The sequence below is a fragment of the Paracoccus sp. Z118 genome, assembly GCF_019061185.1.
Classification (GTDB): Bacteria; Pseudomonadota; Alphaproteobacteria; order Rhodobacterales; family Rhodobacteraceae; genus Paracoccus.
The window spans coordinates 114565-172235 of the sequence record NZ_JAHQZU010000003.1 but is presented as its reverse complement, the minus strand read 5'-3'; the positions used below and the strand labels follow the sequence as shown (position 1 = coordinate 172235).

The window sequence follows — 57671 nt, the reverse complement described above, 5'->3', positions numbered from 1 at the left end:
CGGCTGGACGGGTTCGCCTGGCTGATGCTGGTGCTGGTCTACGGGATCGGGCTGCTGGTGGTGATCTACGCCCGCTACTACCTGTCGCCCAGCGATCCGGTGCCGCGCTTCTACGGGCTGCTGCTGGCCTTCGCCGGGGCGATGGTCGGGATGCTGATGGCCGGCAACATCATACTGCTCGTGGTGTTCTGGGAGCTGACGAGCATCTTCTCGTTCCTGCTGATCGGCTACTGGCACCAGAACGCCGCCGCCCGCGACGGCGCGCGCACGGCGCTGATCGTCACCGGCGCGGGCGGGATGGCGCTGCTGGGGGCGATGATCCTGCTGGGGCAAGTGGTCGGCAGCTATGATCTGGACGAGGTGCTGGCAGCCGGCGACATCGTGCGGGCGCATGGCTTCTATCCGTGGATCCTCGGCCTGTTCCTGATCGGCGCGTTCACCAAGTCGGCGCAGTTCCCGTTCCACTTCTGGTTGCCCAACGCGATGGCGGCGCCGACGCCGGTTTCGGCCTATCTGCACTCGGCCACGATGGTGAAGGCGGGGGTCTTCCTGCTGGTGCGCTTCTCGCCAGTCCTGAGCGGCACGGCTGCGTGGTTCTGGATCGTCGCCGGCACCGGCATGGCCACGCTGATCGTCGGCGCGGTCATCGCGCTCTACCGCAACGATCTCAAGGGGCTGCTGGCCTATTCCACCATCAGCCATCTGGGCCTCATCACGGCGCTGGCCGGGATCGGCAGCGGCGGCGCCATCGTCGCCGCGATCTTTCACATCATGAACCATGCGGTCTTCAAGGCCTCTCTGTTCATGGCCGCCGGGATCATCGACCACGAGACCGGCACCCGCGACATGCGCCGGCTGAGCGGGCTGCGCCATTCGATGCCGCGCACCGCGGCGCTGGCCATCGTGGCGGCCGCGGCGATGGGGGGCGTTCCGCTGCTCAACGGGTTCCTGTCCAAGGAGATGTTCTTCGCCGAGGCCGCCGAGTGGCATAACGGCACCTGGCTGGACGTGGCCCTGCCGTATCTCGCGACCTTCGCCAGCATGTTCACGGTCGCCTATTCGCTGCGCTTCATCCTGACCGTGTTCTTCGGCCCGCCCGCGACCGACCTTCCGAAAGAGCCGCACGAGCCGCCCACCTGGATGCGCCGGCCGGTGGAGCTTCTGGTCCTGATCGTGCTGCTGGTCGGGCTTTTCCCGCAGGCGCTGATCGGCACGGTCCTGCAATCGGGCGTGCTGTCGGTGCTGGGCGAAAACGCGCCGGAATACAGCCTCGCCCTGTGGCACGGCTTCAACATCGCGCTGATGATGAGCCTGACGGCGATGGTGCTGGGCGCCGCGCTCTATCTCGCCGCCGCGCCGCGCCTGTCGCGCGCGAACGAGGCGCCCGCCTTCCTGTCGCGGGTTTCGGCGCAGTCGGTATTCGACCGGGTGATGCTGATCGGCACCCGCAGATTGCCGCTGGCGGCTTATGGCCGGCTGGGCAGCAGGCGGTTGCAGGTGCAGATGCGGCTGATCGTGGTGCTGGTGGCCTGCGGCGCGATCTGGAGCCTGTGGGGCGCGACCCGGCTGCTGCCGCTGAATGCGTTCGACAATTTCCAGTGGAGCTTTGCGCTGCTCTGGTTCGCCGGCTGCGCCTGCGCGATCGGCGCCGCCATCCAGGCCAAGTATCACCGCTTCGCCGCGCTGGCGCTGCTGGGCGGCGCGGGGCTGGTCACGGCCGTGACCTTCGCCTGTTTCTCGGCCCCCGACCTCGCCGTGACGCAGCTTCTGGTCGAGATCGTGACCACCGTCCTTCTGCTGCTGGGGCTGCGCTGGCTGCCCAAGCGGATGCGGGAAATTCCCGGCGACCAGCGGCCGCAGGCGCGGGCGCGCCGCCTGCAGGACATGGTCATCGCCTCGATCTGCGGCGCGGGCGTCGCGGCCATCGCCTTCGCGGTGATGTCGGTCCCGCCGGGGCTGACGATCGGCGACTGGTTCCGCCGCAACGCCTATTCCGAAGGGGGCGGCACCAACGCGGTCAACGTGATCCTTGTGGATTTCCGCGCCTTCGACACCTTCGGCGAGATCACCGTTCTCGCGATCGTGGCGCTGACCTGCTATTCGCTGCTGCGCCGCTTCCGCCCGGCCCCTGAAAGCGTCGCCCTGCCCTCTCAGCAGACGTTCAACGAGCTGCCGCCGATCAGCCGCAAGGCCGACCGCGAGGCCGTGGACGAGCCGACCCGCCACGACGTGATGATGCATGTGCCGTCGGTCATCATGCAGTGGATGTTCCCGGTGACGATCGCCATCTCGGCCTATCTGTTCCTGCGCGGACATGATTTGCCGGGCGGCGGCTTCGCGGGCGGGGTCGCCTTCGCCATCGGGCTGCTGCTGCAGTATCTGGCGACCAACGTGCGCTGGATCGAAAGCCGCATCATCATCCTGCCGATCCGCTGGATGGGTCTGGGGCTGCTGTTCGCGGCGCTGGTCGGGATGGGCTCGGCCCTGTTCGGCTATCCGTTCCTAACCGCTCATGCGCAATACGTCCACCTGCCCTTCATCGGCCAGGTGCCCGCCGCGACAGCGCTGCTGTTCGACCTCGGCGTCTTCGCGGTGGTGGTCGGCTCTGTCGTGCTGATCCAGATCGCCATCGCCCACCAGTCGCTGCGCTCGGCCCGCCTGCGCGCCCGCGAAGAGGCGCGCGAGGAAGAAGCCCGCGAAGCGCCGCAACCGATCCTGCCGACCACCCCGCCGGCACCCCCGCCCATAACCCCGCAGGAGGCCCGCTGATGGAAATGATCCTGTCGCTGAGCATCGGCGTGCTGGTCGCCTCGGGGGTCTGGCTGACGCTGCGTCCGCGCACCTTCCAGGTCATCATCGGGCTGTGCCTGCTGTCCTATGGCGTCAACCTGTTCATCTTCGCGATGGGCCGGCTGGTCACGGGGGCGGCGCCGATCATGCCCAAGGGGGGCTTCGTCGATCCCGACAACTTCGCCGATCCCGTCCCGCAGGCGCTGGTGCTGACCGCCATCGTCATCAGCTTCGCCACCACGGCCCTGTTCCTCGTCGTCATCATGGCCTCGCGCGGCTTCACCGGCACCGACCACGTGGACGGGAAGGAGCGGGACTCGTGAACGGCCCCTCGCATCTCATCGTCGCGCCGATCCTGATCCCGCTGGTCGCGGCCGCGTTCATGCTGCTCTACGACGAGCGGCAGCGGCGGCTGAAGCTCGGCATCGGGCTTCTGTCCTGCGCGCTGCAACTGCTGGTCGCCGTCGCGCTGATCATTCAGGCCAAGGACGCGAACGGCACCGGCAACGCGGTCAGCCTCTATCTGCTCGGGGACTGGCCCTCGCCCTTCGGGATCGTGCTGGTGCTGGACCGGCTGGCGGCGGTCATGCTGCTGATGGCTTCGCTGGTGGCGCTGCCGGCGCTGATCTATGCGGGCGCGGTCTGGCACCGGAACGGGCAGCATTTCGCGCCGCTGTTCCAGTTCCTGCTGATGGGGGTGAACGGCGCCTTCCTGACCGGCGACCTGTTCAACCTGTTCGTCTTCTTCGAGGTCATGCTGGCCGCCTCCTACGGGCTGCTGCTGCACGGATCGGGCCGGGCGCGGGTCGGCTCGGGCCTGCATTACATCGCCGTGAACCTGATGGCGGCGATGCTGTTCCTGCTGGGCGCGGCGCTGGTCTATGGCGTGACCGGAACGCTGAACATGGCCGATCTCGCCACGCGCGTCCCGCGGCTGTCGGATGCCGACCGGCCGCTGATCCATACGGCGGCGGTGATGCTGTCGGGCGCGTTCCTCATCAAGGCAGCGATCTGGCCGCTGTGCTTCTGGCTGCCGAACGCCTATGGCGCGGCGGCCCCGCCGGTCGCGGCGGTGTTCGCCATTCTCACCAAGGTCGGCGCCTATACGGTGATCCGCTTCGGCCTGCTGGTGTTCGGCCCGGATGCGGGCGCCTCGGCGGGCTTCGGCGCGGACATCCTTGCGGTAGGCGGCCTCGCCACCATCGCCTTCGGCATGTTCGGGGTGCTGGCCGCGCAGGATCTCAGCCGGATGACGGGCAACATGGTGCTGGTATCGTCGGGCACGGTGCTGGCGGTCGTCGGCCTCGCCATGGAATACGACAACCCCGAGATGCTGTCGGGGGCGCTGTATTACATGCTCGCCTCGACCCTCGCCATCGCCGCGCTGTTCCTGCTGGCCGAGCCGATCGGCCGCAAGGAAGGCGGCATCGCCGGCCTGCTGGCCGTCACCGCCGAGGCCTATGGCGGCGATCCCGAGGATTTCGACGAGCAGGAGGAGGACGCCGGCCCCGCCATTCCCGGCGCCACCACCCTGCTGGGGATCTCCTTCGTGCTGTGCACGCTGGTGGTCGCCGGGCTGCCGCCGCTGGCCGGGTTCGTCGGCAAGCTGACGATGCTGGCCAGCGCGGTCCATTTCGCATCTGGCATGCCGGCGCTCTGGGGGCACTGGGCGCTGGTCGTGCTGCTGATCGTCTCGGGCCTCGCCACGCTGATCGCCATGGCGCGCTGGGGCATCCAGAGCCTCTGGGCCAACGACGAGGAGCCGCATCTGCCGGCGATGGAGATCGGCGGCATCCTCGTCCTGGTCGCGGCGATCCTGCTGCTGACGATCAAGGCCGAGCCGGCGATGCGCTATCTGGAAAACACCGCCGAGGCGCTGACGCAGAACGCGGTCTATATCGGCAAGGTGATGACCACCGCGCCGGTGGGGGCGGACCAGCCATGACCCTGTTTCCGCATCCGCTGCTCACGGTCATCATCGCGGTCCTTTTTCTGGTGCTGACAGGGCTTTCCGCCGGCCAGTTCGTCCTTGCCATCGCGGTGGGGATCGCGGGCGGCTTCGGGTATTCCCGGCTGACGCCGGACCGGGTCCGGCTGCGCCGGCCCGACCTGATCGGGCTGCTGTTCGGGCGGGTCGTGCTGGACATCATCCGCTCCAACTACGCCGTCGCCCGGCTGATCCTGAGCGAGGGCCGGGATGGCCGCCGCCGCTCGGGCTTCGTCCGCATCCCGCTGGACCTGACAGAGCCGAACGCGCTCGCCATCCTGGCGATCATCGTCACCTCGACGCCCGGCACCGCCTGGGTCGAGCATGACCCGGCCGACAATCACCTGCTGCTGCATGTCTTCGACCTGCTCGAGGACGACGACTGGATCCATATCATCAAGTCCCGCTACGAAGCCTTGCTGCTGGAGATCTTTCAATGACCGCCACGACGTTCCTCGCCTTCGTGCTGACGGCATCCCAGGTCCTGCTTGCCATCAGTCTGGTTCTTGCGGCGCTGCGCGGGCTGCGCGGGCCGCGCGCCCAGGACCGCGTGCTGGGGCTGGACACCATGTATGTCTGCGCCATGCTGCTGATGATCGTCACCGGCATGCGAGAGGGCTCCGCCTATTTCTTCGAGGCCGCGCTGGTCGCCAGCGCGCTCGGCTTCGTCGCGACGATGGCGATGGCCAAGTTCCTGATGCGGGGCGAGGTGATCGAATGAGCCATCTCGAACAGCTTCCCCCCGCCGTCGCGATCCTGATCGCCGCGCTGGTGACGCTCGGGACGGTCCTCGTGCTGCTGGGCACGGTCGGGCTGGTCCGTCTGGGCAGCTTCTACGAGCGGCTGCACGCGCCGACGCTGGGAACCAGCTGGGGCGCGGCGGGCATCCTGCTGGGCTCGATCGTCATGTATTCGACGGTCGGCGACCGGCTCATCATCCACGAGTTGTTCATCGCCCTGATGGTGACGGTCACGACGCCGGTGACGCTGATGGTGCTGGGCCGCGCCGCCCTGCACCGCGACCGCGCCGAGGGCCGGCCCCCGCCGAACACCTCGCCGCCCGACGCGGTCAGCCCCGAGGACCAAGCAGAATGACCGCCGCGCCCATCAGGCACAGCGCCGCCCCGGCCAGGTCATAGCCGTCGGGCCGCGCCCCCTCGACCAGCCACATCCAGCCGAGCGAAGCGACGATATAGATCCCGCCGTAACCGGCGAAGGCGCGGCCCGCGGCATCCGAATCGACCCGCGTCAGCAGCACCGCGAACAGGATCAGGCTGGCCGTTCCCGCCACCGCCCACGGCCAGTCCCGCCCCAGCCGCAACCACGCCCAGAAGGCGAAGCACCCGGCGATTTCCGCCAGCGCCGCAGCGGCATAGAGGGCGAAGCTCATCGGCCGTCCGCCGCGCAGGTGAGGCAGCTGTCCTGGGTCATCGCCGATCCTTCATCCCGCTACGCCAAGCCCATCAGCTAGGGCAGCACGGCGCGAAGGGCCAGCGGCGGGAGGCAGGTTGCAGTCGCCTGCGCGGCGACAGGCCCAGTCTATCTGCGCATAACGACAGATTATGGCAAAAATGTATCGCGCACTTGACGGGAACGGAACCGAACGGGTCCACTGCGTTGGCAAGATCACTTGGGGGAGAGTGGGACGATGGAAGCAGCCGATGTGGTTCTGACCGGCGGGGTCGTCTGGTGCGGGCTGGACCTGCCGCAGGCCGAGGCCGTGGCGATCCGCGACGGGCGCGTCGTCGCCACCGGCACCACCGCCGAGATCGAGGCGATGGCCGGGCCGCAGACCCAGCGCATCGACCTGAAGGGCCGTTTCGCCATGCCGGGCATCAACGACGCCCACATGCATCTGCTGCCGCTCGGGCTGGAGATGGCCCGCGTCGATCTGCGCCCCGACGTCGCACCGACGCTGCAATCGCTGCTGGACGCGTTGCGGGCCAAGGCGGCGGTCACCCCCAAGGGCGAATGGGTGCGCGGGCGCGGCTTCAACCACTTCCTGCTGGATGTCGGCCGTTTCCCGCATCGCGACGAGCTTGACGCGGCCTGCCCCGACCATCCCTGCTACATCGTCCGCACCGACGGCCATTCGGCGGTCGCCAACAGCCGCGCGCTGGCGCTGGCCGGTGTCGATGAAAGCACCCCGCAGCCCGAAGGCGGGCTGATCGAGATGAAGGACGGCCGCCTGACCGGCATGGTCGCCGAAACCGGGCGCGAGCCGTTCGAGGCGGTCATGCCCCATTCCTCGGTGGACGAGATGGTGGAGGCGATCGAGGCCGCGGGGAAGACGCTGCTCGGCTACGGCATCACCTCGGTGATGGAGGCGGCGATCGGGCTGCATGACGGCTGGGACGAGATGGTCGCCTATCGCCGCGCCCGCGACGAAGGCCGCCTGCCGCTGCGCGTCTATGGCTGCGTGATGGCCGACAAGACCAAGTCGATCCTGCCGCAGGCGATGGCCGAGGGGCTGGCGACCGGCCAGGGCTGCGAGATGTTCCGCATCGGCCCGGTCAAGATGTTCACCGATGGCAGCGCCGGGTCCAAGACGGCCGCGATGACGCAGGACTACATGGGCGATCCCGGCAACAAGGGGCTGCTCTGCATCCCCGACCAGTCGGAACTCGACGCGATGGTGAAGGAGGCGCATGACGCCGGCTGGCAGATGGGCATTCACGCCATCGGCGACGCCGCCATCGAGGAGGTGCTGAACGCCATCGAGGCCGCGCAGGCCGCGAATCCAGCGAAGGACCGCCGCCACCGGATCGAGCATTGCGGCTGGCTGCGCCCCGACCAGATGGACCGGATGCAGCGGCTGGGCGTCCTGCCCGCCTCGCAGGCCTCGTTCCTCTACTGGTTCGGCGACAACTATGACACCGTGCTGGAGGCAGACCGCATCGCCGCCTCGCACCCCTTCCGCACCTGGACCGAGCGGGGGATGAACCCTTCGGCCTCGACCGACTGCCCGGTGACCGAGATCGACCCGCGCCCGGTGATCTACAACCTCGTGACCCGCAAGACGAAGGACGGCAAGGTATTCGGCCCCGAGCAGCGCCTGACCATCGACGAGGCGCTGCACGCCTATACCTCGGCCTCGGCCTTTGCCTCGGGCGAGGAGGACATCAAGGGGCGGCTGGTGCCCGGCCATCTGGCCGATATCGCCGTGTTCGACCGCGACCTGACCGCCGTCGAGCCCGACGCGCTGCTGGACGCCGTATGCGAGATGACGCTGCGCGGCGGCGAGGTCGTCCACGAAGCCCGCGGCCCCGCATGATAAACGCGCTGGTCAACCGTCTGCTGCTGTCGATCCCGGTTCTGATCGGGGTGGTGATCTTCGGCTTCCTGCTCATCAAGATGGCGCCGGGCGACCCGGCGCAGATCATGGCCGGACCGGCGGCCACGCCGGAAATCATCGCCCGCATCCGCGAGCAGATGGGGCTGGACCAGCCGCTGATCGTGCAGCTTGGCCGCTATGCCGAGCGGCTGATCCAGGGCGATCTGGGCCGGTCGCTGATCTCGAACCGCAGCGTCGCGAGCGAGCTTGGCGCGGCCATCGGCCCGACGGTCGAGCTGATGATCGCCTCGCTGATCTGGGCGGTGCCGCTGGGGATCGGGATGGGCACCATCGCCGCGGTCAAGCGCGGCTCATGGGTCGACCGGGCGATCATGGCGGTGTCGGTGGCGGGCGTGTCGCTGCCGATCTTCTTCATCGCGCTGGTGCTGATGCAGTTCCTGGGCGTCACGCTGCAGATCCTGCCCTTCATGGGCCGGGGCGGACCGCTGTGGACCGTGGACGGCCTGCGCCACGTCGCCATTCCGGCGCTGTCGCTGGGGCTGATCTTCGTCGGCCCGGTCGCGCGGATGACCCGGTCGAGCGTGCTCGAGGTGCTGCGGCTCGACCATGTCCGCACCGCCCGCGCCAAGGGCCTGACCGAGCGGCGGGTGATCCTGCGCCACGCGCTGCGCAACGCGCTGATCCCGGTCGTCACGCTGATCGGCCTTCAGGCCGGCTATCTGCTGGGCGGGGCCGTCGTGACCGAGACGATCTTCTCCTATCCCGGCATCGGCCGGCTGGCCGTGGGGGCGATCCTGTCCTCGGACTTCCCGCTGGCGCAGGGCACGCTGCTGGTGCTGGCGCTGGGTTTCATCATCATCAACATGATCGTGGACATGCTGTACGCCATTCTTGACCCGCGGGCGCAGAAATCATGAGCGCGGTGGACGCTGCCGCCGCGGTCGAGGCCGCGCCCGCCCGCCGCCACTGGTTCGTCGCGCTGATGCGCGATCCGGCCGCGGCCATCGCCATCATCGTCTTCGTCCTGATCGCGGTCGCGGCGGCGCTGGCCCCGTGGCTCGCCCCCTATGATCCGACCGAAAGCACCCGCAACATGATGCTGCCCCCGGTCTGGGCCGAGCGCGGCATCCCCGAGCATCTGCTGGGCACCGATGGACAGGGGCGCGACATCCTTTCGCGGCTGCTCTACGGCACCCGGATGACGCTGCTGATCGGGCTGATCGCGGTCGTCGCGGGCGGCGGGATCGGCTCGCTGCTGGGGCTGCTGGCGGCGTTCTATTCCCGGCTCGACCCGTGGATCATGCGCTCGGCCGACGTGATGCTGTCCTTCCCGGCGATCCTGCTGGGCCTCGCGCTGGTCGCGGTGATGGGCGCCGGCATCATGCCGGTGATCCTCGCGCTGGCCATCGCCACGGTCCCGGACAGCGCCCGCATCGCGCGATCCGTCGCGGTCGGCGTGATGAAGCAGGAATTCGTCGAGGCGGGCCGCGCGGTCGGGCTGTCGGACCGGACGCTGTTCACCCGCTATCTGCTGCGCAACTGCATCTCGTCCATCATGATCTTCATGTCGCTGCGCTTCGGGCAGGTGATCCTGCTCGGCTCGGCGCTGAGCTTTCTGGGCCTCGGCGCGCGGCCGCCGGCGTCCGAGCTGGGGATGATGGCCTCGCAGGGGCGGGATTTCATGCTGTTCGCGCCGCATATCGCGATCATCCCGTCCCTGGCGATCTTCGTGATCGTGCTGACCGCCAACGTGGCCGGGGACGCGCTGCGCGACGTGCTCGATCCGCGCATGAGAAGCTGACAACAAAACGGGGAAGGTAAACGACCATGAAGACCAAGAAGACGCTCGGCCTGGCCGCAGCGGCCTCCATCACCGCGCTGTCCGGCGCCTGGGCGAGCGAGATCAACATCGCCCGCGAGATGGACGCCAACAACTACGACCCGCACAAGACCACCGCGCTGGCCGCGGCCGAGATCCTGTTCATGCTGGGCGACACGCTGATCGCGATCGAGCCGGACATGCAGACGATCACCCCCGGCCTCGCCACCAGCTGGGAAATGTCCGAGGATGGGCTGACCTACACCTTCAAGCTGCGCGACGACGTGAAGTTCTGCGACGGCCGCGCGATGACCGCCGATGACGTGGTCTACAGCTTCAGCCGCTGGCTGGACCCGGCGACGAACTCGCCGGTCAACTGGCGTGCGGGCGAGGTAGAATCGATCACCGCGCCGGACGCCACCACGGTCGTCTACAAGCTCAAATCGCCGTTCTCGGAGCTGCTCTACCAGTTGACGCAGAGCTTCGCGACGATCATCGACAAGAACCAGGTCGAGGCAATGGGCGCCGATTTCGGCATCCAGGGGATGAACGGCACCGGCCCCTATTGCTGGGAAAGCTGGAACCCGCGCGACCAGTTGACGATGACCAAGCACGCCGGCTACGCTTGGGGCCCCGACTTCTACGAGAACAAGGGCGAGGCGCAGATCGACCGGCTGGTCTGGCAGGTGGTCCCCGAGGAGAACACCCGCACCATCGCGCTGATGACCGACCAGACGCAGATCACCCAGTATGTGCCCTATATCGCGCTGGAACAGCTCAAATCCGCGCCGAACGTGAATGTGGTGCAGTCCGACAGCGCCTTCTGGACCTATTTCATCGGCTTCAAGATCGACAAGGACACGGTCGCCGACCCGGCCGTGCGGCGGGCGATCAACATGGCCGTCGATCAGGACGCGCTGGCGCAGGGGCAGTTCTTCGGCGGCGTGCTGGGTGCCCACAGCTATATCAGCCCGGAAACGAAGGACTGGGACCCGGCGCTGGAAGCCGAGCTGCCGCCCTACGACCCCGCCGCCGCCAACGCGCTGCTGGACGAGGCGGGCTGGGTGCCCGGATCGGACGGCATCCGCGTCAAGGACGGGGTGAGGCTCGCGCCGGTCGGCTATTTCTTCACCGGCTCGACCTGGCAGAAGCTGTCGGAATACACCCAAGCCGAGCTTCGCAAGATCGGCGTGGACCTTCAGATCGAGGTCTTCGACGCCACGGTCGCCTGGGGGAAGATGGCCACGCAGGAGTTCGACGCCTTCGGGATGAGCTATCCCTACGTCTCGGCGGGCGATGCGCTGAACCTGTATTTCCCCTCGACCAACATCCCGACTCCGAACCGGATGAACTGGGATGACGCGGAAACCGACCAGTGGCTGGACGAGGGCAAGGCCGCGCTGGACGACGCGACCCGCGCCGGCGCCTACAGCAAGGTGTTGCACAAGGTCCACGACGCCAACGTCTGGCTGCCGCTGATCCACGAGCCGCGGACGATCGTGTCGTCCACGCGCCTCGCGCCGATCGTGCCGCACAGCAACTACGGCGCCGCGCTCTACAAGGGCCTGGACCTGAAACTGGTCGAGTGACCGAGGCGGGCGGGGCCGTCCGCGGCCCCGCCTCTTTACCTTAGGGGGAAACATGGAACCGAACGTCACCGTCATCCGCGATTGCCCGTGGATCGTCGCCTGGGATGAGACCGCAGGCAGCCACCGCTTCGCATCGGGCGACGTCGCCTTTGCCGGGGACCGGCTGGTCCATGTCGGCGGACGCTATGACGGTGCCGCCGCGCGCGAGATCGACGGTAGCCGCAGCATGGTCTCGCCGGGGCTGGTGAACATACATTCGCATCCCCTGTCCGAGCCGCTGAACAAGGGCTTCCTCGACGAGCTTGGCAGCCCGGCGCTGTATATGAGCTCGCTCTACGAATACATGCCGCTGTTCGGCACCAGCGGCGGCGGCACCCGCGCCTGCACGCAGGTCGCCTATTCCGAACTGCTGCAATCGGGCGTCACCACGCTGGTGGACCTGTCGGTCGTCTATGACGGCTGGCTGGAGCTGCTGGCGCAGTCCGGGCTGCGCGGCGTGGTCGCGCCGATGTATCGCTCGGCCAGCTGGCGCACGAACGATGGCCATGTCGTCAGCTACGACTGGGGCGCGGACGGCGGCGAGAAGGCGATGGCCGAGGCGATGGATTTCATCGACCGCGCCAGCGCGCATGACAGCGGCCGCATCTCCGGCATGGTCGCGCCCTCGCAGATTGACACCTGCACGGCGGAACTGATCCGCGACAGCCACGCCGAGGCGAAGCGCCGGGGCGTCCCGATGCAGATCCACGCGGCCCAGTCGGTCGTCGAGTTCCACGAGATCACCCGCCGCCACGGTCGCACCCCGGTCGAGTGGCTGGACGATCTGGGCGTGCTGGACGACGGCACGATCATCGGCCACGGCATCTTCCTGAACGATCACCCGTGGGTCCACTGGCCGCACGGCCGCGACCTTGAACGGCTGGCGGCCAGCGGCGCGGCGGTGGCGCATTGCCCGACCGTGTTCCAGCGTCGGGGCATCGCGCTGCGCAGCTTCGGCCGCTATCGCCGCGCGGGCGTCCCGCTGGGCCTCGGGACCGACACCTACCCCCACAACATGATTGAGGAGATGCGCCACGCCCTCATCAACGCGCGGCTGATGTCGGGCGACGTGTTCGACCTGCGCACCTCGGACGTGTTCGATGCCGCGACCGTCGGCGGGGCCGCGATCCTCGGTCGGGACGACATCGGCCGGCTGGCACCGGGCGCCAAGGCGGATCTGTTCATGGCCGATCTGGACCATCCGGCGATGCGGCCCGTGCGCGATCCGCTGCGCTCGCTGATCTATGTCGCGGGCGAGCGGCCGATCCGGCAGGTCTTCGTCGATGGTCGGCAGGTGGTCGAGGATGGCCGTGCGACCGCCTTCGACATGCCAGCCGCGCTCGACCGGCTGGAGGCCGCGCAGCGTCAGGCGGAAGCCGACTTCACGACCCGCGACTACGCCGGGCGCAGCCACGACGAGGCTTCGCCCTTCGTCTATGAAAGGACGCCATGACCGAGCCGCTTCTGTCCGTCGAGGGTCTCGTCGTCGAGTTCGGCAGCCCGAAAAGCCGCTTTCCCGCCGTCAACGGGATCGACCTGACGCTGGACCGCGGCCGCACGCTGGGGCTGGTGGGGGAATCCGGCTGCGGCAAGTCGGTGACCTCGCTCGCCGTCATGCGGCTGGTCCCGCAGCCCCCTGGCCATTACGCCGGCGGGCGCATCATGTTCGAGGGGCGCGACCTGCTTACCCTGCCGGAATCCGAGATGCGCAAGCTGCGCGGCGGCCGCATCGGCATGGTGTTCCAGGAGCCGATGACCTCGCTCAACCCCGTCTATACGCTGGGGATGCAGCTGCGCGAGATGCTGCAGGCCCACTCCGACCTTTCGGGCCGCGCGGCGCGCGAGCGGGCGGTCGAGCTTCTGGACATGGTCGGCCTGCCCTCGCCCGCCAAGCGGATCGATGATTACCCGCACCAGCTTTCGGGCGGGCAGCGACAGCGGGTGATGATCGCCATGGCGCTGGCGAACGATCCGGTGCTGCTGATCGCGGACGAGCCGACGACGGCGCTGGACGTGACCATTCAGGCGCAGATCCTCGAACTGCTCCAGAACCTTCAGGACCGCACCGGCACGGCGATCCTGCTGATCACCCACGATCTGGGCGTCGTGGCGGAAACCTGCGACGAGGTGGCGGTGATGTATGCGGGCGTGGTGGTGGAGCGCGCGCCGACCCGCGCGCTGTTCGCGGACCCGCAGCACCCCTACACGATCGGCCTGATGGCCGCCGTGCCGCGGCTGGATGCGCCCGCCGACCGGCTGGCGACGATCCCCGGCTCGGTCCCGCCGCCCTGGGCGAACCGCAAGGGCTGCCGCTTCGCCTCGCGCTGCCCGCTCGCCATCGACATCTGCCGGGCCGAGCAGCCCGCCCTGCTTCCCGCCCGGGAAGGCCACACCGTCGCCTGCTGGCGCGCCCCCATCGAGGAGGTCGCGGCATGACCGCGCCACTGCTTCAGGTCGAGCATCTGACCAAGCATTTCCCCGTCCGGCGCGGGCTGCTGCGGCGCGTCACCGGCGCGGTGCAGGCGGTGACCGACATCAGCTTCTCGCTCGGCGCGGGCGAGACGCTGGCCATCGTCGGCGAATCCGGCTGCGGCAAGTCCACCGCCGGCCGCACGATCCTGCGCCTTCAGGAGCCGACCGCTGGCCGGGCGCTGCTGAACGGGCGCGACATCTATTCGCTGTCGCCCGCCGAACTGCGGGCGGCGCGGCGCGAGATGCAGATGATTTTTCAGGACCCCTTCGGCTCGCTCAACCCCCGCATGACGGTGCGCGAGGTCATCGCCGAGCCGCTGCGCCTGCACGGGATGGCAAGCGGCGCCGATCTCGACCGCCGCATCGACGAGGTTCTGGCCAAGGCGGGGCTGTCGTCCTGGCATGCGGGGCGCTATCCGCATGAATTCTCGGGCGGCCAGCGGCAACGGGTCGGCATCGCCCGCGCGCTTGCCACCAATCCCCGGCTGATCGTCTGCGACGAGCCGGTCAGCGCGCTTGACGTGTCCGTTCAGGCGCAGATCGTCAACCTGTTGCAGGATCTGCAGACGGAAACCGGCGTCTCCTATGTGTTCATCAGCCACGATCTGGCGGTGGTGCGCCATATCGCGACGCGGGTCGCGGTGATGTATCTGGGCCGGATCGTGGAGCAGGCGGATGCAGGCCGGCTGTTCGCCGACCCGCGCCATCCCTATACCCGCTCGCTGATCGCCGCCGCCCCGCGCCCGGTGCCCTCGGACCGGGTGGCCCATGTGCCGCTGAAGGGGGAAACCGCCAGCGCCATGGCCCCGCCGCCCGGCTGCGCGTTTCATCCGCGCTGCCCCTTCGCGCAGGAACGCTGCCGGATCGACCGGCCCGAACTGCGCCCGGTCGGCGGCGATCTGGTCGCCTGCCATTTCGCCGAAACCCTGCCGCCCATGCCTCGCGAAACTGCCGAAGCCGAAAGCCCGGTGCTGGCCCGGCGGCTCGACATCCTTGCCCAAGCACGAAAGGACGCCGCATGAACGGTGCCGAAAGCGTCGTCCGCAGCCTTCACGCTGCGGGAACCGAGGTCTGTTTCGCCAATCCCGGCACCTCGGAGATGCAGTTCGTGGACGCGCTGGACCGCACCCGGCTGATGCGCTGCGTGCTGGGGCTGTTCGAGGGCGTCGTGACCGGCGCCGCCGACGGCTATGCCCGCATGGCCGGCAAGCCCGCCGCGACGCTGCTGCATCTGGCGCCCGGCTTCGCCAATGGCGCGGCGAACCTGCACAACGCCCGCAAGGGCCGGGTGCCGGTGCTGAACCTCGTCGGCGAACATTCCGTGCGGCATCTGCAATATGACGCGCCGCTGTCCGCCGATCTGGAAGCGACGGTCGCGCCGTTCTCGAACTGGGTGAAGACCGGCACCTCGGCCGCGACGCTCGCCCGCGACGCGATGGAGGGGTGGGCGGCGGCGTCCTCGCATCCCGGCGGGGTGGCGACCCTGATCCTGCCCGCCGATCTCGGCTGGAACGAGGGCGGGGTGATCGCCCCGCCTGTCGCGCCGACGCCGGCGGCGGCGGTTGCGGACGAGGCCGTGAGCCGCGCGGCAGAGGCGCTGGGGCCGGGCGCGGTGCTGCTGGTCGGCGGCACGGTGCTGGAGGACCCGGCGGCGCTGGCGCTGGCCGCAGGCATCGCCGAAAAGACCGGCGCGGCGGTGATGGCCCCCGGCGCGAACCGGCGCATCGAGATGGGCGCGGGCCGTCCCGCCATCGCCCGCGTCCCCTATCCGATCGACATGGCGCTGGAAGCCCTCTCGCGCTTCGACCGCGCGGTGCTGGTCGAGGCGGTCGAGCCGGTGGCCTTCTTCGCCTATCCCGACCGGCCGAGCGTCCTGCTGCCCGAAGGCTGCCGCGTGGTGACGCTGGCCGAACGGACGCAGGACGGCAAGGCCGCGCTCGCCGCGCTGGCCGATCTGGTGGGCGCCACGCCCGCCCGAGCCGCCGACGCGCCGCGCCCCACGGCGCCGCAGGTCGGGCCGCTGAACGATGCCGCGCTGTCGCAGGCCATCGCCGCCGCCCTGCCCGAGGGCGCCATTGTGGTGGACGAGCGCCTGACCCGTGGGCGCGATGTCGGCACATTTGCCGCGGGGGCGCCGCCCTTGTCATGGCTCGCGATCACCGGCGGCTCCATCGGCATCGGCATCCCGCTGGCGACCGGCGCCGCCATCGCCTGCCCGGACCGCCCGGTCATCGATCTGCAGGCGGACGGATCGGCCATGTACACGCTGCAGGGCCTGTGGACGCAGGCGCGCGAGGGGCTGAACGTCACCACCGTCATCCTCGCCAATCGCAGCTACGAGATCCTCAAGGGCGAGCTTCTGCGCGTCGGCGCCAATCCCGGCCCGACCGCGCTGGACATGCTGGACCTGCGCCGCCCCGATCTGGATTTCTGCGCCCTCGCCCGCGGCATGGGCGTTCCGGCGCAGCGGGTCGAGGACGCGGCCGAACTGCACCGCGCCATCGCCGCGTCGGTGCATGAGCCGGGTCCGATGCTGATCGAGGCGATGCTGGTCTGACCCTCAGCCGGGGTTCCTCGTCACCAGCGGCAGCAGTTCGTCGATCACCGCGGCGAACTGCCCCTCGGCGGTCGCGCTGGCGCGGGCACGGCGCACCATATAGACATGCGTTCCCAGCCGCTCGCCGGTGACACGGATCGGCCAGAGCAGCCCGGCATCGACCTCGGCCCGCGCCGAGGTCCAGGGCAGAAGGCCCAGCCCGACGCCGGTCACGATCATCCGCCGCACCTCCTCGACGTTGGAACTGATGCCGCTGGTGCTGCGGCCGAGCCCGAGACGGGTGCTGAGCGGGCCCATCGGCTCCAGCCCCGCCCCTTCGCGGGCGCAGGCGAAGGCGACGAAGGGCTCGCCGCGCAGCTCCTCCAGCGTGACCTCGTCGCGGCCGAAGAAGGGATGCTCGACCCCGCAGAAGACCGCCCAGTCATCCTCGAACAGCAGGCGGCAATCGAGGTCCGGGGCAGGATCGGTCAGCAGGCAGATGCCGATCCCGTGCCCCTGCTCGCGCAGCCCGGCGAGGATGTCGTGGCTGTTGCTGACCTCGACCCGCAGCAGCGTTTCGGGATGGCGCTGGTGGAACAGCCGGAACGCCTCGTCCAGCAGCGGCGAGATGAGGTTGGAGACGATCATCACCCGCAGCTCGGGCCGCTGCTGCCCGATGCGAAGGCCGATCCGCTCGGCCGCGCCCTGCATGTCGCGGACATTGGCATGGACCGCCTCGCCCAGCGGGGTCAGCCCGAAGCCGCGCCCGTCGCGCCGCACCAGCGGCTGGTCCATCGCCGCCTCCAGCCGTTGCAGCGTCTGGCTGACGGCGGGCTGGCTCATCCCCAGCACCTGCGCGGCGCGGGTGACGCCGCCCTGCTCGACGATGGCGCCGAAGATGCGAAGATGGTTCCAGTTGAGCGGCGTCATGGCAGGCTCCGGCGCGGGATCGGACGCGAGTCTTCACCGCTGGGAGCGCCCGGTGCAACCGCTTTCCAAGCGGCCTGACGAAGCGTAAAGGAAGCTGCGGCACGCCTGTCTGGTCGCGGCCGTCCACGCGACCACGGCGCGTCACCGGGCAGCTGCCAGCCAAGACAACAATCCCGTGCATGAGCGCCACCGGGGCGGTGCATCACCAATTGCGCCGCTCTTGGCTCTCGACGAGGCGACGGAATCTCTTGCGTGGCTACTCGAAATCGCCTGACAGCCCAACGAAAAGCAGGCGGCCAGCGAGGCCGCCCGCAAAATGGATCAGACGCCCACCTCTGCCTCGACCTCGCCGAGCGATTTCTCGACGATCTCGAACATGTCGTCCGCCTGCTCGCGGGTGATGATCATCGGCGGGCAGAACGCCACCGTGTCGCCCATGTTGCGCGAGATGAGGCCATTCCGCTGCATCGCCGCGTTCATCAGACCGCCGAGGCGGCCCACCGTCTGGACCGACTTCGCGGCCTTTTCGTCCACCAGTTCCAGCGCCGCGATCAGCCCGACGCCGCGCACCTCGCCGACCAGCGGACGGCCCGCCAGCGTCTCCAGCCGGGCGCGGAAATGCGCGCCCACGTCGCGGGCGTTGCCGACCAGATCGTTCTCCTCGATGACCGCCAGGTTCTCCAGTGCGACCGCCGCGCCAAGCGGGTGGCCGCCGGCGGTGTAGCCGTGGCCGAAGGTGCTGATCCTGTCGCTCTCATCCGCGATCGGATCGAAGAACCGGTCGTTCATCATGATGGCCGAGAACGGCACATAGCTGGACGTGATCTGCTTGGACATCACCATCACGTCGGGCCGGATGCCGCAGGTGGTCGAGCCGAACATCTCGCCGGTGCGCCCGAAGCCGCAGATCACCTCGTCGGCGACGAACAGGATGTCGTGTTTGTCAAGCACCGCCTGGATCTTCTGGAAATAGCCCTTGGGCGGGACGACCACGCCGCCCGCGCCCATCACCGGCTCGGCCCAGAAGGCGGCGATGGTGTCCGGGCCCTCGGCCTGGATCAGCGCCTCCAGATCCTCGGCGCAGCGGGTGGCGAACTGCTCCTCGGTCTCGCCGTCCCGGCCTTCGCGCCAGTAATGCGGACAGGTGGTGTGCAGCACGCCCGGCAGCGGCAGGTCGAACGAGCGGTGGTTGAACGGCAGCCCGGTCAGGCTGGCGGCTGCGATGGTGACGCCGTGATAGCCGCGGGTGCGGGCGATCACCTTCTTGCGCTGCGGCTGGCCGAGCGCGTTCGAGCGATACCACACCATCTTCAGCACGGTGTCGTTCGCTTCCGAGCCGGAGTTGGTGAAGAACACCTTGCTCATCGGCACGGGCGCGATGGAGACCAGCTTTTCGGCCAGGTCGATGGCGGGGCCGTGGCTCTTGTGGCCGAAATTGTGATAGAAGGGCAGCTTCTCCATCTGCCGGGTCGCGGCCTCGATCAGCCGCCGCTCCTTGAAACCGACGCCGACGCTCCAGAGGCCCGCGAGCCCCTCGATGTAGCGCTTGCCGGTGTTGTCGCGGACATAGATCCCCTCGCCATCCTCGATGATCATCGGCCCGACATCCTGATGCCGGCGGGCGTTGGTGTAGCCGTGGAAGTGATGCGCGATGTCGCGCGCCTCGGGCGTCGCACCGAAATTGGTCATGTCGTCCATGGAAGGGGTCCTGCGGTGGGAATGGGTCCGTGGCAGAGTGCCCGTGCGGCGCGCCATTGTCGATGGCCGGGTGCTTGACCAAGGTTTGATCCGGTGCAAACCATGTTCGGCCGCAAAGCGGGAGGGGATGGTGCAGCCGAGGCAATTCCGGGGGAACCTGTCGGACACCGACATCGCCGCCCTGCGCGATTTCATCGAGATCGTCGAGGCGGGCGGCATCACCGCCGCGCAGGCCCGGCTGGGCAAGGGCAAGTCCGCGATCAGCCTGACCCTGTCGCGGCTGGAATCGCGCCTTTCGATGCGGCTGTGCGAACGGGGCCGGTCGGGATTCCGCCTGACCGAGCAGGGGCGGATGGTCCATTCCGCCGCCGTCCAGTTGATGAACGAAATCGGCCGCTTCAGCGATTTCGTCGGCGCGGCGACCCGCAAGCTGGAAGGCGAGGTCTCCATGTCCGCCGACGACAGCTTCCTGTTCGAGTTCGCGGACCCGCTGTCGCGCGCCATCGCGCGGATCAACGACCGTTATCCCGGCCTCAAACTGAACCTGCGGATGAGCTCGCCCGACCATATCCTCGCCTCGGTGCTGGAAGGTTCCGCCGATCTGGGGTTCACGGCGCTGATCCGGCCCAGCGACGCGCTGGTGGCAGCGCCCGTCTGCAAGGAGCGGATGGGCATCTTCTGCGGCAAGGACCACCCGCTGTTTCCCCGCGACGACCGCGAGCTGACGATGGAGGAGCTGCGCCGCCACAGCTTCGTCGCCGCCGAGGTCGCCCAGGAGGCCGCGTTTTCCGATTTCGTCGGCGCGCTGACGGTGGCGGCGACCGCGCCCACGATCCTGTCGCGGATGCTGCTGATCCTGTCCTCGCGCTATCTCGGCTCGATGCCGCTGGCCTTTGCGGCGCCGTGGGTGGAGCGCGGCGACGTGCGCGAGATCGCCGTTCCGGGCAGCCGGGGCGCGAACACCTGCTACCTGATCCACCGCCGCGCCCGGCCGCTGGGCCTCGGCGGGTCGATCTTCCGCAGCACGATCCTGGACGAGTTCGAGAAATGGGGAAGCAGCGCGGCGTGAGCCTTACCCGCAGCCGGTTGAGTCGGGCCGCGCATGACCAGTTCCGGGATCGGCTTGCCGCCCGATGCGATCCGCGAGGAACCGGAGCGCGCTACGCCCTACCCCGCTGCCGGACCCGTCGAGCCCCGCACGACCAGTTCAGGCTCCAGCACCGTCAGTTTTGGGATCGGCCGGCCGGCGATGCGGTCCACGAGGAACCGGGCCGCGCGGCGTCCAAGCTCGCGCTTGGGTTGGTGGATGGTGGTCAGCGGGGTGGGCAGATGGGCGGCCCAGTCGATGCCGTCGAAACCCACGATCGAGACCCCGGCCGGGACCGCCACCCCGGCGCGGGCCAGCTCGCCCATGAAACCCGCCGCCATCTCGTCGCTGAAGGCCACGATGCCGGTCGGGCGGGCGGCGGCGGGCTCGGCCAGCCAACGCCGCGCCGCCGCCGCCCCCGCCGCCAGCGAGAAATCTCCGGCATAGCCGGGCGGCAGCCCGCCGAGCGCGCGGGCGATCCCGTCCAGGCGGGCGCGGTGCAGCACGTTGTCCTCGGGGCCGCCGATCCAGCCGATGCGGCGGTGGCCCAGCCCGGTCAGGTGGCGCACCGCAAGTTCGGTGCCGCGGGCATTGTCCAGCACCACGCGCGGCAGGTCCGCCCCCTCGATCCATTCGCAAGCCATGATGACCGGCGGCGCGCCCGGCAGCGCCGCCAAGTCGGCCGCCGTCACCTGCCCGTCCAGCAGGATGATCCCGTCCGCGCGCGAGGGGTCGAGGAAACGGGCCAGCGCCCGGTGCCGCCCCCCCTCCTCCATCGTGTCGCCGACCAGCAGGTCATAGCCCGCCGCGCCGAGTTCGGCCCCCATCCCGGCGAGGATTTTCGCGAAGAACGGGTTGCCGAGATTGGGCACCAGCGCCACCACGGCCCCGGTGCGCTGCTTGCGCAGGTTGCGGGCGGCGAGGTTGACGCGGTAGCCGGTCGCCGCAATGGCCGCACCCACCAGATCGCGGGTGGCGGCTGACACCATCTCGGGCCGCGACAACACGCGGCTGACCGTCGCCACCGACACCCCCGCGTGACGGGCCACATCGGCCAGCCGCGCCGGGACGGCGGGCGCTTCGGTCAGCGGATCGGGGGGTGCGTCGCCGGTCATCGCGCGACGCTAATCCCGCCGCCGGGCCGTGCGCAACCACCGACTGCTTCCGCAATTTTCCGTATTGCAAACGATTGCAGGATCGGTTGTCCTGCCGGAAGGGAGAGGACACGCATGAAGACCATCAAGGGCCCCGGCCTGTTCCTCGCGCAGTTCGCCTCGGACTCCGCGCCGTTCGACGACTGGAACGCGATCACGGCCTGGGCGGCCTCGCTGGGCTATGAGGGCGTGCAGGTGCCCTCGGGCGACAGGCGGCTGTTCGATCTGGACCGGGCGGTGGATTCGCAGACCTACCGTGACGAGTTCCTCGGCATCGCCGCGCAGAACGGCATCTCCGTGACCGAGCTTTCCGCGCATCTGCAAGGCCAGCTGGTCGCCGTGCATCCCGCTTATGACGCGGCGTTTGACGCCTTTGCCCCGGCGGCGGTTCGCGGCAAACCGAAGGCGCGGCAGGAATGGGCGGTCGATCAGGTCGCCAGGACGATCCGCGCCAGCCGCCTGCTGGGGCTTGACGCGATGGCGACGTTCTCGGGCGCGCTGGCCTGGCCCTATCTCTACCCGTGGCCGCAGCGCGCGCCGGGGCTGGTGGAGACCGCCTTCGACACGCTCGCCGCCCGCTGGCGGCCCCTGCTGGATCTGGCCGAGGAGAACGGCGTCGATGTCTGCTACGAGATCCACCCCGGCGAGGATCTGCATGACGGCGTGACGTTCGAGATGTTCCTCGACCGCGTGGACCAGCATCCGCGCGCGAACATGCTCTACGATCCCTCGCACTACCTGCTCCAACAGCTTGATTATCTGGCGAATATCGACATCTACCACGACCGCATCCGCATGTTCCACGTCAAGGATGCCGAGTTCCGGCCGACCGGGCGGCAGGGCGTCTATGGTGGCTATCAGCCCTGGGTGGACCGCGCGGGCCGCTTCCGCAGCCTCGGCGACGGGCAGGTGGATTTTGCGCAGGTATTCTCCAAACTGGCGCAGTACGACTTTTCCGGCTGGGCGGTGGTCGAATGGGAATGCGCCCTGAAGCACCCCGAGGACGGCGCGCGCGAGGGGGCCGAGTTCGTCCGCCGCCACATCATCCGCACGACCCCGCACGCCTTCGACGACTTCGCCGCGCAAGGGGCCGACGCGGCGGCCAACCGCCGCGCGCTGGGGCTGGCATGAGCGCCCCCATCCCTCTCGGCATGGTCGGCGGCGGCGAGGGCGCCTTCATCGGCGCCGTCCACCGCATCGCCGCAAGGATGGACGGGCAGTTCCGGCTGGTCGCCGGTGCGCTGTCCTCGGACGCGGAGCGGGCAGCGGCCTCTGCGCAGGCGTTGGGGCTGGAGCGCAGCTACGGCGATTTCCGGCAGATGGCGCAGGCCGAGGCCGAGCGCCCGGACGGCATCCGCGCGGTGTCCATCGTCACCCCGAACCACCTGCACGCGCCGGTGGCGGTCGCCTTCCTCGACGCGGGCATCCACGTCATCTGCGACAAGCCGCTGGCCGCGACGCAGGAGCAGGCGCGGCAGATCGCCGACGCCGCCGCGCGCAGTTCGGCGCGGTTCTTCCTCACCCACAATTACTGCGCCCTGCCGATGATCCGCGAGGCCCGCGCCATCGTGGCCGAGGGCGGTATCGGCGATCTGCGGCTGGTGCAGGCGGAATATCTGCAAGGCTGGCTGGCCGAGGACGTGCGTAGCAAGCAGGCCGACTGGCGCACCGATCCGGCGCAGGCGGGCGCGGGGGCCATCGGCGATATCGGCACCCATGCGTGGCAGCTTGCCGCTTTCGTGACCGGCCAGACGCCGACCGCGATTTCGGCGGATCTGTCCAGCATGGTCGCGGGCCGGCGGGTGGATGATGATGTGCGCGCCGCGCTGCGCTATACCTCGGGCGCGCGGGGCGGGATCTGGGCCAGCCAGGTCGCCATGGGGTGCGAAAACGGGCTGTCGCTGCGCCTGTTCGGCACCGACGGCGCGCTGGAATGGCGGCTGGAGGACGCCGAGCGGCTGCTCTTCACCCCGAAAGGCCAGCCACCGCGAATCCTGACGCGGGCGCAGGATCGTTCGGCCTCGTTCCGCACCCCGCCCGGCCACCCCGAGGGGTATCTGGAGGGGTTCGCCAATCTCTACACCGACATCGCCGCCGTGATCCGGGGCGATGAAGCGCCGCTGTCGCGCCTGCCGGGGCTGGCGGAGGGGCTGTCCGGCATGGCCTTCATCGCGGCGGCGCAGGACTCATCCGTCCGCGGCGGCGCATGGACCCCGGTGCGCCCATGACGGCGGTGTTGGCGCTGGACGCGGTGACGAAAAGCTTCGGCCCGGTCGAGGTGCTGCACGGCGTCGATCTGGCCCTGAACGCGGGCGAGGTTCACGCCCTGATCGGCGAGAACGGCGCCGGCAAATCGACGATCATGAAGATCCTCGGCGGCTATCTGGCCCCGACCGGCGGGCAGGTGCTGCTGGACGGCCGCCCCGCCGCTTTCCGCAGCGGGCCCGACGCCGAGGCGGCGGGGATCGTCGTGATCCATCAGGAATTCAACCTCGTCCCCGACCTGACCGTAGCGGGCAACATCTTTCTCGGCCGCGAGTTGACGCGCGGCCTGCGGCTTGACCATGCGGCAATGCGGGCGGCGGCGGGCGAGTTGCTGGCGCGCCTCGACACCGCAATCCGGCCCGATGCGCTGATCCGCGACCTGTCGGTGCCCGACCGGCAGATGGTCGAGATCGCCAAGGCGCTGTCCCGGCGCGCCCGCGTCCTCATCATGGACGAGCCGTCCGCCGCGCTGACCCACCGCGAGGTCGAGGCGCTTTATGCGCAGGTGGACCGGCTGCGGGCCGAGGGCGTCGCGCTGCTGTTCTGCTCGCACCGGCTGGACGAGGTCGCGCGGCTGGCCGACCGCGTCACGGTGCTGCGCGACGGCGCGGTCGTGCGCCGGGCGCTGCGCGGTGAGCTGACCGAGGACGGGATGGCCACCGCGATGGTCGGGCGCGAGCTCAGCGACATCTTCCCGCCCAAGGACACCGCCACCGCCGAGGAACTGCTGCGGGTCGAGGCGTTGTCGGTTCCCGGCATCGTCCATGACGCCGCCCTGACCCTCAGGCGCGGCGAGGTGCTGGGCATCGCCGGACTGGTCGGATCGGGCCGCACCGAACTGGCCGAGGCGATCGCCGGGCTGCGTCCCGCCACGGGCCGGATCAGCGCCCGTGGGCGCGAGACCCCCATCCGCACCCCGCAGGACGCTGCCGCCCACGGCATCGCCTATCTGACCGAGGACCGGAAAGAGGCCGGGCTGCTGCTCGACAAGCCGCTGGCCGAGAACCTGACGTTGTCCGCGCTGGACCGCCTCGGCTTCCGCATCGACCGCGCGAATGAGTCGCGGCTGATGGCGCAGGCGACGCGCGATTTCGACATCCGCGCCGCCTCGCCCGCCATGCCGGCGGGGGCGCTGTCGGGCGGCAACCAGCAGAAGCTGCTGCTCGCCAAGACCATGCTGCCCGAACCCGAGATCGTGCTGATCGACGAGCCGACGCGCGGCATCGACGTGGGCACCAAGCAGCAGATCTACCGGTTCGTCCGGGAACTCGCCCGCGCGGGCAAGGGGGTCGTCGTGATCTCGTCCGAACTTCCCGAGGTGATGGGGCTGTCGGACCGCATCCTCGTCATGCGGCAGGGCCGCATCGCCGGCGAGGTCGCGGGCGAGGCCATCACCGAGGAAGCGATCGTCCGCCTTGCGATGGGGCTGGGCGCAGAAGTGGAGTCCGCATGAAGCGCATCGACCTGCATCTTCTCGGCCCGCTGATCGCGCTGGTCGGGCTGTTCATCCTCGGCGCGCTGCTGAACCCGGCCTTCCTCGCGCCGGCGAACCTGTCGAACGTGCTTGCCCGCTCGGCCTTCATCGGGCTGATCGCGGTCGGCATGACCTTCGTCATCACCCAGGGCGGACTGGACCTGTCGGTCGGCTCGATGGCCGCCTTCCTTGCCGGGATCGCCATCATGGCGATGAACGCGCTGGCGCCGATCACCGGCGTCAACTGGGGCACGGTCCTTCTGGGCATGGGGGTCGCGCTGGTGGGCGGGCTGCTGGCGGGCGCCGTCAACGGCGCGCTGGTGACGAAGGCCCGGATCGAGCCGTTCATCGTCACGCTGGGCACGATGGGGATCTTCCGCAGCCTCGTGACGTGGCTCGCCGATGGGGGGACGCTGAGCCTCGATTCCGGCCTGCGCGCGCTGTACCGGCCGGTCTATTTCGGCGGCATCGGCTGGATCACCTGGCCGATCATCGTCTTCGCCATCGTCGCGGTCATCGGCGAATGGACCATGCGCCACACCCGCTTCGGCCGCCATGTCGAGGCGATCGGCTCGAACGACCGCGTGGCCCGCTATTCGGCGGTGGATGTCGAACGCGTGCGGCTGCTGACCTATGCCCTGCTGGGCGCGCTGGTCGGGCTGGCGACGATCCTCTACGTCCCGCGCCTCGGCAGCGCCTCCGGCTCCACCGGCGTCCTGTGGGAACTGGAGGCGATCGCCGCCGTCATCATCGGCGGCACCGCGCTGAAGGGCGGCCGGGGACGGGTCTGGGGCACCGTGGTCGGCGTGCTGATCCTCAGCCTCATCGACAACATCCTGAATCTGACGGACCTGGTCAGCCCTTACCTGAACGGGGCGATACAGGGCGTCATCATCGTGCTCGCTGTCGTCTTGCAGCGAGAGAAACGCACCGCCGACGAGCGGTGATCGGGGAGGAAGAAAGAAACATGAAACGTCGCAATCTGCTGAAACTGCCGCTGGCGGCCGCCGCGCTGTCGCTCGCCTCGGGCGCGGCCTTCGCGCAGGACGCCGAGCCGGTCGTGATCGGCGTGTCGATCCCGTCCGCCACCCACGGCTTCATGGGCGGGCTGAACTGGCATGCGCAGGACACCATCGAGCGGCTGGGCGGGGTCTATCCCAATGTCGAGTTTGTGCTGGCGACGGCGGGCGATGCCGCCAAGCAGGTGTCCGACATCGAGGACATGATGGCGACCCGCAACATTGACGGGCTGGTCGTGCTGCCCTTCGAATCCGAGCCGCTGACCGATCCGGTCAAGCAGGTGAAGGCTGCCGGCAAGTTCGTCACCGTCGTTGACCGGGGCCTGTCCGAGGAAGGGATCGAGGATCTGTATGTCGCCGGCGACAACACCGCCTTCGGCCGGGTGGCGGGCGAGTATTTCCGCGACAACCTCGATGCGGACGCCAAGATCGTCGTGCTGCGCGGCATTCCCACGACGCTGGACAACGAGCGGGTCGAGGCGTTTCAGGCCGCGCTGGAGGGGTCCGACAAGGAAATCCTCGACATGCAGCACGGCAACTGGAACCGCGACGACGCCTTCAACGTGATGCAGGACTATCTGGCCAAATACCCCGAGATCGACGCCGTCTGGGCGGCCGACGACGACATGGCCGTGGGCGTGCTGGAAGCCATCGCCCAGGCGGGCCGCGAGGATCAGATGATCGTCGTCGGCGGCGCGGGCATGAAGGATATCGTCAAGCGCATCATGGACGGCGATCCGCAGCTTCCGGTGAACGTGACCTACCCGCCGGCACTGATTTCCTCGGCCATCGAGATGACCGCGCTGAACTTCGTGTCGAACGCGCCGATGGCCGGCCGCTACATCATCGGCAGCCAGCTGATCACGCCGGAAAACGCCGAGCAGTTCTACTTCCCCGACAGCCCGTTCTGAGGAACTTCACGCTCTGGAAAGGCGCCCGCCGCGGCGCCTTTCTTCTTTTCCGCGGGGGTTGTCCGATCCGGGCGGGTTATCTCAACCGCCGTTGCAGCACCGTCACCGCCTGATCGATGGACCGGGCCGCCTCGGACACCGCGCGGGCCGCGCGGGAGATATCGACGAGGCCCGATGAGGCGAACTGGGCCACCGGCGCGCGGGTCTCGCTTGCCAGCGCGGCAAGCTGGGCGAAGGCGACGCGGCCGGATTCCGCGGCGGCTTCGATCCGCGCCATGATCGCCGGAAGATCGGTCCGCAGCCCGGCCGCAACATCGGTCACGCCCTGCAACGCATCGCGCAGGTCGGTGACGACCGGCCCGAGCTCCTCGTTGATCGCCCGGTCGGCGCCCTGAAACGCGCTTTCGGCGGCGGTCAGCGCGCGCTGCCCCGTCTCGATCGCCCGGTCCACGCCGTCGAGCGTCCCGCCCGCGCGGTCCGCCAGCACCGTCACCCTTTCGGCGGTCTCGCCGATCGAGGCGGTCGCTTCGACCAGCCCGCCTGAGATATAGCCCCGGAACTCGTCCAGCGCCGCCGTGCCCGATTGCAGCGCCTCGTCGGCGCGCGTCGCCGTCTCGGTGAACTTGTCCAAAGTCACATCGGCATTGGCAAGCGTCATCTGCGCGGCCTGCGACAGCCCCTCGACGCTGCCGCCGAACTCCGCCACCTGCCCGGCCACGTCCGCGATGGTCTGGGTGGCCGTGGACACATCCGCCATCATCTGGTCCAGATTTGACGATGAGCGTTCGAGGTTTTCCAGTATCCGGTGCACCCGCTGCTGGTTCTCGTTGCCCAATAGCTCGGTCAACTGAACGGTGACGGTGTTCAGGTTCTCGATGATCTCCGGCCCCTGCGCGCCGAGCGTCTGAAGGACCGACTGGCCGGGGCGGATCACCGGAATCCCGCCATCCGCGTCCAGAAGCAGCTCGGCCGCGGGGCTACCCGCCGTGATGCCGACGAAGGACAGGCCCGTCACGCCCTGCGGCTCGATCGACGCGGTGGAGTCGGTCTTGACCGGGGTGCCCGCCGAAACCTCCAACCTGACCCGCACGCCGCCCTGTTCGGGGGCGATCCGCATGTCCACCACCTGCCCGACCTTGAGCCCCGCGAAACGCACATCGGCGCCGATCCCGACGCCCGAGACTTCCGCGAAATACACGTCGTAATAGGCGAAGGTCCGGTCCACCCGGTAATCGGCGAACCACAGCAGGAAGCCGAGGATCCCGAGGAAACCGGCCACCGTGAAGACGCCGACGAGAACGTAATTGGCCCGCGTTTCCATTCGCTATCCTTGCCTGCGGTCTGCGGCCATCGCGGCATGGGCGCGCGGTCCGTTGAAATAATCATGCACCCAGGGGTGATCCAACCGGGTCAGTTCCTCGATGGTGCCGGTGGCGAGCACGTGCTTTTCCGCCAGCACCGCGACCCGGTCGCAGCAGGCGTTGAGCGTATCCAGATCATGCGTGACGAGAAAGACCGACAGGCCGAGCGCGTCGCGCAGTTCCACGATCAGCCGGTCGAACGCATCGGCGCCGATCGGGTCCAGCCCGGCGGTGGGCTCGTCCAGGAAGACGATCTCGGGGTCCAGCGCGAGGGCGCGGGCGATGCCGGCCCGCTTGCGCATCCCGCCCGACAGTTCCGCCGGATACTTGTCGCCCGCGTCCCAGGGCAGGCCAGACATGGCGATCTTGAGGTCGGCGAGGCCGTCCATCACCGCCTGATCCAGCCGCAGTGCGCGCATCGGCACCTGCACGTTCTCGCGCACCGTCAGGGCGGAGAACAGCGCGCCATCCTGAAACATGACGCCCCATCGCTGCTCCAGTGCGCGGCGTTCGGCCTCGCCCGCATCGCCGACATCGACGCCCAGCACCCGGATGTGACCCTCGGCCGGGCGGATCAGCCCGACGATGGTGCGCAGCAGCACCGACTTGCCGGTGCCGGACCCGCCGACGACGCCCAGGATCTCGCCCCGGCGCAGGTCCAGATCCAAGCCGTCATGGATGACGTTCGATCCGAAGCGCGTGACCAGCCCGCGCACCTCGATGACGTTGTCCGTCATATCCCCACCTGCGCGAAGAAGATCGAGAACAGCGCGTCGGTCAGGATCACCATGAAGATCGCCTGCACCACGGCTTCCGAGGTCATGCGCCCCAGCGACTCGGCGTCCTTGCCGACGCTCATCCCCGCATGGCAGCCGATGACGCCGATGATGACGGCGAAGACCGGCGCCTTCACCAGTCCGACGAAGGCGTGCCAGATGCCGGTCTCCTCGATCATCCGGCTCAGGAACAGCGGGGGCGAGATGCCCAGCGTGATCCACGCCATCGCCGCCCCGCCGATGATCCCGGAAAGATCGGCGATCAGCGTGAGGATCGGCAGCGTGATCACAAGCGCGAGGATGCGCGGCACGAACAGCGCCCGCTCCGGGTCGATGCCGAGCGTGCGCATGGCGTCGATCTCCTCGCGCATCTTCATCGACCCGATCGAGGCGGTCAGCGCCGAGGCCGTGCGTCCCGCGACGATGATCGCCGTCAGCAGGACGCCGAGTTCGCGCAGGATGGAAATGGCGATCAGGTCCACGACATAGATTTCCGCCCCGAACTGGGTCAGCAGCGTCGCGCCCTGAAAGGCGATCACCACCGCGATCAGGAACGCCATCAGCGCGGCGATCGGCACCGCCTTCATGCCGGTTTCCTGCGCGTGGTGGACCAGCGCGGTCAGCGGAAAGCTGGACGGGTGCCGCAGGCTGCGTCCAAGCGCGACAAGGAAGCGCCCCAGATAGCCCAGAAGCTCGCGCGACTGCCGCAGGATCTTCACCGTCCAGAGCCCGAGCGCGGAGAGCAGCCGGATGATGCCGGGCGGTTCGGGCGGGGGGGCCTTCGGCTCGGGCACCCGCGCAGCGACGAGGTCGATCAGCCCCCGGTGCTCGGGCGAGACAGCCTCGAGCCGGACGCCATCGCCTTCACGCCCTGCGAGGAACCACGCCCCGGCGGTGTCCAGCCGCCCGAGCCGCGACAGATCCAGCCGCCGCGCCTGCCGCGCCCGGTCCGGCAGCGCGCCCAACTGCCGGATCGTGAGATCCCCGGCAATCGCGACGCTTTCATCAGATGCGGGGGGCTGGGCGCCGGGCAAGGTCCTGTCCATTCCTGTGCCCCGCATCTCTTAAACCGTTGCGCCCGCGTGTCAAAGCCCCGGACCCTGACCGGACGGGGGCGCCCCGAGGACATTTTGCATGACACGCACCCCCGCCCCGCCCCTATAGTCGGACGCAGGGAGAGGCCGAATCATGGAGACACGCCATCACGCCGACCGCGTGATCGAGCGGACCCACGCGTCCAACGACCTGTCGCCGCTGACGGCAAGCTGGCGGCGCTCGGCGCTGCGGCACGGGCTCGATCCCGCCGCAGGGGTCCGCGACTGCCGCCTGACCGGGCCGGAACTCGCCGCGCGGCGCGAGGCGATGGGGCATTTCCTGACCGTCGCCGCAAAACCGGTGGACGAGCTTTACCGCCTTGTCAGCGGCTCGGGCTGCGCGGTCCTGCTGACGGATGCGGACGGCATCCTGCTGGACCGCCGCGCCTCGGCGGCTGATGCAGGGGTCTTCGACGGTTGGGCGCTCGCGCCCGGCGCCGACTGGTCCGAGGCCGCGCAGGGCACCAACGGCGTCGGCACCTGTCTTGCCGAAGGGCGCGGGGTCATCATCCACCGCGACCAGCATTTCCTGTCGGCCAACACGGGCATGAGCTGCATCGACGCGCCGATCCACGGCCCCGACGGGCAGATCATCGCGGCGCTCGACGTCTCCAGCGCCCGCGCCGACGCGACCGAGGCGATGAACGCCCTGATCGCGGCGATGGTCGGCCAGTCCGCCCGCGCCATCGAGGCCGCCTGGTTCCGCGCCGCCTTCCCCGGCGCCCGCATCGTCATGGCGGGCGACGGGGTCGAGGCGCTGGTCGCCGTGGACCGCGACGACCTCGCCATCGGCGCGACCCGCGCGGCCCGCCGGATGCTCGGCCTGCCCCGGACCGGCGCGCTGAAGCCGCGGCCGCTGTCCGACCTTCTGGCCGAGGCGCAGGGGCGCGACGCGGAGCCCGGCGGCTTCGACCGGGCCGAGCGGGCCGCCGTCATCCGCGCCCTCGCCCGCGCCGAGGGGAACGTCACCGCCGCCGCCCGCGCGCTCGGCATCGGCCGCGCCACGCTCTATCGCCGCATGGCCCGGCTGGGGATCTCGCCCGCGCAGGCTGCGTCCCGGAATTGAGACAGTCGTCGGGGGCGATATCGCGCCCGGCGGTTGACCCGAGGCCGCCCGCCCCGGCACCATCGTCCCGCCCGGAACCGAGGAGCCGGGCCATTTCTCTGGGAGGAGACACCATGCCCAACGACCAGACGCATGATTTCAAGGGCGTCAGCGCCATGCCCTTCACCGGGCGCTACGACAACTACATCGGCGGCAAATGGGTCGCGCCGAAGGCCGGGCGCTATTTCGACAACACCACCCCGATCACCGGCGCGAAGATGAGCGAGATCGCCCGCTCGGACGAATCCGACATCGACCTGGCGCTGGACGCCGCCCATGCCGCCGCCGACGCCTGGGGCCGCACCAGCGCGCAGGAGCGGTCGAACATCCTGCTGAAGATCGCCGACCGGATGGAGGCGAACCTGCAACTGCTCGCCACCGCCGAGACCTGGGACAACGGCAAGCCGATCCGCGAGACGATGGCCGCCGACGTGCCGCTGGCCATCGACCATTTCCGCTATTTCGCGGGCGTGCTGCGCTCGCAGGAAGGCAGCCTCAGCCAGATCGACGACAACACGGTCGCCTATCACTTCCACGAGCCGCTGGGCGTCGTCGGCCAGATCATCCCGTGGAACTTCCCGCTGCTGATGGCCTGCTGGAAGCTGGCCCCGGCGCTGGCGGCAGGCAACTGCGTGGTGCTGAAGCCGGCCGAACAGACGCCGGCCTCGATCATGGTCTGGATCGACACCATCGGCGACCTGCTGCCCGACGGGGTGCTGAACATCGTCAACGGCTTCGGGCTGGAAGCGGGCAAGCCGCTGGCCTCGTCGAAGCGGATCGCCAAGATCGCCTTCACCGGCGAAACCTCGACCGGCCGGCTCATCATGCAATACGCGGCCGAGAACCTGATCCCGGTGACGCTGGAACTGGGCGGCAAGTCGCCCAACGTCTTCTTCGCCGATGTCGCGCGCGAGGATGACGATTTCCTCGACAAGGCGCTGGAAGGCTTCGCCATGTTCGCGCTGAACCAGGGCGAGGTCTGCACCTGCCCGTCGCGCGTGCTGGTGCAGGAATCGATCTACGACCGGTTCATGGAAAAGGCCGTGAAACGGGTCGAGGCGATCAAGCAGGGCGACCCGCGCGAGTCCGATACCATGATCGGCGCGCAGGCCAGCAAGGAGCAGCACGACAAGATCCGGTCCTATTTCGACATCGGCCGGGACGAGGGCGCCGAGATCCTGACCGGCGGCGACGTGGCCGACCTCGGGGGCGAGCTGTCCTCCGGCTACTACATCCAGCCGACGATCTTCGCCGGCCACAACAAGATGCGGGTCTTCCAGGAGGAAATCTTCGGCCCGGTGGTGTCGGTCACGACCTTCAAGGACGAGGCCGAGGCGCTGGAGATCGCCAACGACACGCTCTACGGCCTCGGCGCGGGGGTGTGGAGCCGCGACGCGAACACCTGCTATCGCATGGGGCGCGGCATCAAGGCCGGGCGCGTGTGGGTGAACAACTACCACGCCTATCCGGCCCATTCGGCCTTCGGCGGCTACAAGCAGTCGGGCATCGGGCGCGAGACGCACAAGATGATGCTGGACCACTATCAGCAGACCAAGAACATGCTGGTGAGCTACTCGGCCTCGAAGCTGGGCTTCTTCTGAGGGGCGCGTGAGACGATGCCCGCCGCGACCACGCGGCGGGCATTTCAGATACGGCTTGCGCCACGATTGGTCGCATGCAGACAGACCGCTGCCCGCTTCGGCGCGGTCCAGCAGCACTATCGAGAGCCTCGTCTGCGGCGGGAGATCATTGCCGGAACGCGGCTTCTCGGGCATTCTGGCCGAAGGACAACGGGTCCGGCCGCCGCGATGATCGCCTCCATTCCAGCCCTGGTTCGCCAGCACGCGCAGGACGCGGCGTTCCTGTGGACGCAGCGCATGGCCGAGATCGACGGACCGCTTTTCAGCGCCGAGGATGTGGGGCGGCGCGATCAGCGGCTGGCCGCGAATATCGACGGCCTCGTGGCCGCGGGGCCCAAGGGCCGCGAGATCGCGCGCGAGGGGGCCCAAGCGCAGGGCGGGACCGGCGAGTGGTTCGTCCTGACCGCACTGGCGCTCGAAACCGGTGATGCCACGGAAGTCGAGCAGGCCGCCGGAATGGCACTGGACAGCGGACCGGCGGGCGCGCGGGGTCTGTCCAGCGCGACCGGCTGGAGCCTTCCCCTCAAAGTTTCCGGGCCGGTGCGCCGCTGGCTCGCCTCGGACGATCCCCGCCGTCGCAGGCTCGGCGTGGCCGCGCTTTCCCATCACCGGGTCGATCCGGGAAAGGGGCTCGCGGCGCTGCTGGACGATCCCGACCCGGCCACCCGAAGCGCCGCCGCCCGGCTGGCGGGAAACCTCGGCCGGACGGACATGCTGCCGAGATTGCGCGCGGCGCTGGAGGAGGAAGGCGATCACCTCTGGCCCGCATGGGCGGGAACCCGGATGATTGACGCAGACGCGCTCGCCGCCCTGCTCCGGTTCGTGCGCCAGCGGCCGGATGACCGGCAGGCGGGGTTCGCCCTCGATCTGGCGCTCGTCGCCCTCGGTCCAAGGGCGGCTGGTGAGCTGACGACGCTGCTCGGCCGACCCGGGACGCAGATCCTCGCCCTGTCCCGCGCCGGAGTTCCGGGCGACGCCTCGATCCTGCCGTGGCTGATCGAGCGGATGCGCTCGCCCGAAACCGCCCATGCAGCCGGCTGCGCCTTCCGCGATCTGTTCGCGAACGACATCAGGGCGAGCGCGCTTTTCACCGACGACGCAGCCAGCCTCGGGCCGGGCTTCGCCGGTCTGGACACCCTGCCCCTTCCCGTCGCCGACCGCATCGCGGACTGGCCCGGCCCCGACGCCGGCGCCCCCCCGTTCGTGTCGCAACGCGCGCGGATGCTGGCGAGCCTGCGCGCGGGCATGGCGGCCCCGGCGCGGCCGCTCGCGCCGTGGCGGCATCGGCAACCCGGCCCCGCCTGGGTCTGACGGATCAGCCGGCCCCCACCACGAGCGCGGCCGAGCGCAGGCCGCCATCCGAGCCGGCGGCGCACAGGACGACCCGGCCCGGCGCATGGCCGCGCAGGAAAGCGTCGCGCGCGATCAGCAGCCCCAGCGCGCCCCCCGCCGCGCCGATCTCGCCCACCGCCATGGCCGGATGCACGACCGGCAGACGCGTCCGGGCGGAGCGGAAGAACCGCGCCTGGGCAAGGCTCCATTCCCACTGGGCATATCGCTCGCCGTTCACGTTGGTCAGCACCCACTCCACCCGAGGCTCCAGCGCCCCGTCCCCCGTCGCGCCCCGCAGTGCGGTGAGCAGCGCGCGGCCCTGGCTGAAGCGCGATCCGGCCACGGTGTCGGGCTCTCGCGTGGTCGCCACCCCCAGGACCGACGGCGCCCCAGCACCGCCCTGCCCGCGCGGGGTCAGGCGGATGGCGACCGCGCCCTCGCCGGGGATAAGACCCTGCGCGTTGTCGGGCCCCAGCAGCCGCCGCGCGGCCCGCAGCGCGGCAAGATCAGCCGCCCCCAGCAGGCTGTCCACGGCCAGCAGGACGACCTCGGCCGCGTGTCCCTGTTCCAGCGCGCGCGCGGCAAAGGCCAGCGCGCCCAGCGCCGCGGCAGCGCCCCCGTCCAGCACGCGGGATGCCGGGTTGATGCCGATCCCCGCCGCCTGCGCGATCCGGCCGAGCATGCGTTCGGGCGGCAGTTCCTGAAGCGCCGGATGCCCGCGCGCCGATTCCGGCGGGACGAGGAACAGGGCGAGGCCCGGCGCGGCCGCCTGCCCCGCCCCCGCCATGGCCTCGCGCAGGGCGCGGACGCCGAGGTTGACCAGCCAGTCCGCGGGACTGCTCCGAAGGCTCCAGTGACCGTGAACGCGCGCAACCGTGATCTCGGCACCCAGCGGATCGGGCAGGACCATCAGCCGAAAGCCGTTCAGGCTGGCCCGGTGCGCCGCGCAGGTCTGCGGCGCGGTGAGCCCGGCGGCGGTGACGGCCCCCGCCCCGGCGATGTCGAGCGAGACCCTCACGCCTCCTCCCAGACGGGCTGAAGGCGGCGGGTGCCGTCGCCGCCGAGCGGATCGAGATAGCCCTTGCGCTTCAGCCGCGCGCTCAGCAGCACGGGCGAGACATGGCCATAGAGGATCTCGCGCAGCCGGGGGGCGCGCAGGTCCGTCACGAAGGCCATGCGGGCCTTGAGCGTGATCCGGCGCAGGTCGGGTTCGATCACCACGGTATCGGGCGCGAAGCCCGCCTCCTCGGCGCGATCGTCGTGCAGCAGCCGCAAGGGTGCCGTCAGGCGGGGCAGCCGGAACTCCCACCGGCCTTCGGGGGTCATGTTGACCAGAACGGCCACCGCGCCGGGGCGGATGCTGGGCGATTGCTGGTCAGCGGGCGCCGCCTGATGGTGGCGGGGGTCCAGATCACGCGGCGGCAGCGGCCACTGGTTGGCAAGCCAGCCGTCGTCATGGGTTCCCGCGAAGTCGAGGCGCGGCCGCCAGCCCCGCGCCACGACGCCGAAGCCCACCGGCTCGGGGCGCTGGTCGGGGCGGGTCGCGATCTCGGCCGGACGGGTGATGTTCGGCACTTCGGTCAGCACCGCCGCGTCGGCGGAGCGGCTGCCGGCGAGCCCCACCCCGACCGGATTGCGCTGCTCGACCACGGCCCCCTGCCCGGCGGTCCCGCCAAAGGCCCGTTCCCAGATCAGCGGCATGGTGACGAAGGGCTGCGGATCGCTGAGGCCCCCGGCGGCCCGCAGGCGGTCCCCGGTGACGGCCAGCATCTTGCGGACGCCGCCCAGTTGCAGGCCGACATCGACCCGGCCCGCGGGGCGTCCCTGCGGCGCGTAGGCGCTCGCGTTCAGGATCACCTCGGGCACGGGCTTGCGCGGCGCGATATCGGCATCATGGCACAGCGATGACCGCGCGGGATCGCCGCGGGGAATGTCGGCGTAAGTCACCGGCAGTTGCGCTTCCGCCACCGACAGCCGCCCGCTGGGGTCGGCGGTGAAGCTTGCCGACAGCATGAGCACCGTCACTTCCTGCCCGTCGGCGTCCATCTGCACATGCAGCTTCAGATCGAAGGGGGTGCGGTTCTCGATATGGGTGTCGATGCCCATCGGCTCAGCACCAGTTGCCCTGCGCGTCGAGGCCGATGGGCCAGTAGGGCATGCAGCAGATCAACCGGACGAGTTCATCCTCGCCCGCCTCCTCCAACCAGAGGAGCAGGAATTCCTCGGGATAGACCAAATCCTCGGCGGGGCCTTCGGTCAGGGCGCCGCATTTCAGCCAGTAGCTGCGCACGATCCACACCAGCTTGGGGTGCGAGGCGGCACCGGCGGCGCGCTTTTCGAACGACGCGCGCACGGCATCGGCGCGGGACAGGCCCAGACTTTCCTGCGCGGCGATGGTCGCTTCCCACCAGGGAGCGGCGATGTCGAACGCGGTCCGCAGGTCGGCGCGGTAATAGCCGAAAATCCGGCGCGCGCGCTGCCCCGCCCCGGCAAGCCGGCGGCCCCGCCCTGCCGGGTCGCGCGGCATGATGTCATGCGGCTGTTCAAGCAGCCTCTGCCGGCCCTCGTCATGGCGGAAATAAGTGGTGAGCGCGGCCATCAGACGACCGCCTCCGCGTCATCCAGGCCGATGGGCACGAAGACGAGCCCCGAGACGAGGTCGAACACGTCCGGCGCAAGCTCCTCGAGATCGTCCACCAGCGCCTCGACGTGACGGATGAAGGGACGGCCCTTTTCGTCCGCCGCATCGCTGCCCCAAGGGTCTTCCGACAGCGGATCGGGGAGTTGGGGGGACCAGTCCTCGGCCCGCTCGTCGTTCAGCCGCTCGATGGCCAGATAGGCGCGGCGGAACGCGGCGAGGACGGACGGGTGCCCCGCAAGGCCGGTCGGCCAGCGCCGTCCGAACGCATCCTCGCCGTCGCGGGCGACGCCTGCCTCCCACCACGCGCCGAGCCGCGGGGCGAGCGCGCGAAGCTCGGCGATATAGACGCCGCGGACCTGTTCGAGTTCCTCGTCCATGGCCGCTTCCCCTCAGGCCGGCGTCAGGCGGTTGGCGGCGCCCCGGATCGCCCGTCCCTGCGCCATGTAATGCGCCCGGCAGTGCGGCTTGACCATCTCCTTCTTCTCGAACAGTTCCTTGAACTTGTCGGGGCTGGCTTTCAGATGGCACCCGCCCATGTCCCAGGCGACGGCCAGCGGCGGCTGGTGATCGTGGGTCATCGCTTCCTTGGAACCGGGCTTGTCCCTCTGGCGAACCTGCTTGTCGCGGTCGGTCTTCTCGACGATCTTGCCGTTCTCGTCGAACATCGTGTTCCAGAGCGGCGGCTTGCCCTGACGGTCGGGCAGCTTCTCGCATTCCCAGCAGGGCTTGCCATCGACCTCCTTGGTCTGCTCGGGCGAGGGGTCGCGGTCGGGGCGGCAGGCCTTGCTGTAAGGCTTCGGGCACGGCTTGAGCATATCCAGCTGGGCAAGCGCCGCCGCGAACTGCACGATGGCCGCCGGATCGAGGCAGTTCATCAGCGTCCCGCTCGTGTCGGTGTTCTGGATCATCATGTCGCCCATGCAGTTCACGCCATCGCCTTCGATGAGGACCGTGAACGACCATGTCTGGAACTTGGCCCCGCCCGTGTTGGTCAGCGAGGCAACGCCCTTGGTCATGATGTTCCCCGGCTCGTCGCCCGTGCTCTTGCTGGTCTTGCCCTTGCTGCCGATCGAGACGATGCCCTTGTCGGCCTTGACGGTGACGCTTCCCGTGTCGAGGTCCTTGGCGAAGGTGACGTTGACATAGGGCACCGGGACCGGCCCCGCCGGTGGCGTGGGCGCGGTCAGGCAGGTATCCAGCGGCGCCACCCCCTGCCCGCCGCTGTTCTGCGAAAAGAACCCCATCGTCGTGGCGAAGACGGTGCAGCTCATCGCAGCGTCTTCCGGCGGGCGCGGGGCGGGAACGGAACGCCGCTCATCACGCTTCCTCCACCGCGGCTGCGCCGGCGAGTTCCGCCGCCGGGAACGCCGTCAGTTCGGCGATGGTGGCGCAGTGAAAGACGCGAACCTCCCAGTCGTCGCGCCAGAGGACAGCGGCATCTTCAAGGGCCGGCGCAGGGCGCTGCGGCGAAGGCAGGCGATCCATCGCCGCGGCAAGCTCGCGCGGCCCTGCCGCGCCACGTGTAGCGGACTGCACCAGCGCCTCGGCCGCGTCATACCAAGGATCGGCCGGATCGGGCACCGGACCGAGGCGCAGCAGCGCGAAGGGCCGGACCCGCCCCTCGAGATCCTGTCCGAGACGGAAGCACCCGGCGAGCGGGGCGGCCCCGAACAGCCCGGCTCGGGCCATGATCCGCCACGCTGGGCGGTGGGGGTGCAGGGTTCCTTGCGGCTGGTTGCGCCAGACGATCTCGAACCACCGGTCCCAGCGGGTCAGCGTGTCAGCCCCGAGACCCCGATCCACCAACCCGCGCTGGCGGCCAAGGGGGCCGACGAAGCCCATGACGCTGCCCCCCGCGCTCATCCCGCCTCCGCCATGACGGGAGGCCGGATCGCGCGCATGGGCGTCTGCGTCCATGCGCGGCTGCTAGTATTGGGTCCGCCTGGGGGCCGTGGCGCGCGGGGCGCTAGCAGGCGCCGCCGCGACGGCTGGCGTCTGCGGGGCGGGTGTCACGGTCCGCGGGTAAACCGGGGTCTGCGGCGGCGTGTGCATTCCGCAGGCCGAGAGGATGGAAAGACCGGCCAGCGAAAGGCCGTCCCTGAGGCGCCGGAAGTGATGACCCATCGCTTCGCTCCACTGTGGCTGTTTCCGAAACATGGCAAGCGCGGAGATAGTCGGTCAGCGCGGCCCCTTCCTCGCGGACGAGGGCCGGCTCCCATTTGGTCAGGATGATCTGCCAGCGGCGGCGCAGATAGGTATCCCAGTCGCCGCGCACGGCGTGGCGCGCCACCTGGGTGGAGCCGGGCATATGCTCGACCACGCAGCCTTCGCCGAGGAACGCCGCCACCCGATCAGCATCGGTGACGACGACCATCCGCAGGCGCCGGTGCCTGCGCGCGAGCGTGAGGACACGCGACCGCGCGGACTCGCCGGCCATCAGCAGGGTCGTCAGGACCACCGGCCTCGTGTCGTCGGAAGATCGCTGCGCAAGCGGGTTGTCCTCGGGCCTGCGCGGGGGTGATCCGCGCTGCGGGACGAGGCCGGACCAGAAATCCGAAATCCTTGACACCCTGCCCTCCGTTAACCGCAATTGGTCCTCGGATGCCATTCAGGATAGCAGATGCGGGCAGGCCCGGAAATAGTCGTGTTCGCCGATCCGCGCTATCCGGGCGGAACGACCCGCGCCTTCTGCGCCGAGGCGCGGGCGCTGCACAAGGTCGGGGCGCAGGTGGGGTTCTGCCCGGTGCTGGGCAGCGAACTCGGCCGGGCCGCCCAACTTCCGCCCGCCATCGCGGAACTGGTGGACGCAGGCACGCTGAGCCTCGTCGATGCGCGGCAGGCGGCGCGGACGCGGCTGGCGATCGTCCACCATCCCGCGATCTTCCGGCACCTGCCGGCTGAGGCGCTGGGTCTGAGGCCGGACCGGGTCGTGCTGGTCCTGCACCATCCGCCGCTCGACGGGTTCGGGCGGCCCGCCTATGACCTCGAGGGGTGCGCGGCGAACCTGCGCGACGTGTTCGGCGCCGATATGACGCTCGCCCCCGTCGGACCTGTCGTGCGCGACCAGCTGCGCCGGATGGGGTGGCCCGAGGGCGGGGTGCTGGCCGAGGACTGGACGAACCTGATCGACTTCGACGAATGGCCGCGCCGCGCTCTGCGCCAGCGGCACGGGCGGATCACCATCGGGCGACACTCGCGCCCCTCGCCGCTGAAGTTCCCCGACGATCTGGCGCAGGCTCTGCTGGCCTATCCCGAGGCTCCGGATGTGTCCGTCAGGATGCTCGGCGCACCGGACGATCTTGCCCGGCGCTATGGTCGCAAGCCCGCTAACTGGGAGCTGCTGGCCTTCGATGCCGAGCCCGTCCCGCGCTTTCTGGAAACGCTCGACTACTACGTTTACGTCCATGGCGAGGAATGGGTCGAGGCGTTCGGCTATGGCATTCTCGAAGCCATCGCCGTCGGCGTGCCGGTGATCCTGCCTCCGGTGTTCCGGGCGACCTTCGGGACCGCCGCGCTTTATGCCGAGCCCTCGAACATGCAGGACCTGATCCGCGGGATGGAGGCCGATCCTGCCACCCGTGACGCCCATGTCGCCCAGGCACGCGCCGAGGCCGAGGCGCGTTTCTCGGCCGATCTGTTTCTGCCGCGGCTGGAGCGGCTCGTTCCCGGCTGGCGCGGCGCCCCCTTCCGCGCGGCAAGGCCGCTGCCGCCCCTGCGCAGTGTCATGGTCACGTCCAACGGCGTGGGGCTGGGCCACCTCACGCGGCTGATGGCGCTGGCGCGGAACCTGCCGGCCGGGTCGGAGACGGCGTTCTTCACCCTCAGTCGCGGCTACCGGCTTGCGGTCGAGGCGGGCCACCTGACGCAATACGTCCCCTTTCACGCCAGCACCGGCGCGGATATCGGCGCGTGGAACCGCGCGCTGACCGAGGAACTGGGCGATTTCCTCGACCTCGTGGGACCGGACCTCGTCGTGTTCGACGGCAACCTGCCGTATGACGGCCTGGTTTCGGCGCTGGACCAGCGGCGCGGCCTGCCCCGCGCCTGGGTGCGCCGCGCGATGTGGGGGGTGGAGCTGCCGGCGGTTCGGCAACGTGCGCCCCTGTTCGATCTGGTGATCGAGCCGGGCGAACTCGCCCATCGGATCGACCGGGTGGGACGCGAGGTGCGGGCCGGCGCAGTCACCGTGGCGCCGATCGTCGCCACGCCCCCGGACCGCCGGATGACGCGGGACGAGGCACGGGCCGCCCTCGGGCTGCAGGACGCATCGACGGCGGTCGGGCTGATGCTGGGGTCTGCCGGCAACTTCGACATCACCGGAATACGGCGGGCCATTCTGGATCACCTGCTGCGGCTGCCCGATGTCGAACTGGTCGAGATCACCGCCACGGACAGCCCTGCACCGCCCGAAGGGCCGCGTCGGCTGACGCTTTACCCCGCCGCCCGCTACAGCGCGGCCTTCGACCTGATGGTGACGGCCGCAGGATACAACAGCTTCCACGAGGCGATGCTGCACCGCGTCCCCACCATCTTCGTGCCGAACGAAGCGCCCGAAATGGACCTGCAGATCCAGCGCGCCCGCTTTGCGCGAAGCACCGGCTGCGGCGAGTTGCTGCGGGCGTCGGACGCGATCCTCGCCCCGCGCGTCATCGACCGGATGCTGGACCCGGCCACGCGCGAGGCGATGCGCGGCCGCATGGCCCGCCTAGAAATGGGCGACGGCGCGGCCGAAGCGGCGCGGCTTCTCGGATATCTCGGGCGGATGCTGCGCCTGCGCGACCCGCTGTAGAAATCCTTGCCAGAACACCGCGCCGGGCGGATAATCGGGATCGTCGCATGACCTGCTGGAGCGTTCGCCCATGCACCGGTTTCCGCGCCTCGCCCTGTTCTGCGCAGCCCTTCTGCTTGCGCCCCCGGCCCATGCGCAGGACGAGCCGCGTCACGCGCTGGTCGTGGGCAATGCCGACTACCGCCTCGGCGTTCTTCGCAACCCGCTGAACGACGCCCGTTCCATGGCGGCGGTCCTGCTCGAATCCGGGTTCGAGACGACGCTGGTCGAGAATGTCACCGAAAACGAGTTCGACACCGCCATCGACAGCTTCCTTGCGACGCTGCCCGAAGGCGCGGTCGGGCTGTTCTACTATGCGGGCCACGCGATTCAGGCGGACGGGCGCAACTATCTGCTGCCGGTGGATATCGAGGCGGGATCGCTCGATCAGGTCGAGGCGTCCAGCATCTCGGCGTCCGACCTGCTGGACCGCCTCCATGAGAAAGGCGTGGGCTTCGGGATCTTCATCCTCGACGCCTGCCGCGAGAATCCCTACGCCGCCGAGGCCGAGGCCGGGCGCGGCCTTGCCTCGATGGAAGGCAGGACCGGCGAGACGCTGATCGGTTTCGCCACCCAGGCGGGCGAGGTCGCCTTCGACGGCGGCGGGCCGAACAGCCCCTATACGGGCGCGCTGGTCAGCGAGCTGGACAAGTCGGGCGAGGATATCCTCGACGTGTTCCGCTCGGTCCGGCGGTCGGTGCGCATCTGGACGGACGGTCGGCAGCTTCCCTTCATCTCCGCCTCGGTCGAGCGCGAGTTCTACTTCCGCCCGCCCGCGGGCGAGCCGCCCGCGCAGCTCGATCTGGGCCAGCTCACGCTGGAAGGGGTGCGCCCGGCGGTCGAGAAACTCTGGTGGGGGGCGATCGAGGACAGCCGCGTTCCGCAGGATTTCCACGTCTTCCTGACCCACTTCCCCGAGTCGGACCATGCCGAGGCCGCGCGCTCGCTTGCGGAAACGCTGACCGCCGAGGGCACGCAGGTGCGCGGGCTGGAGCTGGTGCAGTTCCGGCCCGATGCCGCCCCCCCGCAGGCGGGCAGCATCGGCGCGCTGGCGACGGAATGCGACGCGACTGCGGGCGATCCTGACGATCCGCGCCGGATCACCGATGGCGTGCGCTGGGGTCTGGTGAACACGCGCATCGCCCTGCGCGCCTGCTCGGCCGCGCTGGCCGAGGATCCGACCAACCCGCGCCTGCTGCACCAGATGGGGCGCGTCCTCGACATACTGGACCGGACCGATGAGGCCGAGGGGTTCTACCGCGTCGCGGGCTCGATGGATTACAGCGCGTCGATGTCGAACCTCGCCTATCTCTACATGACCGGCAAGGGCCGCGATCAGGACTATGCCGAGGCGATGCGGCTCTATCACCGCGCCGCCGATCTGGGGAACCTAAGGGGCCGCATGGGGGTGGGCAACTTCTACGAACGCGGTTGGAGCGTCGAGAAGGATCTGGACGAGGCGGTGCGCTGGTACCGGCTCGCCGCGCAGGACGGATGGCCCAACGCGCTGGACACGCTGGGAAACCTCTATCGCCGCGGCCGGACCGAGGATGGCACGGGCCTCGACCGCGACATCGACGAGGCGGTCCGCCTCTACCGGATCGCGGCGGAGCTCAGCAACACCAACGCCATGAACAACCTCGGCCAGCTTTACCTCAAGGGCGAGGCGGGAACGCCGGATGTCAAGCAGGGGATAGAATGGCTCAGCCGCGCGGCCGAACTTGGCAACGCCTATGCGCCCTACAACCTCGGCAAGCTCTATCGCGATGGAGAGGTGGTCGCGCGGGATGACGCGCTTGCCGTCGAACTGTTCCAGCGGGCGATCGACAACGGCTTCGTCGGCGCCCGGATCGCCCTCGCGGACATGTATCGGCAGGGTCGCGGGGTCGAGCGGAGTTCGGACGAGGCCGCCTTCAACCTCGCCATCGGCGCCATCAGCGGGGGACCCCGCGAGCTGAAGGATCGGGACGAGGCGAAGCGGCGGCTGGAGGAGCTCGACCTGTCCGAAGAACGGAAGGCCGCCGCCCGCGCCCGCGCAGAGGAATGGGTGCGCGTGAACGGGTGAACTTGGCGGATGATCCGCTTGCGGGAACGGGGATGATGGTCGTTCAGCGGTAACGCGGCGGCGGGTATGCCGATGAGCCCGGCCCCGGCAGCAGCACATTGCGCCGATGGGTTTCCCATGCCCGGACCGGACGACGATCCCTCCGGGCCGCTGCGGCAACTTGGGACCGAGTTCCTCTCCGTCAACAGCCTGACCGCCACCGCGTCCGGCTTGCCGAGGCCAAGCGAGCGGCGGGTGATGGCCGGAACTCAACCAACTGACTGGGGGTCCTCTGCCAGCGCAACCAAGCGCCGCCGGACCGCCCCCGCTCAACTGATCGCCTGGAACTCCACCCGGCGATTGCCCGCGGCGGCGGGGTCGTCGCGGTCGAACAGAAAGCGCTCTCCGAAGCCCACGGCTTCGAGCCGGGCGGGCAGGATACCGCATTCCCTGACGAAGTAGCGCTCGACCTCTTCGGCGCGCAGCAGCGAGAGGCGCTCGTTATAGGCGTCCGTCCCCAGCGCGTCGGTATGGCCCACGATGCGGAACAGCGCGATGTCGCTGCCCTTCATCACCCGGCAAAGCTGTTCCAGCCGGGGCGTCTGCTCGTCCGTCAGCACCGCGGAATCGAAGGGAAAGTTCACCCGGACATTGACCTGCAGCTCGGGGTCAAGGCGCCCGAAGACGACCGGAGCGGGGGTCGGCGGCGCGGCTGCGGCGGTGATGGTCGGCAGAACCGGAACGGCAGGTGGCGTTTCGCGCCCGCTACCGTGGACCGTTACCCCGCCGAGCCCACCCGGCGGGGCGGACGGCTCGACCCGGACAGGCTGGCTCGCCAATGGCGCTGCGGCGGCGACGGCCGGCCTGCCCTCTTCCGCAGAATCGTCGGCCGCGACTTCAGGCGCGGTCGTCAGGTCATCGACGGTGATCAGTTCCAACCCGCGCGGGGCGCCGAGATCGGGCCGTTCCGCGGCCCGGAACGCTTCGCGCTGGCGCAGGAAGCGTTCAGCCAGGGCATCGTCGGACAATTCCTGGGCACCCAGCGGCGGGGCCAGCAGGACAAGGCCAAGAAGGAAGGGCAACCGCATTTGAGACCCGCCCATGTGCAGGAAACGCATTACCTTGGCCCAAGGTTAAGCTATGCTCGGATTCGAGGCAATTCACAACTTGGGCGGGACGTCGGATGGCAGACCCCAGGGACGTGACACGCAGCGGACGGGGGCGATGGCCGCCCCGGTGACGCGCGTGCCGAAGGCGCCACCGGCAATGCTGTTGCCGGAGGGGGCAGGCCTGACCCATCGCGGCCGCGTCCGCACGCGGAACGAGGACGCGATCCTCACGGATCCCGGCGGCACGCTCTGGGCCGTGTCGGACGGGATGGGCGGGCACGGCCACGGGGACATCGCCTCGGACATCGTGATCGACTGCCTTGCCGGCATCTCCGACGAGGACGCGGGCGCTGATCCCGAAGGGATCCTCGTCGCCCGGATCGAACATGCGAACGCCATGGTGCGCCAGCGCGCCGCGCGGATGGGCGGCTCAACCATGGGCGCCACCGTGGTCGCCCTGATCATGAGCCGGGGAATGGCGCATCTCGCCTGGGTCGGCGACAGCCGCGCCTATCTTCACCGGCACGGGACGCTGCGGCTGCTGACCCGCGACCATACGCTCGTGCAGGACCTCGTGGAGCGCGGCGAGATCAGCCCCGCCGAGGCCGCCATCCATCCCCAGTCCCATGTCGTCACCCGCGCGGTGGGCGGCACGCCGCTGGTCGATGTGGACAGCCTGCATGTACCCCTGGCCGCCGGTGACTGGCTGCTTCTTTGCAGCGACGGGCTGACGGCCTGTCTCGACGACCCGCAGATCGCGCGGATGTTGCAGGGCGCAGACGATCCGCGCGACGCCTGCCGCCGCCTGCTGACGGCCACGCTTGCGGCGGGCGCGCCGGACAACGTATCGGTGATCGCCGTCCGAATGGCCGCGCCATGACCCTGCGGCGCGGCAGCCTTGCGGGCGCGACTGTCATCGCGATGGGGCTGGTGGCCGCGGCGATCGCCTTTGCGGTCGTGACCACGCTGCTCGACAGCGCCGACGCCACGACCGAACTGCGCCTGTCCCGGCTGGAGGAGACGGTCGCCGCCGCCGAGGAACGGAACGCCGAACTCAGGGACGCGCTGGCGCAGGCGCAGGCCGAACTGGCGCGGATGCGCGAGGATCTGAGCCTTCTGGCGAACCGCGCCCGCGTCCCGGCCCCGCAATCCGCGCCGCTGAACGCGGGACAGGGCACGGCAGACGAGGGACAGATCATCGCCCCCGACGCCGGAACCGGCGAAAACTTCGAGGAGGTGATCGCGACGGAACAGCCGACCGAGATCATGCTGCTTGCCAAGCAGCGGTTCAATCGCGGCATCACCCAGCCGCGCAACAGCGTGATGCTGGAAATCCTCGGCCAGCCGCGGGACAGCTATGGCACCGATTGTCAGGCCGTCACCAATCCGCGCCTGAAGGCCCTGATCGAGACGCAGCAGGTCGGACCGATCCGCGTCTCGATGCTGCGCCCGGCGATCGAAAGCCTTGGCCGCGTGCTGACCCGCCTGAACGAGAACGAGCCCGACATCCACGCCAAGCTGGGCACCGCTGGCGCGCTCTGCGCGCGGCTGATCCGCGGATCGCGGACGGCCATTTCCAACCATTCCTGGGGCACGGCCATCGACCTGACGCTGGAGGGGCAGCTGGACGGTTTCGCCGATGGCGGGACGCAGCTGGGGCTGGTCATCCTGGCGGAGTATTTCAACGACGAGGGCTGGTTCTGGGGCGCCACCTACGGGCGCGAGGATTCCATGCATTTCGAGGTGGGCGAGGAGACGCTGCGTGCCTGGGCGGCGGACGGCAGGCTCTGACCGGCACGCGGGGACGGCGGGGAACGCCTATGACCGCGCCGCGACCCCGGTTCTGGCGCTGGCCGACGATCTGGCCGAGCGGGGTTCATGGGCCGATGTTCCCGCGCTGCTGCGCGAGGCGCGCGCCCGGATCGACCGTTTCGGCGATACCCTGCACCGGGCGGGCCTGCCCGCCGCGACGCTGGCACCGGCGCGGCTCGCACTGGGGCTGGTCCTCGATCAGGCGGCGCGGTCGAACGAGGCGCTGCCCCTGCATCTGTGGTCGCCCGGCGCCTATCGTCTGCTGTTCGAGGGCGAGGAGATGTCCCCGGCCCGCCTGCGCGATTTCGCCAACCGAGCCGACAAGGCGGGACCGGCCTTCGCCGATACGGCCGCTTTCCTGCGGCGTTGCCTGACGCGGGTCGAAGCGGCCAGCGCCCGGACCGACGCCGGCGCGCCGGAAAGCTGGGGGCGGCTTCTGGCCGGGGCGGTGCTGGGGTTCGCGGCGCTCGTGCTGGCCTGGGCCGTCCATACCGAATGGGCGTTCCATCGGGAGACGGCGCAGGCCTTCGCCGCCGAGGCGCTGTCCATCGGCCTCGACCGGCCGGGAGAGATCGCCGATCTCGGCCCCCGGCTCGACCGGATGGCGGCGGCGGTGGCAGGGGTCGAGCGTTCGCTCGCCAAGGCGCCCGTCCGGGTCTTTGCCGGCCCGCTGGGGTTTGACGCGGCGAGCCGGGCGCGCAAGGTGCAGGCCCGGACCGTCCGCCAGCATCTGCCCCCAGTGCTGGCGGGGGCCATCGACACGGCGCTGGCGAGCGAGGGCGACAGTCCGGCCCTTTACGATACCGTTCGCGCCTGGGACGTCCTGTCGGGCGACGGGGCGTGGAATCCGGCTTATCTTCAGGGCTGGTTGACGGCCCGCCGCGAGCTGCTGCCCGATCTGCAGGCGCTGGCCCCTCATGTCGCGCTGCTGAGCCCGCCCTTCGCCCAGCCCCCTTCGCCTGATCCCGCGCTGCTCGCGCAAGCCCGCGTCTTTGCCGCCGAGGCGTCCGAGGCGGATCGGGCGTGGATCGAACTCATCCGCTCGCCGGAAATGACCGCCCTTGCGCCGTGGCGGCCGTCGCAGGTTCCGGGCCTTGCCGAAATCGCCGTCCGGCGCTCGGGCAAGCCGATGACGGCCGCCATCCCCGGCGCTTACACGACGCGAGGCTGGGCATACGCGCGGGACGGCGGTGCGGCGCAGGCGGTGGAGGTCGCGCGGGCCGTGGCCGCGCGGCTCTATCGCGACGGGCTGCGAACGGATGCCGGGTCATCCGCCGGCGTCCTCGCCCGGCTTCAGGTCGAGACACTGGCGACGTGGCGCGGTTTCCTCGACGATCTGCGGGTGCGGCGCTTCGACCGGCGCGCGACGGCAGTGCGGGTGTCCGGCCTGCTCGCCCGCAAGCCGTCGCCCATCGCCCTGCTGCTGACGCAGGCCTGGGAGGAGGTCGGCGGCACCGACCGCAGCAGGCCGCGCGAGTTGCAGCAGCGCATTGCCGCCGGGTTCGGCCCGATGATCCAGTATGTCGAGAGCGGACGGCTGGACGAGATCTCGGCGCTGTTCGCGTCGCTCAACGCCGCCCTCGGCGCCCGCGGCGCGTCCGACGACCTGATTACCGAGCGGCTGATGGGTTTTCAGGACCGCGCGGCCTCGGTCGCCGCCTTGCGGCAGGCGCCGCCGGTCGTGGTGCAGCTGGTCGAGGATGTGCTGGCGCAGACTGCCGTGCCTCGCGCCGCGCAGATCGCCAGCCCCTTCACCCAGCGCTGGCAGGCCGAGGTCTATGATCTGTGCCGCCGCGCGACCGAGGGGCGGTTTCCCTTCGACGCGAACGGGGCCGACGCGGATCTGGCCGATTTCGCGGCACTCTTCGGCGGCGGCGGCGCGATCGAGCGCTTCTTCGTGGCCGAGGCGCAGCCCTATATCGACAGCTCCGCCTCGCCCTGGCGCTGGCTGCCCGAAGCGCGCTTCTCCGGCCTGTCGCCCGAAAGCGCCGAATTGTTCGAGAAGGCGCAGGCGATTCGCGCCGGTTTCTTCGACGACGCGGGCAACTTCGGCGCCACCGTGACCATCGCGGCCCTTGCCGAACGGGGCAAGGCGGTCGTGGCGCTGGGGGGCGCCAGCGCGGCGGTGGACGCCCGAGCCGACGCCGCCTCGCTGCGCTGGCCGGGGACGCAGGGCGCGGCAGGCGTCTCCGTCGCCTTTGCCGGGCAACCCGCCAGCGTTCACGAACCGGGCCCGTGGGGCTTTCTGCGCCTGCTGGACGGGCTGAGGCTGCGGCCGCGCGATCAGGGGCAACGCTTCCTCGTCGATCTGCGCACCGACGCGGGTCGGCTGTTTCTGGAACTGGCCTTTCCATCCGCTGCGAACCCGGTCGCGGGACTGTCGGCGGCTCGCGGCTTTGCGTGCCCCGCCGCCCTGTGATTTTCCGGCGCGGGCCTTCCCCGACTGCGCTATGCTGAGGTCATCTCTCCGTGCAGAGAAGGAGCAGAGTCGTGCCCGACCGCGAGATCACGCTCACATCCCCGCTCAGTGCCGACCAGCTCATGTTCGCTTCGATGGAGGGGCAGGACGAGATCAGCACCTGTTTCGCATTCGTCCTGACGGCGGTCAGCCCGGACCCCGATCTCGACCCCGCCCGGCTTCTGGGCAGATCCGTGACCGTTTCGATCGGCGCCGCGGCCCCCGTGCGCCACCTGAACGCCATCGCGACGGATTTCGGCTTCACCGAAATGGAAGGCGACCTTGCGCAGTATCGCGCCACCCTGCGCCCGGCCCTGTGGCTGCTCACCCTCTCCACCAGCAACCGGATCTTCCAGAACAAGAGCGCCGTCGAGATCGTCGAGGATGTGCTGCGCAGCTATCCGCAGGTGAAGTTCGCGCTGCGCCTGCAACGCTCCTACCCGCCGCGCGATTACTGCGTGCAGTATGGGGAAACCGACCTCGCCTTCGTGCAGCGGCTGCTGGAGCATGAGGGCATCTTCTATTTCTTCGAGCATTCCGAGGACGGGCACCTGCTGGTGCTGGGCGACGACAGCACCAGGCTGGAACCGGCCGAGGATCTGGACGAGATACCGTGGCAGCCCGACGAGCGGGCGAACTTCCTGGACGGCAACTTCATCGTCCAGTGGGCCGGGACCGCGTCGCTGCGCACCAGCAAGTTCGCCCATACCGACTATGATTTCGAAAAGCCCTCGGCCAACCTGCTGGCGCAGGCCAAGGATGCGGACAGCTTTTCCGAGGCGAAGACCGAAGCCTATCACTACCCCGGCAACTACACCGCCTTCGGGCGCGGCGACGACCTTGCCGGCCTGCGGGTCGAGGAATTGCAGGCGCCGCGCCGCCGCGCCAGCGCCCGCGCCACCGCGCCCGGCCTGCGCCCCGGCGTCAGTTTTGCGCTGACCGATTTCCCGCGCGCGGCCGAGAACGGCAGCTATGTCGTCCTGCGCGCCGGCTACCGGATGTGGGACGGGCAGTATCAGGCCGGGATGCGCCAGCCCGGAATGGGGCGGGCGGAAGTCGGCTGCGAGGTGACCGTGGAGCTTCAGCCCGCCGCCCTACCCTTCCGCCCCGAACGGCGGACCCCGCGTCCGCGCATGACCGGCCCGCAGACCGCGGTGGTCGTGGGCCCCGCCGGCGCCGAGATCTTCACCGACAAGTATTCACGCGTGAAGGTCCAGTTCCACTGGGACCGCGAGGGCCGCAAGGACGCGGCCTCCTCGTGCTTCATGCGCGTCAGCGCGGCTTGGGCCGGGGCGGGCTGGGGCTTCATCCAGATCCCCCGCATCGGGCAGGAGGTTATCGTCGATTTTCTGGAAGGCGACCCCGACCAGCCGCTGATCGTCGGCAGGCTCTATAACGCCGAGCAGATGCCCCCTTACCCGCTGCCGGGCAGCGCCACGCAGTCGGGCTGGAAGTCGAACTCCTCCCCCGGCGGGGGCGGCTGGAACGAGCTGCGCTTCGAGGACAAGAAGGGCGCCGAGGAGGTGTATTTCCAGGCCGAGAAGGATCACACCGAACTGGTCAAGAACGACGAGACCCGCAAGATCGGCCACGACTGGAAGGAAGATGTCGGCCACGACGCCGGCCAGTCCGTGGGTCACGACCGGCAGGAATCGGTCGGTAACGACAAGGCCACCAAGGTCGGCCGCCACCGCGAGGTCAACATCGGCGTCAACGACACCGAGACCGTCGGCGCCGACCGCAGCCTGACCGTGGGCGGCGACGAGACGATCCACGTCGTCGGCAGTTCGGGCGAGAGCATCGACCGCAATCACACCCAGACGGTCGGCATTGCGCAGATGGTCCTCGTGAAGGCGGGGCGCACGGACAAGGTGGGGCTGGTGGAAAGCCGCGTCGTGGGCAGCCACCAGACGCTCACCGTGGGCCAGAAACGCAGTGTGCGGGTGGGCGGCAAGCAGGCTCATCACGTCCAGAACGACGATTCGACCACCGTGGTCGGGGCCCAGAGCTTCAAGATCGGCAAGGACCACGCAACGGAGGTGGGCGCGAGCCAGACCCTGAAGGTGGCCACCGACCAGAGCACCAGCGTCGGCGGCAGCCGGGCCGTCAAGGTGGCCAAGGATCAGGCGCATGACGTGACGGGCAACGTCGCTCTCACCTCCGGCAAGACGATCAACATCGAGGCCGCCGACGAGATCACGCTGAAATGCGGCGACGCCAGCATCATGCTGAAGAAGGACGGCACCGTTCTGGTGAAGGGCAACAACCTGACGCAGCAGGCCAGCGGAAAGATCACCGGCAAGGCCGATGGCGACATGATCTTCACGGCCTCGAAGATCCACCAGAACTGAACAGAAGCGACAGGGCATCGCCGGGATCGCCCGGATCGGCCGACACGGGCCCCCGACCCCGCGCCCACAGGAGCAGCGCCGGTGCGCACGGTCCTGTCCGCGCCGGAGGCGGCAGCGCATCCAGCCCCGCCCACAGCGCATCGGCGGTCAGCCGTCCCTCGCAGGCGGCCCCGGCCAGCGGCAACGCCGCCTCGCACCATGCTTCGGCCGCATCGGGCGCAGCCGGGAAGTCCAGCATCACCAGCGCGCTGAGCGGAAACCGCCGCCCCACGGAATCGCGGCTGGGCAGCACCAGCGCGCAGGCGCTGCGATCCCCGCAGGACAGCCGCACGCGCAGGCCGCCCGCCGGCCAGCCTGCGTCCCGGCTGGCGAGATGGTGGGTCAGCCAGCGGTCCCACCATGCGCCGAACGCATCCGGCAACCCCCGCCGCACGAAATCGCCGGTCGCGGGCAACTTGCCGAACAGGGCGACCCGTCCCCGGCTCAGATCCTCTCCGGGCACGCGAAACCCCTGAACATCTGCAGATCGAAGGGATTGTCCACACTCGCCGCCCGCAAGTCGTAGCTTGCGGCAAAGCTGCCAAGGCCGAGGCGCAGGCGGAACAGCTCGGCCTGATCGGTCGGCGCCAGCTCGCCCCGATGAATCAGCCGCAGAAAGGCCCAGGCGCCTGTCTCCGTCTGGATCGCCTCGGCGGAGCCGTCCACCGGCGCGAAGGACAGCGAGACGAGGTTCGTTCCGTCCGCGCCGGGCCAGGTCATCGGCATGGGCCGGGTCGCCGCGTTGAAATAGACCAGCACCTGCCCGTCCACGTTGAGGCTGACCCGGCTGGCGTTCGCGGACAGATCCTTCGGCTCCAGCGTGAAGGTCAGGACCGGGCCGGCGCCGCCCGGAAACAGCGCGTCGCGGATCTCGCGCGCCTTCTGGAAGGGTTGCAGCCGTTCCGCCGCAAGGCCGAAATCCGCCCGCCACTGCCACGGCCGCGCGGTCGTATCGACATAGGGAAGAAGCTGCTCGTTTATGAACAGGTCCATCAGCGCGCCGGGGCCGAAGAGGCGCTGGAAATCGGCCACGGTCACGTCGATGGCGCTGTCCGCCGCAAAGGGATAGCGCCCGGCCGTCGCCGCGCGGCAGAAGGGCAGCACATCCGCCTGCAACCGCGCGTTCAGCTGATCGACCACCGCCTCTCGCGTCACCGCGATGGTGTCGCCCGCGATGCCCGCCACCCAGTCGTTAACGGGCGGCGGCAGCCCCTGCGCCACGTTCGCGATCGCGCCGGTCAGTTCGGGCAACCCGCCCCTCGCCAGCAGCGCGGCTTCGGGGTCGGGGCTGGCCGAGACGGTCTGCAACTCGTTCGCCAGCGCCCCGAGCGCCAGGACGACATCGCCGATGCGCGGCGGCGCGTCGTCCACGCTGTCGATGGTGGACTTGAGCGGGCGGAAATGCCGGGCGACCTCGGCGCCGGGCGGCTCGGCGGTTGCAGCGCCCGCGTCGCCCCCCGCCGGGACAAGACGGGCGCCCTTCTTGGCGAGCTTGCCGACCTTGCCCAGCCGCTTGGCGGCGGCGTTGACAAGGCCTTTGGGCGGCCCGCCCCCTTCCGCGTCCGCCTCGGGTTCGGCCGGCGCGCGCGTCAGTTCCGTCTCGGCCACGACGGCCCGCAGCAGCCGGTTCAGCGCGCTGTCCTCGCTGGACAGATCCTTGAGGCTCCCGGTGGCGCTGGCAAGGTCGGTGATCGGCGCAAGACGGATGTCGCGCAGGAAACCGTCCCATTTCGCGATGAAGTCCTGCTCGTAAAGGCTCAGCAGGTCCGCTTCCAGCGTGGCGGCATCGGCGGTCGCGCTTTCGTCGCAACCGCCCGCGAAGACCAGCCGGTCGATGGCCGCCTGCGCCGCGACATCGGGGACCAGCGGCAGGACGGTCCCGTGAAATCCGGCATAGGTGAACGCCCCCGGAAGCCCGGCTTGCAGCGTCCGGCCCGACAGCCGCGTGAATATCTGCGCGCCCCGCGGCCCCGCCACCGCGGCCGGGGTCCATTCCGGCAAGGCGGTGACGGCGGAGTCCGACATCAGCGCCTCATACGCCCGCACCGCCAGCGGAATGGCGCAGAGGCTTTCCAGCGCCGTGCGGACCAGCTCGGGGTCGCTTTCGGTCTTCGCCTCCTCGCCCGCCATCAGCGCGATGGTGTCCAGCTGATAGCTGCGCGCGGCCTCGGTCGGGAACGGATCGACGGGCGCACCGGCGGGCAGCGCCTCCTGCCACCACGCGGCAACGAAGTCGGGGTTGTAGGGCGCAAGGCCGGTCATCATGAAATAGGTCTTGAGCGCCCCGAGCAGGTAATCCGGGTCGCGGATCTGCCGCCAGATCGTGGCCTCCAGCAGCGCGACCATCCGCGGCTCGACGATGTTCGACAGGCCGCGCCGATAGGCGATCCGCTGCGCCTCGGACAGCTGCGGCTGCGCGGTCGGGCCCAGCAGCGCCAGCGGGTGCCGGGGCACCATCACCGACGCGGCGGTGATCGCGTCCATCCCTTCGATCGCCAGATCGAGGTCGGGCCGGTCGGTCGGCACCTGCCGCGCCGCCACGTCGGCAAGACCGGATTGCAGCGCCGAAAACTGCCGCTCCTGCTCGGCGACCAGCCCCGAGAAGCGGCTGAACGAGAAGGCGAACAGAAAGCCGAGGCAGGCGACCGCCAGCAGCGACGCGGCAAGCGTGCCGCGCCAGATCCAGCGCCGCCGCTCCTCGGCTTTCGGGTCGAGTATCCCAAGGCCAGCCTCGTTGAAGATCACGTCGGTCAGCAGGCGCTTGAGAAAGAACGACCGTTTCTCGCCATGTCGTCCGGGCATCGCGGCGGGGGCCGGCAGGCCGAAGCCCTGGGCGAGTTCACCCACCAGCCGGTCGATGGGCGATCCTTCCTGCGTGGCCGAGGTCAGGTAGAAACCGCGCAACCACGGCGCCTCGTCATAGCGGGTCTCGGCGAACACCGCATCGACAAGCAGCCGCAGCGGCGCGTCCAGCTGGAGCAGCTGGGCCGGAAAACGGAAGATCTCCGCCCGCCGCGCCAGCGGCAGGTCATCGGCCAGGCGCTTGGCCACCCGCCGCTCGACCTGCCCGGCAAGGTCGTGCAGCTCGCGCCCGATGGCGGCGCCGCTCGCAGCCTCGGCCGGCGGCAGGGTGGCGCCCCAGACCTGCTCGCGTTCCTCCGTGGAAAGTTCGGCGAAGAAGGCGTCGAACCCCGGCACGAGGTCGAGCTTTGTGATCACAAGATAGACCGGCAGCCGCAGTCCCAGCCTTTCTCGCAACTCTCCCAGGCGCTTGCGGATCTCGCGCCCGTGCGCGCGCAGCTCATCCGCCGGTCGCAGCAACTCGGTCACGGAAATCGCGACGATCACCCCGTTCAGCGCCCGGCGGCCCCGGTGCTTGCGCAAGAGGTCGAGGAAGCTGTTCCATTCGGCCGCGTCGCTTTCGGGGTTGCTGGCCTGCTCGGTATAGCGGCCGGCGGTATCCAGCAGGATCGCGCTGTCCGTGAAGAACCAGTCGCAGTTGCGCGTGCCGCCGACGCCCTTGAGATCGTCGCCCAGATCGACGGGAAAATGCAGCCCGGACTGGCGCAGCGCGGTGGTCTTGCCGGTGCCGGGCGGGCCGATGATGACATACCACGGCATCTCGCGCAGGAAGCGGCGGTGGCCCAGCCGGGACCGCTTCATCTGCGCGAGGATGGACTGGAACTTCGCGTCGATCTCGGCCCCGGCCGCGTCCTTGGTGCCGGCGGGCTCGGGCGTCTGCCGCGCCAGCTCGCTGACGAACACCTGATTGGCCCGCGCCGCCCGCAGTTGGCCCAGCAGCACCCAGAACAGCCACAGGATCGCCACCGCGCCGATCGCGATCAGCCTTGCAAGCGGCGACTCCAGCGGCGCGCGGCCGCCGACCGTCACGATCGGGCCGAACTGCCAGATCAGCAGGCACAGCAGCAGGGCGCCGATGAACACCCACAGCCGCCGCGAGAACAGGAACCGCAGGATGGCCTTGGGGGCGCGCATGTCAGAGCCTCTTTCCGATCCTGATCTCGACCCGGCGGTTCTGGGCGCGCCCCGCGGCGGTGGCGTTGTCGCCGACGGGCTCGCTGTCGGCGCGGCCCTCGACGGCGATCAGGTCGGGCGGCACCCCGGCCCGCACCAGCAGTTCGGCGATGGTCCGCGCCCGCGCCTCGGACAGTCCCTGATTGGTCGCAAAGGGGTTGCTGGCCTGAACCGGGACCGAATCCGTGTGCCCCGTCACCGTCACCCCGCCGATCACCTCGGCGTTGGCGACGATGGTCTGCCCGATCGAGGCGATCAGCGGCAGATACACGGCGTTCACATCCGCGCGCGCCGAACGGAAGACCTCGGGATCGGTGCCGCGGACCACCAGCGTCGTCAGCGACACGTCTTCCTGCCCCGACAGCGCCGAGGCGGTGTCTGCCGGCGCGGCGGCGACGAACTGCGGCAGCAGTTCCAGAACCACGGGCTCCAGCGGCGGCGGCGTCTCCCCCGGCCCGCGCGGCGGGCGGTAGATCTGGGCACGCTCGGGCGGCGGGATCAGCCGCGCCACGGCATAAAGCTGCGCGCCCCGCTGCGACAACTGCCACGCGAGCGCGATGTAGATGGCGGCGACGACAGCGAGCGTGACGACCCCGATGGCCCACAGCGGAACGGCAAAGCGGCGCGGCGTGTCCCGCGCCTCGACGCCCTGCCAGCGCGGCGAAAGCGGGGCGCGATCCGCATCGGCCCCGCCAAGCCGGGCCGCGCCCATGCGCGCCTGCAACAGTGCGCCGTCGGCCTGCGGCCCCGCCACCCGGAAACGGCCGCGAAAGCCGAGACCAAGGCAGATCAGCGCAAGCTCCAGCAATTCGGGATCGCGCTCGGGATGGCGCTGAAGCTCGGCGAGGCGCTCGAAGAACCGGGCGCCCGCATCCACGTCCCCCGACAGCGACACGACGAGCGGCTGGCGCGGCCAGTCGCTGTGGCCGCCCCAGGGCGTGTTGATCGCCAGATCGTCGATCAGCGCCGCGACGAACCACGCGGCCTGATCCGCACGGGCCAGCGGGACGCCGCGGGCAACGGCCGAGTCGCGCGCGTCCACGAGGCTGTCGAGCAGGCGGACCCGCAGCGTTTCCGCGCTTGGCGGGGCGGTGGCGCGTTCCAGTTCCGGGGCAATCTCCAGCAGCGGGGCGAAGGCGGCGACCAGCGGGTTCGGGTGGGCGCGGGCATGTCGGACAGGCGCGGCGGGCGCGCCGAAACCGGGGCCTAACGGGAAACCCGGCGCGGGCCGTTCGGGCGCGGGCGGCGCCGCGCCGCTGCGGTTCGTGGGCCGGATGCGCGTGCGTCCCGCGTCGTTCATCAGGCCGAAGGGGTCGTCAGGGTCGCCCATGTCTCACTGGCTCACCGCATAGCAGTCGATCTCGGGTTGGCGGTCCAGCTGCCCCGACACCCCGATCACAAATCCCGGCGATTCCAGGATCTGCGCCCAGTGCTCGGACTTGCGGTCCAGTTCCAGGCAGAGCCGGTCGCCGTCATAGGGGATCTCGCGCGGCTGGGAATGAAGCGGCTTCAGCGGGATGCCCGGCAGGCGCGAGCGCCAGAGCTTCTCGAACTCGTCGGCCGAGCCGACGGTCGCCTGATCGACGAAGATGCGCCGGAGCATCGCCTCGGACATGTCGGAGGCCACCCGCAGGACGATCCGGCTGGATTTCAGGATCTCCGGGTTGTCGATCCGCACCTTCCAGATGTTCTGGGCGTGGACGGCGACCGGCAGCGCGCGGGACTTCGGCTCGACATGCCGCAGCGACAGGATCAGCGAGCGCAGCGTGTCCGCCAGCGCCGAGAATGCCGCCTCGGGGTTTTCATGCTCATAGGGCGCCAGATCGGAGAGCCGGCGCGAGGATGACCCATAAGTCGCCATGGTGCCGGCCAGCCCCGCCAGTTCCATGTAGAGATCCGAAGGATGATAGAGGTCCTGCGCCGCCATATGGGCGAGGCGCGGGCGGGCGGCGTTCGCCAGTTGCAGGATCAGCAGGTTCTC

Annotated in this window: 48 protein-coding genes (2 of these 48 only partly in view); 29 read left to right on the top strand and 19 right to left on the bottom strand. The window is 69.8% G+C overall.

Features of this window, described 5'->3' with window-relative positions:
• The 6 genes in view from KTN05_RS03665 to mnhG are tightly spaced (each overlapping or abutting the next) and all read left to right on the top strand, a layout consistent with a single transcriptional unit that may run on beyond the window.
• Positions 1-2769 carry the 3' portion of a monovalent cation/H+ antiporter subunit A gene (locus tag KTN05_RS03665; protein WP_217328018.1) on the top strand. Its footprint begins 228 nt before the window's first position, so only the last 2769 of its 2997 coding nucleotides appear in the window; the start codon falls outside the window, past its left edge; the stop codon is at positions 2767-2769.
• On the top strand, positions 2769-3113 hold the full coding sequence (locus tag KTN05_RS03660; RefSeq protein ID WP_217328017.1) for a Na+/H+ antiporter subunit C: 345 nt from the start codon (positions 2769-2771) through the stop codon (positions 3111-3113). Before KTN05_RS03665 ends, KTN05_RS03660 begins: the two co-directional genes overlap by 1 nt.
• Entirely contained in the window at positions 3110-4735 is a 1626-nt protein-coding gene (locus KTN05_RS03655; protein WP_217328016.1) for a monovalent cation/H+ antiporter subunit D, read from the top strand. Before KTN05_RS03660 ends, KTN05_RS03655 begins: the two co-directional genes overlap by 4 nt.
• Positions 4732-5217, top strand: coding sequence for a Na+/H+ antiporter subunit E (locus KTN05_RS03650; protein ID WP_217328015.1), 486 nt, complete (start codon positions 4732-4734; stop codon positions 5215-5217). Before KTN05_RS03655 ends, KTN05_RS03650 begins: the two co-directional genes overlap by 4 nt.
• Positions 5214-5498 carry a K+/H+ antiporter subunit F gene (locus KTN05_RS03645; RefSeq protein ID WP_217328014.1) on the top strand — a complete coding sequence of 95 codons (285 nt, stop codon included), beginning with the start codon at positions 5214-5216 and terminating at the stop codon, positions 5496-5498. The genes KTN05_RS03650 and KTN05_RS03645 overlap by 4 nt, the downstream gene beginning before the upstream one ends.
• Positions 5495-5872: a monovalent cation/H(+) antiporter subunit G gene (gene mnhG / locus KTN05_RS03640; RefSeq protein ID WP_217328013.1), complete on the top strand. Its 378-nt coding sequence runs from the start codon at positions 5495-5497 to the stop codon at positions 5870-5872. The genes KTN05_RS03645 and mnhG overlap by 4 nt, the downstream gene beginning before the upstream one ends.
• On the opposite strand, the gene KTN05_RS03635 is transcribed toward mnhG, so the two are convergent.
• Positions 5847-6167 (bottom strand): YnfA family protein, encoded by a 321-nt coding sequence (locus tag KTN05_RS03635; protein WP_217328012.1) that lies wholly within the window; start codon positions 6165-6167, stop codon positions 5847-5849. The genes mnhG and KTN05_RS03635 overlap by 26 nt on opposite strands.
• A gap of 258 nt (positions 6168-6425) precedes the next feature.
• Between KTN05_RS03635 and KTN05_RS03630 the strand changes: the two genes are divergently transcribed.
• The 8 genes from KTN05_RS03630 to KTN05_RS03595 are packed head-to-tail and all read left to right on the top strand — an operon-like array spanning position 6426 to position 16548.
• Positions 6426-8051: an amidohydrolase gene (locus KTN05_RS03630; RefSeq protein ID WP_217328011.1), complete on the top strand. Its 1626-nt coding sequence runs from the start codon at positions 6426-6428 to the stop codon at positions 8049-8051.
• On the top strand, positions 8048-8989 hold the full coding sequence (locus KTN05_RS03625; RefSeq protein WP_217328010.1) for an ABC transporter permease: 942 nt from the start codon (positions 8048-8050) through the stop codon (positions 8987-8989). The genes KTN05_RS03630 and KTN05_RS03625 overlap by 4 nt, the downstream gene beginning before the upstream one ends.
• The gene (locus KTN05_RS03620) at positions 8986-9873 is read left to right on the top strand and encodes an ABC transporter permease (protein WP_217328009.1); all 888 of its coding nucleotides are present in this window, start codon (positions 8986-8988) and stop codon (positions 9871-9873) included. Before KTN05_RS03625 ends, KTN05_RS03620 begins: the two co-directional genes overlap by 4 nt.
• 26 nt (positions 9874-9899) lie before the next feature.
• Positions 9900-11480, top strand: coding sequence for an ABC transporter substrate-binding protein (locus KTN05_RS03615; RefSeq protein ID WP_217328008.1), 1581 nt, complete (start codon positions 9900-9902; stop codon positions 11478-11480).
• Positions 11481-11532: 52 nt separating this feature from the next.
• On the top strand, positions 11533-12972 hold the full coding sequence (locus tag KTN05_RS03610) for an amidohydrolase family protein (RefSeq protein ID WP_217328007.1): 1440 nt from the start codon (positions 11533-11535) through the stop codon (positions 12970-12972).
• Positions 12969-13955 (top strand): ABC transporter ATP-binding protein, encoded by a 987-nt coding sequence (locus tag KTN05_RS03605; RefSeq protein ID WP_217328006.1) that lies wholly within the window; start codon positions 12969-12971, stop codon positions 13953-13955. Before KTN05_RS03610 ends, KTN05_RS03605 begins: the two co-directional genes overlap by 4 nt.
• Positions 13952-15013 carry an ABC transporter ATP-binding protein gene (locus tag KTN05_RS03600; RefSeq protein ID WP_217328005.1) on the top strand — a complete coding sequence of 354 codons (1062 nt, stop codon included), beginning with the start codon at positions 13952-13954 and terminating at the stop codon, positions 15011-15013. Before KTN05_RS03605 ends, KTN05_RS03600 begins: the two co-directional genes overlap by 4 nt.
• Complete coding sequence (locus KTN05_RS03595) at positions 15010-16548, top strand: acetolactate synthase large subunit (protein WP_217328004.1); 1539 nt, start codon at positions 15010-15012, stop codon at positions 16546-16548. The genes KTN05_RS03600 and KTN05_RS03595 overlap by 4 nt, the downstream gene beginning before the upstream one ends.
• Before the next feature lie 3 nt (positions 16549-16551).
• On the opposite strand, the gene KTN05_RS03590 is transcribed toward KTN05_RS03595, so the two are convergent.
• Together KTN05_RS03590 and KTN05_RS03585 are read right to left on the bottom strand one after the other, a co-directional pair.
• Positions 16552-17457 (bottom strand): LysR family transcriptional regulator, encoded by a 906-nt coding sequence (locus KTN05_RS03590; RefSeq protein WP_217328003.1) that lies wholly within the window; start codon positions 17455-17457, stop codon positions 16552-16554.
• Between the two features lie 321 nt (positions 17458-17778).
• Positions 17779-19146: an aspartate aminotransferase family protein gene (locus tag KTN05_RS03585; RefSeq protein ID WP_217328112.1), complete on the bottom strand. Its 1368-nt coding sequence runs from the start codon at positions 19144-19146 to the stop codon at positions 17779-17781.
• A 139-nt stretch (positions 19147-19285) separates the two neighbouring features.
• Here KTN05_RS03585 and KTN05_RS03580 point away from each other — a divergent pair, with 139 nt between their 5' ends.
• Entirely contained in the window at positions 19286-20224 is a 939-nt protein-coding gene (locus tag KTN05_RS03580) for a LysR family transcriptional regulator (RefSeq protein WP_217328002.1), read from the top strand.
• A 98-nt stretch (positions 20225-20322) separates the two neighbouring features.
• On the opposite strand, the gene KTN05_RS03575 is transcribed toward KTN05_RS03580, so the two are convergent.
• Complete coding sequence (locus tag KTN05_RS03575; protein ID WP_217328001.1) at positions 20323-21357, bottom strand: LacI family DNA-binding transcriptional regulator; 1035 nt, start codon at positions 21355-21357, stop codon at positions 20323-20325.
• 114 nt (positions 21358-21471) lie between these two features.
• Between KTN05_RS03575 and KTN05_RS03570 the strand changes: the two genes are divergently transcribed.
• The 5 genes from KTN05_RS03570 to KTN05_RS03550 are packed head-to-tail and all read left to right on the top strand — an operon-like array spanning position 21472 to position 27065.
• Positions 21472-22527 carry a sugar phosphate isomerase/epimerase gene (locus KTN05_RS03570; RefSeq protein WP_217328000.1) on the top strand — a complete coding sequence of 352 codons (1056 nt, stop codon included), beginning with the start codon at positions 21472-21474 and terminating at the stop codon, positions 22525-22527.
• The gene (locus tag KTN05_RS03565) at positions 22524-23624 is read left to right on the top strand and encodes a Gfo/Idh/MocA family protein (protein WP_254367959.1); all 1101 of its coding nucleotides are present in this window, start codon (positions 22524-22526) and stop codon (positions 23622-23624) included. The genes KTN05_RS03570 and KTN05_RS03565 overlap by 4 nt, the downstream gene beginning before the upstream one ends.
• On the top strand, positions 23621-25114 hold the full coding sequence (locus KTN05_RS03560) for a sugar ABC transporter ATP-binding protein (protein WP_217327999.1): 1494 nt from the start codon (positions 23621-23623) through the stop codon (positions 25112-25114). Before KTN05_RS03565 ends, KTN05_RS03560 begins: the two co-directional genes overlap by 4 nt.
• The gene (locus tag KTN05_RS03555; protein WP_217327998.1) at positions 25111-26082 is read left to right on the top strand and encodes an ABC transporter permease; all 972 of its coding nucleotides are present in this window, start codon (positions 25111-25113) and stop codon (positions 26080-26082) included. Before KTN05_RS03560 ends, KTN05_RS03555 begins: the two co-directional genes overlap by 4 nt.
• Positions 26083-26102: 20 nt before the next feature.
• A complete protein-coding gene (locus tag KTN05_RS03550; RefSeq protein ID WP_217327997.1) occupies positions 26103-27065 on the top strand; it encodes an ABC transporter substrate-binding protein in 963 nt (320 codons plus the stop codon).
• 76 nt (positions 27066-27141) lie between these two features.
• On the opposite strand, the gene KTN05_RS03545 is transcribed toward KTN05_RS03550, so the two are convergent.
• The 3 genes from KTN05_RS03545 to KTN05_RS03535 are packed head-to-tail and all read right to left on the bottom strand — an operon-like array spanning position 27142 to position 30248.
• The gene (locus KTN05_RS03545) at positions 27142-28386 is read right to left on the bottom strand and encodes an MlaD family protein (RefSeq protein ID WP_217327996.1); all 1245 of its coding nucleotides are present in this window, start codon (positions 28384-28386) and stop codon (positions 27142-27144) included.
• Between the two features lie 3 nt (positions 28387-28389).
• Complete coding sequence (locus KTN05_RS03540; protein ID WP_217327995.1) at positions 28390-29163, bottom strand: ABC transporter ATP-binding protein; 774 nt, start codon at positions 29161-29163, stop codon at positions 28390-28392.
• On the bottom strand, positions 29160-30248 hold the full coding sequence (locus KTN05_RS03535; protein WP_254367958.1) for an MlaE family lipid ABC transporter permease subunit: 1089 nt from the start codon (positions 30246-30248) through the stop codon (positions 29160-29162). The genes KTN05_RS03540 and KTN05_RS03535 overlap by 4 nt, the downstream gene beginning before the upstream one ends.
• Before the next feature lie 142 nt (positions 30249-30390).
• Here KTN05_RS03535 and KTN05_RS03530 point away from each other — a divergent pair, with 142 nt between their 5' ends.
• The 3 genes from KTN05_RS03530 to KTN05_RS03520 all read left to right on the top strand — a co-directional run bounded on the left by KTN05_RS03530 (position 30391) and on the right by KTN05_RS03520 (position 34352).
• Positions 30391-31362 carry a GAF domain-containing protein gene (locus tag KTN05_RS03530; RefSeq protein ID WP_217327993.1) on the top strand — a complete coding sequence of 324 codons (972 nt, stop codon included), beginning with the start codon at positions 30391-30393 and terminating at the stop codon, positions 31360-31362.
• A 113-nt stretch (positions 31363-31475) separates the two neighbouring features.
• Positions 31476-33002: an aldehyde dehydrogenase gene (gene adh, locus KTN05_RS03525; protein WP_217327992.1), complete on the top strand. Its 1527-nt coding sequence runs from the start codon at positions 31476-31478 to the stop codon at positions 33000-33002.
• Positions 33003-33209: 207 nt separating this feature from the next.
• Positions 33210-34352: a hypothetical protein gene (locus KTN05_RS03520; RefSeq protein WP_217327991.1), complete on the top strand. Its 1143-nt coding sequence runs from the start codon at positions 33210-33212 to the stop codon at positions 34350-34352.
• Between the two features lie 4 nt (positions 34353-34356).
• Here KTN05_RS03520 and KTN05_RS03515 read toward each other — a convergent pair whose 3' ends face one another.
• From KTN05_RS03515 to KTN05_RS03485, 7 genes are all read right to left on the bottom strand, one after another.
• Entirely contained in the window at positions 34357-35391 is a 1035-nt protein-coding gene (locus tag KTN05_RS03515; RefSeq protein WP_217327990.1) for a hypothetical protein, read from the bottom strand.
• Positions 35388-36479, bottom strand: a complete 1092-nt coding sequence (locus tag KTN05_RS03510) for a DUF2169 domain-containing protein (protein ID WP_217327989.1) — start codon at positions 36477-36479, stop codon at positions 35388-35390. Before KTN05_RS03510 ends, KTN05_RS03515 begins: the two co-directional genes overlap by 4 nt.
• A gap of 4 nt (positions 36480-36483) precedes the next feature.
• The gene (locus KTN05_RS03505; RefSeq protein WP_217327988.1) at positions 36484-36972 is read right to left on the bottom strand and encodes a hypothetical protein; all 489 of its coding nucleotides are present in this window, start codon (positions 36970-36972) and stop codon (positions 36484-36486) included.
• Positions 36972-37391: a hypothetical protein gene (locus KTN05_RS03500; RefSeq protein ID WP_217327987.1), complete on the bottom strand. Its 420-nt coding sequence runs from the start codon at positions 37389-37391 to the stop codon at positions 36972-36974. The genes KTN05_RS03505 and KTN05_RS03500 overlap by 1 nt, the downstream gene beginning before the upstream one ends.
• Before the next feature lie 12 nt (positions 37392-37403).
• Complete coding sequence (locus KTN05_RS03495; protein WP_217327986.1) at positions 37404-38285, bottom strand: DUF4150 domain-containing protein; 882 nt, start codon at positions 38283-38285, stop codon at positions 37404-37406.
• Positions 38286-38331: 46 nt separating this feature from the next.
• The gene (locus KTN05_RS03490) at positions 38332-38877 is read right to left on the bottom strand and encodes a TagF domain-containing protein (RefSeq protein ID WP_217327985.1); all 546 of its coding nucleotides are present in this window, start codon (positions 38875-38877) and stop codon (positions 38332-38334) included.
• Positions 38878-38980: 103 nt separating this feature from the next.
• Positions 38981-39472: a hypothetical protein gene (locus KTN05_RS03485; protein WP_217327984.1), complete on the bottom strand. Its 492-nt coding sequence runs from the start codon at positions 39470-39472 to the stop codon at positions 38981-38983.
• Between the two features lie 162 nt (positions 39473-39634).
• Between KTN05_RS03485 and KTN05_RS03480 the strand changes: the two genes are divergently transcribed.
• Both KTN05_RS03480 and KTN05_RS03475 read left to right on the top strand, forming a co-directional pair.
• Positions 39635-41803: a glycosyltransferase gene (locus tag KTN05_RS03480; protein ID WP_217327983.1), complete on the top strand. Its 2169-nt coding sequence runs from the start codon at positions 39635-39637 to the stop codon at positions 41801-41803.
• A gap of 70 nt (positions 41804-41873) precedes the next feature.
• On the top strand, positions 41874-43907 hold the full coding sequence (locus KTN05_RS03475; protein WP_217327982.1) for a caspase family protein: 2034 nt from the start codon (positions 41874-41876) through the stop codon (positions 43905-43907).
• Positions 43908-44215: 308 nt separating this feature from the next.
• On the opposite strand, the gene KTN05_RS03470 is transcribed toward KTN05_RS03475, so the two are convergent.
• A complete protein-coding gene (locus KTN05_RS03470; protein WP_217327981.1) occupies positions 44216-44974 on the bottom strand; it encodes an OmpA family protein in 759 nt (252 codons plus the stop codon).
• A gap of 157 nt (positions 44975-45131) precedes the next feature.
• Here KTN05_RS03470 and KTN05_RS03465 point away from each other — a divergent pair, with 157 nt between their 5' ends.
• From KTN05_RS03465 to KTN05_RS18635, 4 genes are all read left to right on the top strand, one after another.
• On the top strand, positions 45132-45875 hold the full coding sequence (locus tag KTN05_RS03465; RefSeq protein ID WP_371823267.1) for a PP2C family serine/threonine-protein phosphatase: 744 nt from the start codon (positions 45132-45134) through the stop codon (positions 45873-45875).
• Entirely contained in the window at positions 45872-46786 is a 915-nt protein-coding gene (locus KTN05_RS03460) for a M15 family metallopeptidase (RefSeq protein ID WP_254367957.1), read from the top strand. The genes KTN05_RS03465 and KTN05_RS03460 overlap by 4 nt, the downstream gene beginning before the upstream one ends.
• Positions 46758-49226, top strand: coding sequence for an ImcF-related family protein (locus KTN05_RS03455; RefSeq protein ID WP_217327979.1), 2469 nt, complete (start codon positions 46758-46760; stop codon positions 49224-49226). The genes KTN05_RS03460 and KTN05_RS03455 overlap by 29 nt, the downstream gene beginning before the upstream one ends.
• 71 nt (positions 49227-49297) lie before the next feature.
• Positions 49298-51616, top strand: coding sequence for a type VI secretion system Vgr family protein (locus tag KTN05_RS18635; protein ID WP_371823266.1), 2319 nt, complete (start codon positions 49298-49300; stop codon positions 51614-51616).
• Here KTN05_RS18635 and tagF read toward each other — a convergent pair.
• The 4 genes in view from tagF to tssK are tightly spaced (at most 3 nt apart) and all read right to left on the bottom strand, a layout consistent with a single transcriptional unit that may run on beyond the window.
• Positions 51588-52118 (bottom strand): type VI secretion system-associated protein TagF, encoded by a 531-nt coding sequence (gene tagF / locus KTN05_RS03445; protein ID WP_371823265.1) that lies wholly within the window; start codon positions 52116-52118, stop codon positions 51588-51590. The genes KTN05_RS18635 and tagF overlap by 29 nt on opposite strands.
• Positions 52100-55651: a type VI secretion system membrane subunit TssM gene (gene tssM, locus KTN05_RS03440; RefSeq protein WP_217327978.1), complete on the bottom strand. Its 3552-nt coding sequence runs from the start codon at positions 55649-55651 to the stop codon at positions 52100-52102. Before tssM ends, tagF begins: the two co-directional genes overlap by 19 nt.
• A 1-nt stretch (position 55652) precedes the next feature.
• Positions 55653-57020: a type IVB secretion system protein IcmH/DotU gene (icmH, locus tag KTN05_RS03435; protein ID WP_217327977.1), complete on the bottom strand. Its 1368-nt coding sequence runs from the start codon at positions 57018-57020 to the stop codon at positions 55653-55655.
• A gap of 3 nt (positions 57021-57023) precedes the next feature.
• Positions 57024-57671 carry the final stretch of a type VI secretion system baseplate subunit TssK gene (gene tssK, locus KTN05_RS03430; RefSeq protein ID WP_217327976.1) on the bottom strand. 684 nt of this gene lie beyond the right edge of the window, so 648 of the gene's 1332 nt are visible here — the last part of the coding sequence; its start codon lies beyond the right edge, outside the window — the gene reads right to left on this strand; its stop codon occupies positions 57024-57026.

Excerpts from the sequence above, each read along its gene's own strand:
- KTN05_RS03660 (WP_217328017.1), top strand. The coding sequence starts at position 2,769 with ATGGAAATGATCCTGTCGCTGAGCATCGGCGTGCTGGTCGCCTCGGGG.
- KTN05_RS03650 (WP_217328015.1), top strand. The coding sequence starts at position 4,732 with ATGACCCTGTTTCCGCATCCGCTGCTCACGGTCATCATCGCGGTCCTT.
- KTN05_RS03645 (WP_217328014.1), top strand. The coding sequence starts at position 5,214 with ATGACCGCCACGACGTTCCTCGCCTTCGTGCTGACGGCATCCCAGGTC.
- mnhG (WP_217328013.1), top strand. The coding sequence starts at position 5,495 with ATGAGCCATCTCGAACAGCTTCCCCCCGCCGTCGCGATCCTGATCGCC.
- KTN05_RS03635 (WP_217328012.1), bottom strand. The coding sequence starts at position 6,167 with ATGAGCTTCGCCCTCTATGCCGCTGCGGCGCTGGCGGAAATCGCCGGG.
- KTN05_RS03630 (WP_217328011.1), top strand. The coding sequence starts at position 6,426 with ATGGAAGCAGCCGATGTGGTTCTGACCGGCGGGGTCGTCTGGTGCGGG.
- KTN05_RS03625 (WP_217328010.1), top strand. The coding sequence starts at position 8,048 with ATGATAAACGCGCTGGTCAACCGTCTGCTGCTGTCGATCCCGGTTCTG.
- KTN05_RS03620 (WP_217328009.1), top strand. The coding sequence starts at position 8,986 with ATGAGCGCGGTGGACGCTGCCGCCGCGGTCGAGGCCGCGCCCGCCCGC.
- KTN05_RS03615 (WP_217328008.1), top strand. The coding sequence starts at position 9,900 with ATGAAGACCAAGAAGACGCTCGGCCTGGCCGCAGCGGCCTCCATCACC.
- KTN05_RS03610 (WP_217328007.1), top strand. The coding sequence starts at position 11,533 with ATGGAACCGAACGTCACCGTCATCCGCGATTGCCCGTGGATCGTCGCC.
- KTN05_RS03605 (WP_217328006.1), top strand. The coding sequence starts at position 12,969 with ATGACCGAGCCGCTTCTGTCCGTCGAGGGTCTCGTCGTCGAGTTCGGC.
- KTN05_RS03600 (WP_217328005.1), top strand. The coding sequence starts at position 13,952 with ATGACCGCGCCACTGCTTCAGGTCGAGCATCTGACCAAGCATTTCCCC.
- KTN05_RS03595 (WP_217328004.1), top strand. The coding sequence starts at position 15,010 with ATGAACGGTGCCGAAAGCGTCGTCCGCAGCCTTCACGCTGCGGGAACC.
- KTN05_RS03590 (WP_217328003.1), bottom strand. The coding sequence starts at position 17,457 with ATGACGCCGCTCAACTGGAACCATCTTCGCATCTTCGGCGCCATCGTC.
- KTN05_RS03585 (WP_217328112.1), bottom strand. The coding sequence starts at position 19,146 with ATGACCAATTTCGGTGCGACGCCCGAGGCGCGCGACATCGCGCATCAC.
- KTN05_RS03575 (WP_217328001.1), bottom strand. The coding sequence starts at position 21,357 with ATGACCGGCGACGCACCCCCCGATCCGCTGACCGAAGCGCCCGCCGTC.
- KTN05_RS03570 (WP_217328000.1), top strand. The coding sequence starts at position 21,472 with ATGAAGACCATCAAGGGCCCCGGCCTGTTCCTCGCGCAGTTCGCCTCG.
- KTN05_RS03565 (WP_254367959.1), top strand. The coding sequence starts at position 22,524 with ATGAGCGCCCCCATCCCTCTCGGCATGGTCGGCGGCGGCGAGGGCGCC.
- KTN05_RS03560 (WP_217327999.1), top strand. The coding sequence starts at position 23,621 with ATGACGGCGGTGTTGGCGCTGGACGCGGTGACGAAAAGCTTCGGCCCG.
- KTN05_RS03555 (WP_217327998.1), top strand. The coding sequence starts at position 25,111 with ATGAAGCGCATCGACCTGCATCTTCTCGGCCCGCTGATCGCGCTGGTC.
- KTN05_RS03550 (WP_217327997.1), top strand. The coding sequence starts at position 26,103 with ATGAAACGTCGCAATCTGCTGAAACTGCCGCTGGCGGCCGCCGCGCTG.
- KTN05_RS03545 (WP_217327996.1), bottom strand. The coding sequence starts at position 28,386 with ATGGAAACGCGGGCCAATTACGTTCTCGTCGGCGTCTTCACGGTGGCC.
- KTN05_RS03540 (WP_217327995.1), bottom strand. The coding sequence starts at position 29,163 with ATGACGGACAACGTCATCGAGGTGCGCGGGCTGGTCACGCGCTTCGGA.
- KTN05_RS03535 (WP_254367958.1), bottom strand. The coding sequence starts at position 30,248 with ATGGACAGGACCTTGCCCGGCGCCCAGCCCCCCGCATCTGATGAAAGC.
- KTN05_RS03530 (WP_217327993.1), top strand. The coding sequence starts at position 30,391 with ATGGAGACACGCCATCACGCCGACCGCGTGATCGAGCGGACCCACGCG.
- adh (WP_217327992.1), top strand. The coding sequence starts at position 31,476 with ATGCCCAACGACCAGACGCATGATTTCAAGGGCGTCAGCGCCATGCCC.
- KTN05_RS03520 (WP_217327991.1), top strand. The coding sequence starts at position 33,210 with ATGATCGCCTCCATTCCAGCCCTGGTTCGCCAGCACGCGCAGGACGCG.
- KTN05_RS03510 (WP_217327989.1), bottom strand. The coding sequence starts at position 36,479 with ATGGGCATCGACACCCATATCGAGAACCGCACCCCCTTCGATCTGAAG.
- KTN05_RS03505 (WP_217327988.1), bottom strand. The coding sequence starts at position 36,972 with ATGGCCGCGCTCACCACTTATTTCCGCCATGACGAGGGCCGGCAGAGG.
- KTN05_RS03500 (WP_217327987.1), bottom strand. The coding sequence starts at position 37,391 with ATGGACGAGGAACTCGAACAGGTCCGCGGCGTCTATATCGCCGAGCTT.
- KTN05_RS03495 (WP_217327986.1), bottom strand. The coding sequence starts at position 38,285 with ATGAGCTGCACCGTCTTCGCCACGACGATGGGGTTCTTTTCGCAGAAC.
- KTN05_RS03490 (WP_217327985.1), bottom strand. The coding sequence starts at position 38,877 with ATGAGCGCGGGGGGCAGCGTCATGGGCTTCGTCGGCCCCCTTGGCCGC.
- KTN05_RS03480 (WP_217327983.1), top strand. The coding sequence starts at position 39,635 with ATGCGGGCAGGCCCGGAAATAGTCGTGTTCGCCGATCCGCGCTATCCG.
- KTN05_RS03475 (WP_217327982.1), top strand. The coding sequence starts at position 41,874 with ATGCACCGGTTTCCGCGCCTCGCCCTGTTCTGCGCAGCCCTTCTGCTT.
- KTN05_RS03470 (WP_217327981.1), bottom strand. The coding sequence starts at position 44,974 with ATGCGGTTGCCCTTCCTTCTTGGCCTTGTCCTGCTGGCCCCGCCGCTG.
- KTN05_RS03460 (WP_254367957.1), top strand. The coding sequence starts at position 45,872 with ATGACCCTGCGGCGCGGCAGCCTTGCGGGCGCGACTGTCATCGCGATG.
- tssM (WP_217327978.1), bottom strand. The coding sequence starts at position 55,651 with ATGCGCGCCCCCAAGGCCATCCTGCGGTTCCTGTTCTCGCGGCGGCTG.
- icmH (WP_217327977.1), bottom strand. The coding sequence starts at position 57,020 with ATGGGCGACCCTGACGACCCCTTCGGCCTGATGAACGACGCGGGACGC.